The organism is Erythrobacter sp. CCH5-A1 (genome assembly GCF_001557115.1).
Classification (GTDB): Bacteria; Pseudomonadota; Alphaproteobacteria; order Sphingomonadales; family Sphingomonadaceae; genus Erythrobacter.
In genome coordinates, this window is sequence record NZ_LSKQ01000232.1 from 1 (window position 1) to 57,671 (window position 57,671).

The 57,671-nt window shown below is 67.6% G+C and carries 38 protein-coding genes and 1 tRNA gene (1 of these 39 running past the window's edge); 21 read left to right on the forward strand and 18 right to left on the reverse strand.

Features of this window, described 5'->3' with window-relative positions; translation table 11 throughout:
- The first annotated feature begins 193 nt into the window (after positions 1-193).
- On the forward strand, positions 194-670 hold the full coding sequence (queF, locus tag AX708_RS14500; protein WP_066533162.1) for a preQ(1) synthase: 477 nt from the start codon (positions 194-196) through the stop codon (positions 668-670).
- 9 nt (positions 671-679) lie between these two features.
- Here the strand turns inward: queF and AX708_RS14505 are convergent, their stop codons facing one another.
- Positions 680-2,872: a bifunctional diguanylate cyclase/phosphodiesterase gene (locus AX708_RS14505; protein ID WP_082745736.1), complete on the reverse strand. Its 2,193-nt coding sequence runs from the start codon at positions 2,870-2,872 to the stop codon at positions 680-682.
- 330 nt (positions 2,873-3,202) lie between these two features.
- On the opposite strand from AX708_RS14505, the gene AX708_RS14510 reads away from it, so the two are divergent.
- The 3 genes from AX708_RS14510 (at position 3,203) to AX708_RS14520 (ending at position 13,432) form a co-directional block, all read left to right on the forward strand.
- The gene (locus AX708_RS14510) at positions 3,203-8,695 is read left to right on the forward strand and encodes an AMP-binding protein (protein WP_304438864.1); all 5,493 of its coding nucleotides are present in this window, start codon (positions 3,203-3,205) and stop codon (positions 8,693-8,695) included.
- 104 nt (positions 8,696-8,799) lie between these two features.
- Complete coding sequence (locus AX708_RS14515) at positions 8,800-12,492, forward strand: SDR family NAD(P)-dependent oxidoreductase (protein WP_066533166.1); 3,693 nt, start codon at positions 8,800-8,802, stop codon at positions 12,490-12,492.
- A 13-nt stretch (positions 12,493-12,505) separates the two neighbouring features.
- Positions 12,506-13,432 carry an acetyl-CoA carboxylase carboxyltransferase subunit alpha gene (locus AX708_RS14520; RefSeq protein WP_066533167.1) on the forward strand — a complete coding sequence of 309 codons (927 nt, stop codon included), beginning with the start codon at positions 12,506-12,508 and terminating at the stop codon, positions 13,430-13,432.
- On the opposite strand, the gene AX708_RS14525 is transcribed toward AX708_RS14520, so the two are convergent.
- Genes AX708_RS14525 through AX708_RS14545 form a run of 5 tightly spaced genes read right to left on the reverse strand, consistent with a single transcriptional unit; the run spans position 13,429 to position 21,116 of the window.
- Complete coding sequence (locus tag AX708_RS14525; protein WP_066533169.1) at positions 13,429-14,514, reverse strand: MBL fold metallo-hydrolase; 1,086 nt, start codon at positions 14,512-14,514, stop codon at positions 13,429-13,431. The two genes, AX708_RS14520 and AX708_RS14525, sit on opposite strands and share 4 nt — an antisense overlap.
- A complete protein-coding gene (locus AX708_RS14530; RefSeq protein WP_066533170.1) occupies positions 14,511-15,701 on the reverse strand; it encodes a M14 family metallopeptidase in 1,191 nt (396 codons plus the stop codon). Before AX708_RS14530 ends, AX708_RS14525 begins: the two co-directional genes overlap by 4 nt.
- A gap of 14 nt (positions 15,702-15,715) precedes the next feature.
- Entirely contained in the window at positions 15,716-18,766 is a 3,051-nt protein-coding gene (locus AX708_RS14535) for a TonB-dependent receptor domain-containing protein (protein WP_066533173.1), read from the reverse strand.
- Positions 18,767-18,768: 2 nt separating this feature from the next.
- Positions 18,769-19,725 (reverse strand): alpha/beta hydrolase, encoded by a 957-nt coding sequence (locus tag AX708_RS14540; RefSeq protein WP_066533174.1) that lies wholly within the window; start codon positions 19,723-19,725, stop codon positions 18,769-18,771.
- Positions 19,722-21,116 (reverse strand): dicarboxylate/amino acid:cation symporter, encoded by a 1,395-nt coding sequence (locus AX708_RS14545; protein WP_304438865.1) that lies wholly within the window; start codon positions 21,114-21,116, stop codon positions 19,722-19,724. The genes AX708_RS14540 and AX708_RS14545 overlap by 4 nt, the downstream gene beginning before the upstream one ends.
- Positions 21,117-21,336: 220 nt before the next feature.
- Here AX708_RS14545 and AX708_RS14550 point away from each other — a divergent pair, with 220 nt between their 5' ends.
- The 6 genes from AX708_RS14550 to AX708_RS14575 all read left to right on the forward strand — a co-directional run bounded on the left by AX708_RS14550 (position 21,337) and on the right by AX708_RS14575 (position 30,243).
- The gene (locus AX708_RS14550) at positions 21,337-22,992 is read left to right on the forward strand and encodes an ATP-binding protein (protein WP_067490298.1); all 1,656 of its coding nucleotides are present in this window, start codon (positions 21,337-21,339) and stop codon (positions 22,990-22,992) included.
- Positions 22,989-24,338: a sigma-54 dependent transcriptional regulator gene (locus tag AX708_RS14555; RefSeq protein ID WP_067490301.1), complete on the forward strand. Its 1,350-nt coding sequence runs from the start codon at positions 22,989-22,991 to the stop codon at positions 24,336-24,338. The genes AX708_RS14550 and AX708_RS14555 overlap by 4 nt, the downstream gene beginning before the upstream one ends.
- Before the next feature lie 189 nt (positions 24,339-24,527).
- Positions 24,528-25,361, forward strand: coding sequence for a TonB-dependent receptor (locus tag AX708_RS14560; RefSeq protein ID WP_156454579.1), 834 nt, complete (start codon positions 24,528-24,530; stop codon positions 25,359-25,361).
- Between the two features lie 91 nt (positions 25,362-25,452).
- On the forward strand, positions 25,453-27,768 hold the full coding sequence (locus tag AX708_RS14565; protein WP_067490306.1) for a TonB-dependent receptor domain-containing protein: 2,316 nt from the start codon (positions 25,453-25,455) through the stop codon (positions 27,766-27,768).
- A gap of 86 nt (positions 27,769-27,854) precedes the next feature.
- The gene (locus tag AX708_RS14570; RefSeq protein ID WP_067490309.1) at positions 27,855-28,640 is read left to right on the forward strand and encodes a hypothetical protein; all 786 of its coding nucleotides are present in this window, start codon (positions 27,855-27,857) and stop codon (positions 28,638-28,640) included.
- Positions 28,641-28,752: 112 nt separating this feature from the next.
- Complete coding sequence (locus AX708_RS14575; protein ID WP_067490312.1) at positions 28,753-30,243, forward strand: sulfotransferase; 1,491 nt, start codon at positions 28,753-28,755, stop codon at positions 30,241-30,243.
- Positions 30,244-30,300: 57 nt separating this feature from the next.
- Here the strand turns inward: AX708_RS14575 and AX708_RS14580 are convergent, their stop codons facing one another.
- The 4 genes from AX708_RS14580 to AX708_RS14595 all read right to left on the reverse strand — a co-directional run bounded on the left by AX708_RS14580 (position 30,301) and on the right by AX708_RS14595 (position 36,604).
- On the reverse strand, positions 30,301-31,719 hold the full coding sequence (locus AX708_RS14580) for a TolC family protein (RefSeq protein WP_197426400.1): 1,419 nt from the start codon (positions 31,717-31,719) through the stop codon (positions 30,301-30,303).
- Between the two features lie 26 nt (positions 31,720-31,745).
- Complete coding sequence (locus AX708_RS14585) at positions 31,746-34,796, reverse strand: efflux RND transporter permease subunit (RefSeq protein ID WP_067490318.1); 3,051 nt, start codon at positions 34,794-34,796, stop codon at positions 31,746-31,748.
- 31 nt (positions 34,797-34,827) lie between these two features.
- The gene (locus tag AX708_RS14590) at positions 34,828-35,868 is read right to left on the reverse strand and encodes an efflux RND transporter periplasmic adaptor subunit (RefSeq protein ID WP_067490320.1); all 1,041 of its coding nucleotides are present in this window, start codon (positions 35,866-35,868) and stop codon (positions 34,828-34,830) included.
- A 94-nt stretch (positions 35,869-35,962) separates the two neighbouring features.
- Positions 35,963-36,604 (reverse strand): TetR/AcrR family transcriptional regulator, encoded by a 642-nt coding sequence (locus AX708_RS14595; protein ID WP_197426401.1) that lies wholly within the window; start codon positions 36,602-36,604, stop codon positions 35,963-35,965.
- 173 nt (positions 36,605-36,777) lie between these two features.
- Here AX708_RS14595 and AX708_RS14600 point away from each other — a divergent pair, with 173 nt between their 5' ends.
- Positions 36,778-37,170, forward strand: coding sequence for a reverse transcriptase-like protein (locus AX708_RS14600; protein ID WP_067490326.1), 393 nt, complete (start codon positions 36,778-36,780; stop codon positions 37,168-37,170).
- Between the two features lie 545 nt (positions 37,171-37,715).
- Here AX708_RS14600 and AX708_RS14605 read toward each other — a convergent pair.
- A complete protein-coding gene (locus tag AX708_RS14605) occupies positions 37,716-40,505 on the reverse strand; it encodes a phospholipase D-like domain-containing protein (RefSeq protein ID WP_067490329.1) in 2,790 nt (929 codons plus the stop codon).
- A gap of 80 nt (positions 40,506-40,585) precedes the next feature.
- Positions 40,586-41,983, reverse strand: coding sequence for a hypothetical protein (locus AX708_RS14610; RefSeq protein ID WP_067490332.1), 1,398 nt, complete (start codon positions 41,981-41,983; stop codon positions 40,586-40,588).
- Positions 41,984-42,847: 864 nt separating this feature from the next.
- Between AX708_RS14610 and AX708_RS14615 the strand changes: the two genes are divergently transcribed.
- A complete protein-coding gene (locus AX708_RS14615; protein ID WP_066525907.1) occupies positions 42,848-43,330 on the forward strand; it encodes a recombinase family protein in 483 nt (160 codons plus the stop codon).
- A gap of 308 nt (positions 43,331-43,638) precedes the next feature.
- Here AX708_RS14615 and AX708_RS14620 read toward each other — a convergent pair.
- From AX708_RS14620 to AX708_RS14635, 4 genes are all read right to left on the reverse strand, one after another.
- A tRNA-Thr gene (locus tag AX708_RS14620) sits at positions 43,639-43,714 on the reverse strand.
- A 22-nt stretch (positions 43,715-43,736) separates the two neighbouring features.
- On the reverse strand, positions 43,737-44,624 hold the full coding sequence (locus AX708_RS14625; protein ID WP_082747235.1) for a hypothetical protein: 888 nt from the start codon (positions 44,622-44,624) through the stop codon (positions 43,737-43,739).
- Positions 44,621-44,977: a hypothetical protein gene (locus AX708_RS14630; RefSeq protein ID WP_066525268.1), complete on the reverse strand. Its 357-nt coding sequence runs from the start codon at positions 44,975-44,977 to the stop codon at positions 44,621-44,623. Before AX708_RS14630 ends, AX708_RS14625 begins: the two co-directional genes overlap by 4 nt.
- Positions 44,974-46,290: a replication-associated recombination protein A gene (locus AX708_RS14635; protein ID WP_066525266.1), complete on the reverse strand. Its 1,317-nt coding sequence runs from the start codon at positions 46,288-46,290 to the stop codon at positions 44,974-44,976. The genes AX708_RS14630 and AX708_RS14635 overlap by 4 nt, the downstream gene beginning before the upstream one ends.
- Before the next feature lie 119 nt (positions 46,291-46,409).
- Here AX708_RS14635 and AX708_RS14640 point away from each other — a divergent pair, with 119 nt between their 5' ends.
- Positions 46,410-47,081: a PadR family transcriptional regulator gene (locus AX708_RS14640; protein WP_066525264.1), complete on the forward strand. Its 672-nt coding sequence runs from the start codon at positions 46,410-46,412 to the stop codon at positions 47,079-47,081.
- Between the two features lie 87 nt (positions 47,082-47,168).
- Positions 47,169-47,603, forward strand: coding sequence for a hypothetical protein (locus tag AX708_RS14645; protein ID WP_197425843.1), 435 nt, complete (start codon positions 47,169-47,171; stop codon positions 47,601-47,603).
- A 1-nt stretch (position 47,604) separates the two neighbouring features.
- On the opposite strand, the gene AX708_RS14650 is transcribed toward AX708_RS14645, so the two are convergent.
- Positions 47,605-48,780, reverse strand: coding sequence for a glycosyltransferase family 1 protein (locus AX708_RS14650; RefSeq protein WP_066525261.1), 1,176 nt, complete (start codon positions 48,778-48,780; stop codon positions 47,605-47,607).
- A 153-nt stretch (positions 48,781-48,933) separates the two neighbouring features.
- Between AX708_RS14650 and AX708_RS14655 the strand changes: the two genes are divergently transcribed.
- The 4 genes from AX708_RS14655 to AX708_RS14670 all read left to right on the forward strand — a co-directional run bounded on the left by AX708_RS14655 (position 48,934) and on the right by AX708_RS14670 (position 53,670).
- Positions 48,934-50,112, forward strand: a complete 1,179-nt coding sequence (locus tag AX708_RS14655) for a phosphoserine transaminase (RefSeq protein ID WP_066525258.1) — start codon at positions 48,934-48,936, stop codon at positions 50,110-50,112.
- Positions 50,113-50,228: 116 nt separating this feature from the next.
- Positions 50,229-51,815: a phosphoglycerate dehydrogenase gene (serA, locus tag AX708_RS14660; protein WP_066525255.1), complete on the forward strand. Its 1,587-nt coding sequence runs from the start codon at positions 50,229-50,231 to the stop codon at positions 51,813-51,815.
- 120 nt (positions 51,816-51,935) lie between these two features.
- Positions 51,936-53,051 carry an ATP phosphoribosyltransferase regulatory subunit gene (locus AX708_RS14665; RefSeq protein WP_066525253.1) on the forward strand — a complete coding sequence of 372 codons (1,116 nt, stop codon included), beginning with the start codon at positions 51,936-51,938 and terminating at the stop codon, positions 53,049-53,051.
- 22 nt (positions 53,052-53,073) lie between these two features.
- A complete protein-coding gene (locus AX708_RS14670) occupies positions 53,074-53,670 on the forward strand; it encodes a hypothetical protein (protein WP_066525251.1) in 597 nt (198 codons plus the stop codon).
- Between the two features lie 161 nt (positions 53,671-53,831).
- Here AX708_RS14670 and AX708_RS14675 read toward each other — a convergent pair whose 3' ends face one another.
- Complete coding sequence (locus AX708_RS14675) at positions 53,832-54,890, reverse strand: alpha/beta hydrolase (RefSeq protein ID WP_066525248.1); 1,059 nt, start codon at positions 54,888-54,890, stop codon at positions 53,832-53,834.
- A gap of 338 nt (positions 54,891-55,228) precedes the next feature.
- On the opposite strand from AX708_RS14675, the gene AX708_RS14680 reads away from it, so the two are divergent.
- The 3 genes from AX708_RS14680 to AX708_RS14690 all read left to right on the forward strand — a co-directional run.
- Complete coding sequence (locus tag AX708_RS14680) at positions 55,229-56,518, forward strand: adenylosuccinate synthase (RefSeq protein WP_066525246.1); 1,290 nt, start codon at positions 55,229-55,231, stop codon at positions 56,516-56,518.
- A 10-nt stretch (positions 56,519-56,528) separates the two neighbouring features.
- On the forward strand, positions 56,529-57,212 hold the full coding sequence (locus AX708_RS14685; RefSeq protein ID WP_233999665.1) for a DJ-1/PfpI family protein: 684 nt from the start codon (positions 56,529-56,531) through the stop codon (positions 57,210-57,212).
- Positions 57,213-57,289: 77 nt separating this feature from the next.
- Positions 57,290-57,671 carry the 5' portion of a murein L,D-transpeptidase family protein gene (locus AX708_RS14690; RefSeq protein ID WP_066525237.1) on the forward strand. The gene runs 173 nt beyond the window's last position, so the window shows 382 of its 555 coding nt (coding positions 1-382); its start codon is at positions 57,290-57,292; its stop codon lies beyond the right edge, outside the window.

Genomic DNA, 57,671 nt, shown 5'->3' on the forward strand with positions numbered 1-57,671 from the left:
GTTCATGGCGCGTCGGACTTCGGCGGAACGGTTCGTCGGGTGCGGCACGGCGCCGCGTTCGGAGAGGTTGACGGTGAGGTTGGCATCATGCGGGAGCCTGCGTGAACCCGCGCTGTCACTCCTTAGTCACGCGCCCGGCCCCGCGTCCAGTTCCAGCCTTGCGCCGCGGGACGGATCGGGGCAACAGCGCGGCATGGAAAGCACACCCCCCTCTGCCCCGAAGCCGACCCCGCAGTTCCTCGGCCGCGACACGCCGCTGCCCGCCTCGCCTGAGGAGGCGGTGCTCGACTACGTGCCCAACCCGCGCGCCGGGCTCACCTATCTGGTGCGCTTCGTCTCGCCGGAGTTCACTTCGCTGTGCCCGGTGACGAACCAGCCCGACTTCGCGCATCTGGTGATCGACTACGTGCCGGGCGAGACGATCGTCGAGAGCAAGAGTCTGAAGCTGTTCCTCGGGTCGTTCCGCAACCACAACGGCTTCCACGAGGATGTCACCGTCGGCATCGGGGTGCGCCTGTTCGAGGAGATGCGCCCGCAATGGCTCCGCATCGGCGGCTACTGGTATCCGCGCGGGGGGATCCCGATCGACGTGTTCTGGCAGTCCGGTGCGCCGCCCGCGGACCTCTGGCTGCCCGACCAGGGCGTGCCGTCCTACCGCGGCCGCGGGTAGGGCAGGGCCTCAGGCGCCCGGCGCGCTCAGTTCGAGCTGGACGAACTTGGGCACGGACTTGTTCGCATCGCGCCACTTGGCGAGCGGGAAGGCCCCCGCGCCGAGCGCAGCCAGCGGGATGCCGGCTTCCGCGAGCGAGTAGGGCGAGATGCGGTGGCGGGTCATGAAGCCGCCGCTGCCGTCGCTGATCAGCGGGGTCTCGAACTTGAGACCCTGACTGTTCTCGGTGGCGTTGACGACCTTGCTGACCACCAGCTGGCCGTGGCCGAGATCGAGCACGACGTCGGTCCCCACCGGCACCCCGGCAAGGCCGGTGATGCGCGCGCCGGTCTTGGAGAGGTTCCTGAGGATCACGTCGTAGTAGTGGTCCTCGTGGATCAGGCCGACCTTGCGGAAGATGGTGATCCGCTCGGCCCGGTGGCGCGGCGGGCCGCTGGGGCGGAACATGCCCGCGCCCTCGGCGAACTGGGCGAGCACCTGCTCCTGGGTGATAGGCTTGGAGAAGATGTAGCCCTGCACGAGGTCGGCGCCGCGCTCCTTGACCAGCGCGAGCTCGTCCATCGCCTCGACGCCCTCGGCGACGGTCTCCATCCCCAGCGCCTTGGCCAGCGCGACGATCGCGGCGATGATCGCGGGGTTGATGTCTCCGTTCTCGGTGCAGCCGCGCACGAAGCTCTGGTCGATCTTGATCTTGTTGAAGTGGCCGTGCTTGAGGTAACCCAGCGAGGAATAGCCGGTGCCGAAATCGTCGAGCGCCAGGCGCACCCCGAGCTTCTTCAGATCGCGGAAGATCGCGTCGACGGTCTCGAGATCGCCCACGAACACGCTCTCGGTGATCTCGAGCTCGAGCCGCTGCGGCGGCAGGCCCGAAGCCTGAAGCGCGGCCGCCACCGCCTTGCGGTAGCCGGGGCGGACGAACTGCTTGGCCGAGACATTGACCGCGACGCGGATCGTTTCGGGCCAGGCCAGCGCGTCGATGCAGGCCTGCTTCAGGGCGGCCTCGCCGATGCGGATGATGAGATCGTCGTTCTCGGCCACCGGGATGAACTGCGCGGGGCTGATGTCGCCCTCTTCCTCGTCGTGCCAGCGCAGCAGCGCCTCGAAGCACTTGACCTCGTTGGTGACCGGATCGACCAGCGGCTGGTAGGCGAGCTTGAGCTCGCCCTTGTCGACGGCATCGCGCAGCCGGTCGCCGAGCATCGCGGTCTTGGACGCCGCGTCGCGCAGCTCGCTGGTGAAGAAGCAGAAGGTGCCGCCGCGGGTCTCCTTGGCGGAATAGAGCGCCATGTCGGCGGCGCGGGTCAGCTCGTCGGCCTCGAGCCCGTCATAGGGCGCGATGGCGATGCCCACCGAGGTGCCGATGATCGCGCGCCGCCCGTTGATCTGATAGGGCTGGGAGACGGATTGGACGATGCGGTTGGCCAGCTCGCCGAGCGCGCCGCGATCATCGAGGTCGGGCAGCAGCACCTGGAATTCGTCGCCGCCGAGCCGGCCGACCTCGCCCGCATCCTTGACGATCGATAGCAGGCGCTGGGCGACCTGCTTGAGCAGCTCGTCGCCTGCCGGGTGGCCCATCGTGTCGTTGACCTGCTTGAAGCGGTCGAGATCGAGCATCATCAGCGCGCAGCTGCGGCGGCTGACGCGGAAGGCGGCGAGCATTGCCGAAAGGCGCTCGCCCAGCTTGCGGCGGTTGGCGAGCCCGGTCAGCTCGTCGACCTGCGATTGCCGCGCCACCTGCGTCTCGTAGGCATATTGCGCCGAGATATCGACCGCGCTGCCGCGATAGCCCTTGAAACCGCCTTCGGCGTCGAGCAGTGGCCGGCCATTCAGGCGCCACCACCGGGTGCTGCCACGCGCATCGCAGACCGCCACGATCTGTTCGTCGAGCTTGGAGCGGGCCTTGAGTTTGAACGACAGGCTGCGCTGGGTGGCGCCACCGGCCTCCTCGTCGATATCGTTGAAGACGCGGACAAGGGGCTTGCCGATCAGGTCCTCGGCGCCGGCACCCAGGTCGGCCAACGCGCGGCTCGAGAGGAAGCTGAGGTTGCCTTCGGCGTCGGTCGCCCAGAACATGCCGATGCCGAGTTCCTCGACTTCGCCAAGCACCACGGCGCGATCGGGCGTGCGGCTGCCCTGCGCCGGTCTCTTGTCGGGCACGGCGTTCCTGGATTCGCGCAGGGTCTTGCGAAAGCCTAGCGGCATAACCTCGTCCTTGCTGGGTCGTCTGTCATGGTTAGGCGACCGTTACGCCGCATAGACCAGACGTGATTGAAAAAGCGTTACGCGGGCTTCCCGCACCCGGGCGCGCGGCAGGCGGAGACGCTGGGGCGTCGAAGGGAGCGGAACCCTTTGCCGGCAAGGGCGTTATCGGCTCGTGGCTCACACCCGGCATTTTGTTTCCCGGGGAAGCTGCAATGTGTAATTTTGCTGCATTACCGCCGGCGTTCGGGATCACGCCCCAGCGAGTTTTGCGGCCGGCCAAAATCGCCGGCTTTTGCGATAACGGGGGATGGCGTCATTTCTGTCGACACTTTGCTGGCAAGCCCGCCCGAGGCGCTGACCAATCCCGTTCGCACCCGCGCCGACTGGGAGGCGATGCGCGCCGCCGCGCTCGCCGATCCGGGCGCGTTCCACGGCGAGATCGCCGGGCGCAACATGCACTGGTTCGTGGCCGAGGCCGGCCAGTCGGGCGCGTGGCTCGCGCGCGGCGAGGATGGCGGCTGGCACGGCTGGGATGCAGCAAGCGGCGCGCCTGTTTCGCCTGACCTGCCTTCCGGCTTCACCCCTTGGCACACCGGCTTCGACGGCTCCAACCCGCCGCACTGGCGCTGGTTCGTGGGCGGGCGCACCAATGCCGCCTTCTCCGAGCTCGACCGCCACGTCCTCGCCGGCCACGGCGATGAGGTCGCGCTGATCTTCGAGGGCGACCGCTGGGACATGTCGGCGCTCGGCGGCAAGGGCGCGCCGATCGACTGCTTCACGGTCACCCGCAAGAAGTTGCTGCTCGAGGTGGCCAAGTGTGCGGTGGCGCTGGAAGCGCTCGGGCTGAAACCGGGCGACCGCATGGCCTTGAACATGCCGAGCATCGTGCCGCAGATCTACTGGACCGAGGCCGCCAAGCGGATGGGCGTGGTCTATACGGCGGTGTTCGGCGGCTTCTCCGACAAGACCCTCTCCGACCGCATCGCCGATACCGGCGCGCGGGTGATCGTCACCTCCGACGGCAGTTACCGCAACGCGCAGGTCGCGGCCTTCAAGAACGCTTATACCGACCCGGCGCTCGACAATTTCGTGCCGGTGACGACCGCGCTCGCTATCCTCGGCGGGCTCGATCTGGGATTGCCCGAGGGCGGGCACGAGACGATCCTCGAGACCGTGCGCGAGGCGCTGGCGGGCGAGATCACGGTCGACCGTTCGGACGTGATGCGCGGCGTGGGCAAGGCGCTGATCGCGCTCGGGGCCGAGGGCCGGATTACCTCCGCCGATGCCGCGCGAGTGCGGATCGCGATCGCCTCGAGCCTCGTCACCCTGCCGCCGCGCGTGGAGGCGGTGATCGTGTGCCGCCACACCCACCAGCCCGATATCATCTGGCGCGAGGAGCGCGACCGCTGGAGCCACGAGCTGACCGACGCGGCGCTGGTGACGGTGCTGGAAAAGGCACGCTCGGCGGGCTTTGCGGTGCAGGCCGAAGCCGACCTGCTGGCGCTGACCGATGCCGATTTCGTCCGCGCGATCTGGGCCTCGTCCAAGCCGCTGCCGGTTGATGCCGACTATCCGATGTTCTTCATTTACACGTCGGGTTCGACCGGCAAGCCCAAGGGGATCGTGCACAGCCACGGCTATGCCGCAGGCGTGGCCGAGACCATGGCGGCGAGCTTCGATGCGCGCCCCGGGGACACGCTGTTCGTGGTCGCCGATCCGGGCTGGATCACCGGGCAGAGCTACCTGATCTGCGCGCCGCTGATGACGCGGGTGACCAGCCTCGTGAGCGAAGGCTCGCCGGTGTTCCCCCACGCGGGCCGCTTCGCCTCGATGATCGAGCGGCACAAGGTGCGCATCTTCAAGGCGGGGGTGACGTTCCTCAAGTCGATCATGTCGGACCCGACGAACCTCGCTGAGGTGGAACGCTACGACATGAGCGGCTTGCGCGTTGCGACCTTCTGCGCCGAGCCTGTCTCGCCTTCCGTGCAGGCTTTCGGGATGGAGCACGTCACACCCCGCTATATCAATAGCTACTGGGCCACCGAGCACGGCGGGATTGCGTGGACGCACATGTTCGCGAATGACGATTTCCCGCTGCGCCCCGATGCTCACGCCTATCCGCTGCCGTGGATCGTGGGCGATGTCTGGGTCGAGGATGACGAGGGCACAGGCGCGCCCGCCCCCTTCGCCCGCGCCGACGAAGGCGGCGTGCCGTGGCGCAAGGCCGATGTGGGCGAGAAGGGCGAGATCGTCATCGCCGCGCCCTATCCCTACCTCGCACGCACGATCTGGGGCGACATCGCGGGCTTCAAGGTCGAAGACGGCAGCGTCAATCCCGCCTGGCGCGGTGATGCCACGCGCTGGGAGGAGGGCTACTGGAAGCGCTGGAAGGGCGCATGGGCCTATACCCAGGGCGACTTCGCGATCCAGCACGCCGACGGTTCCTTCTCGCTGCATGGGCGCTCCGACGACGTCATCAACGTCTCGGGCCACCGCATGGGGACCGAGGAAATCGAGGGCGCGGTGCTGCGCGACAAGGCGCTCGCGCCGGATTCGCCGGTCGGCAATGTGCTGGTGGTCGGCGCCCCGCACCGAGAGAAGGGCCTGACCCCGCTCGCCTTCGTGGTGCCGGTCGCTGGTCGCAAGCTCACCCATGAGGACAAGCGCCGGCTGTTCGATCTTGTGCGCACCGAAAAGGGCGCGGTCGCGGTGCCGGCCGACTTTATCGAGGTCTCGCAGTTCCCCGAGACCCGAAGCGGCAAATACATGCGCCGCATGGTCCGCGCGCTGGTGGTGGGCGAGGATGTCGGCGACGTCACGACCCTGCGCAACCCCGAGGCGCTCGACGAGCTGCGGCGGGTGATCGCGGATTGGCAGCGCAAGCAGCGCATGAGCGACGAACAGGCGCTGTTCGACCGGCACCGCTATTTCCTCGTGCAATACAACACGGTCGCGCCGGGCAAGCAGGTCGCGACCGTCACCGTCACAAATCCGCCGGTGAACGCGCTCAACGAACGCGCGATCGACGAGCTGGTGCTGGTCACCTCCACCCTCGCGCGCGACGATTCCGTGGTGGCGGTCGTGTTCACCGGCGAGGGGACCAGCTCCTTCGTCGCGGGGGCCGACATCCGCCAGATGCTGGAGGAGATCCACACGGTCGAGGAGGCCATGGTCCTCCCCAACAACGCGCACCTCGCCTTCCGCACCATCGAGAGCATGAACAAGCCCTGCGTCGCGGCGGTGCAGGGCGTGGCGCTGGGCGGCGGCATGGAGTTCGCGCTCGCCTGCCACTACCGCATCGCCGAGCCCGTCGCGCGCTTCGGCCAGCCCGAGATCCGGCTGAGGCTGCTCCCCGGCTATGGCGGCACGCAAAGATTGCCGCGCCTGCTCGCCGACCGGCGCGGGAGCGAGGGCCTGCGCGATGCGCTCGACCTGATCCTCGGCGGGCGGAGCATCACGGCGGAGCAGGCCGCCGATATCGGCGTGGTCGACCAGCTGGTGGACGGCGCCGAGGATGCGCTTTCGGCGGCCCACGCGGCGGTGCGCGACTTCGTGAAGAATGGCCCCGGCAGCGCGCTCGGCTTCGCCTTCGCGGAGCGGCAGGCGGCGACGGTGCGCTGGGAAGCGGCGTCCGACATATCGCTGGACGCGGTGCTGGAGGACGATTTCCTCCAGCGCATCCTCCGGCAGCTCGAATGGGCGGGCCGCGACGTCGCGGGCGCGCGGGCGCTGGACGCGGTGCGCACCGGCCTCGAACACGGTATCACGCAAGGCACGCAGCGCGAGGCGCGGCTGTTCTCGGAAGCCATCGTCGACCCCGAGGGCGGCAAGACCGGCATCCGCCAGTTCATGGACAAGGTCGCGCCCCCGCTCCCGGTGCGGCGCGACGGGGTGTGGATCGATTCCGAGCACGAGATGCGCGCAAAGGCGCTCGAGGCGGCAGGCGATCTGCTCCCGGTAGGCGCACCGTTCTATCCCGGCGTGACCCCGATCCCGCGTCACCAATACGCCTTCGGCATCGCCCGCGATCCCGACACCGGCCAGCCCCGCTTCGGCCCGCCCGCGAGCCACGAAAAGGAGCTGATCGTCAAGACGCCCGAGCCCGCGCCCAACGAGGCGCTGCTCTACATGCTGACGAGCGAGGTCAACTTCAACGATATCTGGGCGCTGACCGGCATTCCGGTTTCGCCCTTCGATGCGCACGAGGAGGACGTGCAGATCACGGGCTCCGGCGGCATCGCGCTGGTCGCGGCCTTGGGGTCCGAGACGCGCGCGCAGGGGCGGATCAAGGTCGGCGATCTGGTGACGGTCTATTCGGGGACGAACGACCTGCTCTCGCCGCTGGTCGGCAATGATCCGATGTATGCGGATTTCTCGATCCAAGGCTACGAGACCGAGACGGGCAGCCACGCGCAGTTCCTGACCGTCCAGGCCCCGCAGATGCACAAGGTGCCGCCCGACCTGACGCTGGAGCAGGCGGGGAGCTATGTGCTCAACCTCGGCACCATTGCGCGCTGCCTGTTCACCACCTTGCAGATCGCGCCGGGGCGGACCTTGTTCGTCGAGGGCGCGGCAACGGGGACGGGGCTCGATGCGCTCCGGTCTTCGGTGCGCACGGGGTTGCAGGTGACGGGGCTGGTGTCTTCCGAGGAACGCGCGGCGTTCATCACGCAGGTGCAGGGCGCGGTCGGGGCGATCAACCGCAAGGACCCCGCGCTCGCCAGCCTTTTCACCGTGGTGCCCGAGGACAAGGCCGAGGCGATCCAGTGGGAGGCAGCTGGCGCACCGCTGGTCGAGGAATACAAGGCATTGAACGGCGGCAAGCTCGCCGACTATGTCGTCAGCCACGCGGGCGAGACGGCCTTCCCGCGCTCCTTCCAGCTGCTCGCCGAAGGGGGCACGCTCGCCTTCTACGGCGCCTCGTCCGGCTACCACTTCAGCTTCATGGGCAAGCCCGGAACGGCCAGCCCCGAAGAGATGCTCCGCCGCGCGGCGCTGCGCGGGGGCGAGGCGGTGCTGATCTTCTACGGGCCGGGCTCCTCTGAATTGCTCGACGAAACCGGCCTTGAAATGATCGAAGCCGCGCGGCGCTTCAACGCCCGCTCGGTGATCGCCACCACCACCGACGGGCAGCGCGAATTCCTGCAATCGCTGGGGCTGGAGGATGCGATCGAGGGCATCGTCTCCCTCGAGAGCATCCGCCGCCGCGAGGGCGCCAATTTCCACTGGCCCGACACCATGCCGCGCCTGCCCGATGCCAAGGTCGATATCGAGGTCTTCAAGGCGGCGGTGCGCGATTATCAGGACCGGGTGATGAAGCCCTTCGGCTCGGCCGTGGGCAAGATCCTGCGCTCGCCCGACAACCCGCGCGGCAGCCCCGATCTGGTGTTCGAGCGGGCGGGGCAGGACACGCTCGGCATCTCGACCTCGCTGGTGAAGCCCTTCACCGGGCGGGTGATCTTCGCCGAAGACCTGACCGGCTGCCGCTTCACCTTCTACGCGCCGCAGGTCTGGACCCGCCAGCGGCGCATCTACATGCCCACCGCGCAGATCTTCGGCACGCACCTGTGCAACGCCTACGAGGTCGCGCGGATGAACGACATGATCGCGGCGGGGCTGCTCGAAGTGACCGAGCCCGAGGTGGTGCCGTGGGACGGGCTGCCGGAAGCGCATCAGGCGATGTGGGACAACCGGCACACAGGCTCCACCTATGTGGTCAACCATGCGCTCCCCGAATTAGGCCTCAGGAGCCGCGACGCGCTGCTCGAGGCGTGGGCTGCGCAGAGTGCCACATCTGCAACTTCCGGGGAACCGGAAGCCTAGCCCGCGCATTGCGGGTTTTGAAACGTTCGAAGCTCTCCTCCCCAGGGTTTGAACGAATTGAAAAGCGAAGCGCGGCTTCGCTGTAATTCTGTGAGGAGAGAGTCATGGCCAAGTTGAAAGCCGTTGCCGCTGCGCCTGCTCTGCAAGGCGATATCCCGGGCCGCCTCGCGGGCAAGATCGCGGTCGTCACTGGTGCCGCCGGCAATCTCGGCGGGCATATCGTCACGCACTACCTTGCCGAAGGCGCAACCGTGGTGATGACGGGCCGCACCCCCGACCGCACCAAGGCTGCGGCCGAAGCGCTCCTGAAGGCGACTGGGGCGGACCCGGCGCGGCTCGCCACGGTAGCGCTTGATGGTGGTGATATCGCCTCGGTCCGCGCCGCCATCGCCGAGGTGGTGAAGCAGTTCGGACGCATCGACATTCTGGTGAACAACGCTGGCAGCGCCGGACCCAAGCAGCCGATCGAAAACCTGCCCTTGTCGGGGGAAGAACTCGCCGCGCTCCAGAAGACCGGCTCGACCGACAGTGAAACCGTGGCCGACGCGCTGCGCAACATTTTCGGTGTCGCGTGGAATGTCGCTCGCGTAGCGGCCGAGCACATCCCCGAGGGCGGCTCGATCATCAACGTCTCGACGATCTTCAGCCGCACGCCCTATTACGCGCGCGCGGCTTACGTCGTCCCCAAGGCGGCGATGAATGCGTGGAGCCGTGAACTCAGCCTTGAGCTCGGCCCCAAGGGCATCCGCGTCAACCTCGTCTACCCCGGCCCGATCGAGAGCGAGCGCATCCGCAATGTCTTCGCCGCGATGGACAAGGCGCGCGGGGACGAGGGCGGCACCACTGCGACGCAGTTCTTCGACATGATGAGCCTGGAGCGCGCAACAGGCGGGAACGCAAAGGCCAAGACCTTCCCCACCCCGACCGATATCGCCACCACCTGTGTGTTCCTCGGTTCGGACGAGAGCGCGGCCTATAACGGCCACGATTTCGAGGTCACCCACGGGATGAGCGTCCGAAAGGAGCAGCGCTCGACATACCTCTCTCGCCCGACCATGCGCTCGATGGACGGCACCGGCCTTGCCGTGCTGATCGCGGCGGGGGACGACTGGGAAGAGGCGCTCGAAATCGCGCAGGTGCAGCTCGCCTGCGGGGCCGAGGTCGTGCTCGGCCTGCCGCGCGCAGCCGACGTTGCCATCGCCGAAAAGCGCTGTGCGGCGCTGGGGCTGGGGGACAAGCTCAGCATCATCCGCTTCAGCCGCAAGGATCCCGCGGGGATGGAAACCGCGCTGGAGGACTACACCGCCAAGGGCACACCCATCAGCGGCGCGCTGTTCCTCCCTGCTCTGGGCGCTGGCGAGCTTTCGGGCGCGATCACTGCCGCCGAAGATGGCGTGGTCGAGGCGCTGATGGATGGCGAACTCGCGGGCAACATGGCGCTCGCGCGCACGATGAGCCGCTACTGGAAACGCCACGACAACCTGCTGCAGCCGCCGCGCTTCGTCTTCGTCAGCCACAAGAGCGACGGCAAGGGCGACATCTACGGCCACATCCTGCGCGCCGCGACCGAACAGCTGATCCGCATCTGGCGCGACGAATCCGAGATCGACACCGCCCATGGCCGCCGCCGCCAGGCCGAGTGGGGCAACCAGATCGTCCGCTTCACTAACACCGAAGCCGAGAACATCCGCTTCACCGCGGGCCACGCCGCGCGCATCCTTCTGAAGGAAAGCAAGCTCGGCGAGATCACGCTCTACGTCCCCGCGAACATCGGCGAGGCTACGGGCGCGCGCAAGGCCATGCCGGGCTTCTCCGAGAACATCACCGGGCTGCATCTCGGCAAGGTCGCGCTGATTACCGGCGGCTCGGCCGGGATCGGCGGGCAGGTCGCGCGCCTGCTGGCGCTCGCGGGCGGCAAGGTGATGATGGTCGCCCGGCGCGAGAGCGAACTGGCGGTTGCGCGGGCCAAGATCGTCTCAGAGCTGGAGGACATCGGCTTTGCCGGGGTCGAGCGGCGGGTGCAGACGCTTGCCAATGTCGATGTCAGCAATTTCGAGAGCCTCAAGGGCGCGGTCGATGCGACGCTGAAGGCCTTCGGGCGGATCGACTACCTCATCAACAACGCCGGGGTCGCGGGCGCGGAGGACATGGTCGTCGACATGACGGTCGATGCCTGGAACTACACGCTCGATGCGAACCTCGTGTCGAACTACTTTCTGATGCACCACGTCGCGCCGCTGATGAAGGCGCAAGGATCGGGCTACATCCTCAATGTCTCGTCCTATTTCGGCGGCGAGAAATATCTCGCGGTCGCTTACCCCAACCGCGCCGACTACGCCGTGTCCAAGGCCGGGCAGCGCGCGATGGTGGAATCGATGGCGCGCTATCTCGGGCCCGAGGTGCAGTTCAACGCCATCGCCCCGGGCCCGGTCGACGGCGACCGCCTCTCGGGCACCGGCGGCAAGCCCGGCCTGTTCGAGCGGCGGGGCAAGCTGATCCTCGCAAACAAGCGCCTCAACGCCGTCCACGCCGCCGCGATCAAGGCGATCCGGCGCGGGGTGCGGGTCGAGGCGGTGCTGGCGCGGCTCGCGCGCAACGACACCGTCAAGATGAGCCACGACACCAACAACCCGCGCGAGCTGCGCGAGCTGGCGCTGGCCTGCGCGCGCGAGGGGGACGGGACCTGCACCTGGGACCAGTATCTCCTCACGCCGCAGATCGCGGCCGCGCTGATCGGGCGGCTGCGGCAGGCGGGGCTGTTCCTCGACGCGCCCGAATGGTCGGAGCGCCCGCCTGCCGAGGATGGCGACTGGCTGCTGCGCGTTCCTCCCGAGGATGCGCCCTTCCTCCCCGCCGACAAGATCGCGGTGGAAGCGAACAAGGTCGGCACCGGGGTCCTTTCGAAACTCTATCTCGGCAAGATGCCGACCGAGCATGACGTGGCGCAGGCGACGGTGTTCTTCCTCGCCGACCGCGCAGTCAGCGGCGAGACCTTCATGCCCTCGGGCGGCCTCAGCGTCGAACGCTCGACCACCGAGCGCGAGCTGTTCGGTTCGCCCAAGCAGGAACGCCTCGACCAGATGCGTGGGCGCACGGTGTGGATCATCGGCGAGCACCTCGCCGATTACCTCGCCGAGACCGCGCGCGCCTTCATCGAGGATTGCCACGTCGCCAACGTCGTGGTCATCACCCGCACGGCGGAGGCCTTCGAAGCGATCAAGGCGCAGCTGGAGCCGGAGACGGCCGAGGCGCTGACTTCGCTGGTCAAGACCGCCGACATCGAAGCCGCGATGGACGAGGCGCTGCTCGCGTGGGGGCGGCCGACCACGATCCTCTCGACCCCGATGTCGGCGCTGCCGGGCAAGCTGTTCGCGACCGACGATCCGCTCAGCCCCGAGGAGTTCCGCACCGTGGTGGCCGACAACCTCACCCACCACTTCCGCGTCAGCCGCCGCGCCTCGCTCTATGACGATTGCCAGCTGGTCCTGACGAGCCCGGACGTGGCGATGGGCGACAAGTCCCCGGCCTTTGCGCTCGCCAACTTCATCAAGACCACGCTCCATGCCTTCACCGCGACGCTCGCCGTGGAGAACGAGCGGCTGGTCCACGATGTGCCGGTCAACCAGATCAACCTCACCCGCCGGGTGCAATCGGAAGAGCCGCGCGATCTCGACGAGCACTTGGAAGAGGTGCGCCGTTTCGCCCGCGCGGTGCTGCTGGTCGGCGCGCCGCTGCCCGATGCCGAGGACTCGCGCTATCGCGCGCGGATCTATCGCGGCATGTCGATGACGGTGTGAGGCGGAGCGGGGGGTGATTCAGTACCTGCCCTTCGAAAAGCCGATCGAGGCGCTCGACAGGCATGTGGCGGAACTCTCCGCCCATGCCGAGGGAACCGAGGAGGCGCGGATGCTGCGCGAGCGGGCGGACAAGCTGCTCGCCGACACCTATGCGCGCCTCTCCCCGTGGGAGCGCACGCTGGTCGCCCGCCATCCGCAGCGGCCCCGGTTCGAGAAGCTGGTGGCGGGGCTGTTCAGCGAGTTCCTCCCCATCGCGGGCGACCGCACCTTCGGCGACGATCAGGCGATCGTCGGCGGCTTTGCGCGCTTTGAAGGGCGCAAGGTGATGGTGATCGGCCATGTGAAGGGCGAGGACACACCGGGGCGCCTCCGCCACAATTTCGGCATGGCCCGGCCCGAGGGTTATCGCAAGGCGATCCGGCTGATGGAGCTGGCTGACCGCTTCGGCCTCCCTGTGGTGACGCTGGTCGACACCCCCGGCGCCTTCCCCGGGGTCGATGCCGAGGCGCGGGGGCAGGCCGAGGCCATCGCCCGCTCGACCGAGGCGTGCCTCGCGATGGGCGTGCCGCTGGTCGCGGTGATCATCGGCGAGGGCGGATCGGGCGGGGCGGTGGCGCTCGCCGCGGCCAACCGCGTGCTGATGTTCGAGCACGCGGTCTATTCGGTGATCTCGCCCGAGGGCTGCGCCTCGATCCTGTGGCGCAGCGCCGCGCAAGGCCCGGCCGCGGCCGAGGCGATGCGGGTGACGGCGGGCGACCTGCTCAAGCTCGGCGTGATCCACCGCATCGTCTACGAACCGCGCGGCGGCGCGCACCGCGACCATGCCGAAACGGTGAAGCGCCTTTCCCTCGCCCTGCGCGCCGAGCTCGATGCGCTCGCCGCCCTGACCCCTGCCGAGCTGCGCCGCGAGCGCGAGGAATTTTTCCTGCGGCTCGGCTAGAACAGCACGTTCTCGTATTCGGTCGCCGTCCCGCCCGTCGGCAGGCTGATGCGGTCGCCATCGCGGCTGATGCGGATGGGGCCGTCATAGGCCTCACCGGTTCCTTCGAGGAACAACCGCTCGACCATCGCGAAGGGCATCGGCGGGATGGTATGGTAGAAAACCAGCATCCGCGCGCCCGCAATTTGGGCGATCTTCGCCGCCTCGACGGGGCTGGCGTGATAGCCCGGAATGTCGGCCATCACCTTGGCGATCGCGGCCGAGCCGTTGCGCTGCGCGGCGGCCCCCATCCTGCCGACGAGATTGCGGTCGAGCGCCTCGTGGAACAGGACGTCGACGCCCTTGGCCGCGCGGGCGAAGCGCGGGTCGTAGGCGGTGTCGCCGCTGATCGCGATCGACCTGCCCTTGTAGTCCACCCGGTAGCCATAGGCGTCCTTGACCGGATCGTGGCTGACGCGGATCGCGGTGACGGTGAGGTCGCCCTGCTTCAGCACCACCATGCTGTCGGCGCCGGGGGGTATGACGATCTCCTCCGCCGCCAGCCCCGCGCCTGCCGGATCGGCGATCTGCGGGCCGTGATGCGCGGTGCGGTAGGCGGCGTCGATGGCGTAGGCGCGGTTGAAGCCCTCCGCGACCGCGATCGTGCCCGGCGGGCCCGAGACCGGCAGCGGCGCGTGCCGCGCGCCCTGCACCCAGCTCTGCACCATCAGCTCGCCGAGGCCGTCGAAGTGGTCGGAATGGAGGTGGGTGAGGAACAAGCGCTCGGTCTTGCCGACCGGAAAGCCCATCCGCCCCAGCACCCGCATGCTGCCCGAACCGACGTCGAAGATCAGCTTCGTCTCGCCTGCGATCACTGCGATGCAGGCGCCCGCGCTGGTCGGATCGGCAATCGGCGAGCCCGTGCCGCAGACATAGGCATGGAGGCCGTCGGGCAGATCCTCGCTGGGATCGGTGCCGACATTCCTGTCGATCACCCGCTGGACAAGATAGAGCGCGATGGGCCGCTCGAAGATCTTGAAGGCGGCCAATCCGATAGCGGCAAAGCCGAGGAGGATGAGCGCGATGCGGGCGGTGCGGTTCATGGTTCCGTCATCCCTCCTTGTGCCGCCAGCGCTTCCAGCATGCGCGCCGCCAGCGCGCGCGCGGCGGCGCGGGTCGCCGCGCGGTCTGCGGTGTCGGCGACTTCGTAGGTATAGGCGGGGATCGCATAGGTCTGGTGGAACCAGTTCTTCGCGGTCCCGCTCCCCGGATTGGCGTTGCGCGGCTCGAGCGTGAAGGGGTGGCCGGGGTAGGCCTGCTCCTGCCCGCCGAGCCATGCCGCAAGGAATGCCGCCTGGCCTGCGCTCGCCTCGTTCCCCTGCACGTAGAACAGGTTGCGCGCGGTCGAGTGGAAATCGACCATCAGCACCGGGCGCACCCCGGCGGGCAGGGCATCGAGCCAGGCCCTCACGCCGCGCGTCTCGGGCTGGGTGAATTCGCCCCAGTCGCGGTTGAGATCGACCGCACCGCGATTGGCGCGCCAGTGGCCGCGCGCGACGCCATCGGGGTTGAGCATTGGCACGACGAGCACCTGCACTTCGCCAAGCGACGCCGCGCGCCCGGCCAGCGCATCGACAAAGGCCTCCATCGCGATGGCGCCGGTCACCTCGGGCGGGTGCTGGCGGCCGAGCAGGATGACGAGTTTGGGCGCATCGGCGCGGCCCAGGCGGATGGCTTCGATAAGGCGCCCGTCATGCGAGGCGCCGATCGTGAACACCGGCGCGCCGCTCGCCTTGCTCCAGCGGGCAAGCGCGGCCGACGTGTCGGCGGGGACGACGAGTTCCTGCGCGGCCACGATGCCACCCCCCGTGGGCAGGTCGAGCCGGGCGCTCGAGCCGTCGGCGCTGACCTCGGCCGGGATGTCGCGCCACGCGCCGCCGCCTGCCGAGAGCTTGGGGGCATAGCGGTGCCCGCTTTCGAGATAGCGCAGCGTGACGCTGACCGGCGCATCGCCCTTCGCCTCATAGCGGAAGGCGTACCACGGGCTGGGATTGATCGGCGGCGCATGTTCGGGCGTCACCAGCAGTTCGAAGGACCGCTCGCCCTTCACGGCGCAGGCATAGGGCGCCGCCCCGTCGAAATCGAAGGCAAGGCTGGCCGAGGCGCTATGGCAGGCAGGCCCCGCCGCGCGCCCCGAAGACGCAATCCCCGCTGGCGGCGGCGGCGCCCCCGCACATGCCGCCGCCAGCAGGGAGAGGCCGGCCCATACGTATCGCGCTGCGATGCCCATGGGCGCAGGGCCTATCAGAAGGTCTTGCGCAATTCGACCCGGAACACCCGCCCGCGGGGCGAATGCAGCGCGCTGAAGTAGCCCAGCTCCTCGTCCGCCAGCGGGGGATCCTTGTCGAACAGGTTGTTCACCCCGAGCCGGATCCGCGTGCCATCCAGCGCGCCATCCTCGAAGGAGTAGGACACGTTGAGGTTGAAGGTCAGGAAATCGTCCACGCGGAAGAAGTTAATGTTGGGATCGTTCGAGGTGAACGGCAGGTCGCGGCTGACGCTGGTGTCCCACACCTGCCCGACATATTGCGCGAACAGGCCGACATCGACCGGGCCCATGCCCCAGTTGACCGAGCCGGAGAAGCGCCACTTGGGCCGCCCTTCGATCTCCAGCAACTCGCCAAGCCCGCCGACGGTCACTTCCGGCGGCAGCGCCCCGGCAGCGACGCCGTCGAGCAATTGCTGGCCTTGCGCGCCTGCCGACTGGACGAAGCCGACCAACCGCGCCGCGTTGAAGCGCAGACGGATATCGCCCGCACCGAAATCGGGGACGTTGTAGAACAGCCCGAAGTCCCAGCCCTTCGAAACGCGGCTGTCGAGGTTGAGGTAGGGATCGTTGACCAGCAGGATCTCGCCCGCCGGGGCCAGACCGGTGCCCGCGAAGAGCGCGATCTGTTCGGGCGAGGGGGTGTCGCGCACCACCGCCGGGTTGAAGCTGCCCGCCTGACGCAGCAGCAGATCGAGCGCGATCGCGTTGTCATCGCCGAAGGTGCCGACAAGCCCGGTCTGCTTCACCCGCCAGTAGTCGACGGTCAGCGTCAGGCCGGAGATGAACTCGGGCTCGAGCACGACGCCGAGATTGATGCTCTCGCTGTCCTCGGGTTCGAGCTGGTCGGTGCCCGAACGGAAGCTGATCACCCCTTCGCCCGGGCACACGCCGAGGCTCGAAAGCTGGCCCTTGAGCACCTGCGCCTGGCAGATCACGAAGTCGTCGCGGGTGTTCGATCGGGTGGTGCCCTCGTCGTTGACCTGCACGAGGTTGGGGGCGCGGAAGCCCTGCGACCAAGCGCCGCGCAAGGTCACGCCGGGCAGCACGGTCCACGATGCAGCCGCGCGCGGGACGATCGCGGTCTGGTCGATATCGTCGAAATGCTCGATCCGCCCGGCAAGCTGGAGGTTCAATGCCTCGACCAGCGGGATATCCATGTCCTCGCTGACCAGCGGCACGAAGGTTTCGGCAAAGCCCGACCACACGTTGCGCACGCCGCTGGTGTCGGGCGAGGGGCTGGTGCCCACGACATCGCTGCCGAAGGTCACGCCGGGGATCACGCTGTCGGTCCAGGTGATGGTGCCGTCAAGCCGCGGGTCGCGATCGTCGAAGAAGGTCTCGCGCCGCCACTCGATCCCCGCCGCGATCCCGACATCGCCGCCGGGCAGGGTGAAAAGGGTCGAATTGCTGACCTTGAAATCGGCGAGCGCAAGGCTGGTGCCGCCCTTGCGGAACACGCTGATGCGGAACGGATCGATCGCGCTCGAGGGGTTGGGGGTGCAATCGCCCTGTCCGGGATCGCCCGTCACGCAGCCGCCGTTGAAGGGATTGTAGGCGTCGGGCGTAGACTTGTTGATCGCCTGCTGGAGCAGCGTGAGCGAGACGCGGTTGGCTTCGAGATCGGTGGTTCTGGCTTCGGAATAGACGAAGCCGGTGTCGAAATCCCACGACCCGAAATTGCCCTTGAGGCCGGCGACGAGGCGGTAGGAATCCTTGTCGACATTGACCTGACGGTTGCCCGCATCGACGAAGCGGTAGCGCTCCATGATCACGTCCGCGCCGGTGGTGGGGATGGTGGTGCCGGGGATGCGGTTGGGGTTGGCCGCGCCGCCGGGGAAGGTGACCGGGCCGAACGGGTTCCAGTAGGCATTGCGGCTGATCCCCACCGGCACCGCGCTGAGGATCGCGGCGGGGGTGATGAAGCGCTCGCTCTCCGAACGGTAATAGCTGCCTTCGAAATAGGCCTCGAGGTCATTGGTGAACTCGTAGCTGAGCAGGCCCATCACGTTGTAACGGGTCTTTTCGGAGACCAGCGTGCCGCCGAAATTGGTGTTGTAACGCACCGCCACGTCGGGGGTGATGCCGGGCCGCATGCACAGCCCGTTCGGCAGGTTGATGCGGCAGCCGGGCAGGGTGGAAGGCTGGAGGTAGAAATCGTCATCGGCGAGCGGCGTGCGGTTGGTCGGCGCCTGGATGTCGAACTGGCCGAACGGGCCGAAGGTGTTGCGGTTGTTGAACTGGCTGTCGCCTTCGAACGGCGTGCCGACCACCAGCGCGCTGCGATCGTCGTCGGCGGAGTAAGCCCGTTCGGATGTGGGCAGGCCGGTCTCGTGGAAATAGCCGGCATAGACGGTGAGGTTGGCCTTGCCCCCGGCAAAGTCGAAGCCGTAGCCCCCGGCGACCGAATAGGTATCGAGGCTGGTGCCCTCAGAGGTGCGGAACTCGCCTTCGATGAAGCCGCCCTTGCGGTTGCCGCGCAGCACGGTGTTGACAACGCCCGCCACCGCATCCGCGCCGTAGATCGCCGAAGCGCCGTCGCGCAGCACTTCGATGCGGCGCACCGAGCCGGGCGCGATCTCGTTGGTGTCGGGGCTGACCACGGGCACCAGCAGCTCGGTCTGGAAACCGGGGTTGAGCACCATGCGGCGGCCATTGATCAGCAGCAGCGTGTTGCCGGTGCCAAGATCGCGCAGGTTGATCGAGGCGGCATCGCCGCGCGCGTTGTTGACCGTGGTGTCGTTCTGCTCGTTGAACGCGACCGAGCCCGCCTGCGGGATCGAGCGGAACAGCTCGTCGCCCGAAGTCGCCGCGACGTTGGCGATGTCGACCTCGTCGACCACGGTGACGGGCAAGACATCATTGATCTTGGCGCCCTGGATCTGGGTGCCGGTGACGATGATCTCGCGGCTGACATCCTCCTCGGGCGCGGGCTGCGGCGCGGCGGTGTCCTGCGCATGTGCGGCGGTGGCCGCGATCAGGCTGCCCGTGCACAGCAGGGCAAGCCTGCCCCAGAGTTTGCTCGACATGATTACTCTCCCCGTTTTTCGATTATCTTCAGTGATTGCGCCCAGTGGGCAAAAAGTTCGGGCCATTGGCTGATGACTTGTTCGGGCTCGCCCAGCCCCCAGCCGTGGCCGCCTTCGCGGAACAGGTGCAGCTCTGCACTCGCCCCGGCGGCGACGAGGGTCTGGAACAGGAGGATGCCGTGGCCCGGCGGCGTGGTCGGATCGTTGGCGGCGGCAAAGATGATGGTCGGCGGCGCGTCCTTGCCGGCATAGGTGTCGAGCGACCAGGCCGCCTCGGCTGCGGGCGTGGCCTTCTCGCCCACGATCTCGCGGCGGGTGCGGGTGGTGTCGTAGGGGGCGCGCAGGGTCACGACCGGGAACAGCAGCACGGCGAAATCGGGCCGGGCCGAGACGTGCTCGAAGCGGTCCTTGCCCTCGTAAAGCGCGCGCGCCGGCTGATAGGCGGTGAAGCCCGCCAGATGCCCGCCTGCCGAAAAGCCCATGATCCCGATCCTGTCCGGCGCGACCCCGAACTCGCCCGCGCGGGTGCGGATGATCTTCATCGCCCGCTGCGCGTCCATGAAGGGGGCGCTCGCATCCCAGCCGTCGTTGGGCAGGCGGTAGATCAGCTCGAAGACCGTGAAGCCCTGCGCGGCGAGCCACTGGGCGGCAGGCGTGCTTTCCTTCTTGAGCTGGATGCGGAAATAGCCGCCCCCGCCCGCCACCAGCACCGCCGCGCCGTTGGACGTGGCGGGGCGATAGACCACCATGCGCGGCACGGCGATATTGGATACCGCGCCGAGCCCGGTGCCCTCGGTGCCGATCTTCTCCGGGCCTTCCACCTTGCCATTGCCGGGCGGGGTTCCGGGCCACAGGCGGATTTCTTCGCGCGCGGGGCCGCTCTCCGGCGCGGCCGCGCCGTTTGCCTGGAGCGCGGCGGGCATGAGCGCCGCCAGAACGGCGATCAGAAGGCGGATCATGGCGCCTTCTCCATTGCCCGGACGATGCCCTCGCTCACCGGCCCGCTGCGCTCGTGGCGCTCGCTGTCCTCGGGCGCGAGCGGCATCGGCGCGCCCGCCAGCGCGGCATCGAGCCGCTCGCGGTCGAGCGCGTTCTCCCAGGCCGCGACGATGATGGTCGCAACTGCATTGCCGATGAAATTGGTGAGCGCGCGGCATTCGCTCATGAAGCGGTCGATCCCGAGGATCAGCGCCATCCCGGCGACGGGCACGCTCGGCACCACCGAAAGCGTCGCGGCGAGGATCACGAAACCCGCCCCCGTCACGCCCGCCGCGCCCTTGGAGCTGATCATCGCCACCAGCACCAGCGCGAGCTGCTCCGACAGGCTGAGCTCGATCCCCAGCGCCTGCGCGATGAATAGCGCGGCCAGCGTCATGTAGATATTGGTGCCGTCGAGATTGAAGGAATAGCCGGTGGGCACCACCATCCCCACCACCGCCTTGCGGCATCCGGCGATCTCCATCTTCTCCATCAGGCTCGGCAGCGCGGCCTCGGAGGAGGAGGTGCCCAGCACCAGCAGCAATTCCTCGCGCAGGTAACGGATCAGCGCGATGATCGAGAAGCCGCCCATCCAGCCGACCAGCCCCAGCACCACCAGCACGAAGAAGAGCGATGTGAGGTAGAAGGTCGCCACCAGCGCGGCGAGATTGGCGAGGCTCTCCAGCCCGAACTCGCCGATGGTGAAGGCAATCGCGCCGAAGGCCCCGATGGGCGCGAACTTCATCAGCATGTGGACGAGCTTGAACACCACCGCGCTGAAAGAGGTCAGCACGTCCATCACCAGATCGCTCGCCGGGCGGGTTGCGGCGATCGCTACTCCGGCAAGGATCGCGACCAGCAAGACTTGCAGGATATTGCCCTGCGTCACCGCGCTGAACAGGGTTTCGGGGATGATCCCCAGCAGGAAACCGCTGATCGTCTGGGCGTGGGCGGTCTTGGCGTAATCGGCCACCGCACCGGCATCGAGCGTGGCGGGGTCGATGCCCAGCCCCTCGCCCGGGCGCACCAGATTGCCGACCGCAAGGCCGATCACGAGCGCGAGGGTGGAGAAGAACAGGAAATAGGCAAAGGCCTTGCCCGCAACGCTGCCGACCGCCTTCAGGTCGCGCATTCCGGCGATGCCGGTGGCCACGGTGAGGAAGATCACCGGCGCGATGATCATCTTGACCAGCTTGATGAACCCGTCGCCCAGCGGCTTGAGCGCGACGCCGACCTCGGGCGCGAAATGGCCCAGCGCGGCGCCCAGCGCGATCGCGGTCAGCACTTGAACATAGAGCTGGCGGTAGAACGGCTTGCGCGCGGCAGGGGCGGCAGGCGCGGGCGCAGGCATGGTGGCACTGTGCAAACCCATGTGTCGCCGGCTCCCCTTCAGATAATCTGCTCTCCGCGTCCAGAATCGGCGCGGCGGACGCGATCCGCAAGGCCTTGGCCTCGCATCGTGAGATGTCATGATTTCAGGAGTTTAGGGAATTCGGATGCCGCAAGTGTGCGGAAATCCGCACAGAATGCTTGCGTGCTGTGCGGAAAAGCGCACAAGGGTTGCGCGACGGGCAAGCAGGCAGGGGCGGGCGATGCAAGGCAAACTGGGGCGCTGGTATCTGGCCGGGATCGCCGGCATCGCGGCGCTGCTGATCGCCGCGCTGGCGATGCTCGCCCTCGACCGCGCGATCCGGGTCAGCGCGCTTGCCGAAACCCGCGAGGCGGCGACCAACCAGTCCGCGATCCTTGCCGCCGGGCTCGAAAGCGAGCTCAACAAGTTCAGCCTCGTGCCGCGCGTGCTCGCTGCCGATCCGGAAGTCGCCGCGCTGCTTGCCGGGGATCGCGCTCAGCGCGATGTGATCAACCGCCGGCTTGCCGCGCTGGCGCAGCAGACCAGCGCTGCGGCGATCTATCTGATGGACGCGCGGGGGCTGACGCTGGTGTCGAGCAACTGGGACAGGCCCGACAGCTTCATCGGATCGAATTACGGCTTCCGCGACTATTTCGCCAAGGCGCTCGCCGAAGGCACCCATGCCGAATTCGCGCTCGGCACGGTCAGCCGCCGCCCCGGGCTCTATCTTGCCCAGCGCGTCGGTCCGCCAGACCGCCCGCTCGGCGTGGTTGCGGTCAAGGTCGAGTTCGACAGCCTCGAGGCCAAGTGGCGCAATGCCGAGGCTGGGGTGTTCGTCACTGATCCCGGCGGGATCGTGCTGCTCGCCAGCAACCCGGACTGGCGCTTTCGCGCAGCCGCGAGCAGCGCCACCCGCGATCCGGCGCGCGACGCGGTGCGCTTCGGGGTTGCAGAGCCCGAGCCGCTCAAGCTGCCGGCCGGGGCCGCCCAGGTGCGGCTGATCGAGAAGATCCAGCCGATCGCGCCGGTGGGCTGGGAGCTGCACCTGCTCACCGACCCCTCTGCGCGCGTTTCGGTGGCGCTGGCGAATGGACGGCTGGCTGGCGTGATCGCGCTGGCGCTTATCCTTCTGGCAGCCCTTTGCGCCTGGCAGTGGCAGCGCCAGCGCGAGGCGCGCGCCGCAGCCACGGTCGCCGCCCAGACTGCAGCCTTGCGCGAACAGCTGCAGCAGGCCAACCGCTTGGCAACGCTCGGCCAGATCACCGCCGGGCTCGGCCACGAAATCCGCCAGCCGCTCGCCGCGATGCGGGTGTTTGCCGAGAACGGCGAACGCCTGCTTGCCGCCGACCGCACCGGGGAGGCGGCGGCCAACTTCGCGCGCATCGCGGGGCTCGCCGGTCGGATCGGCGAGATCACCGAGGAACAGCTCCACTTCAGCCGCCGCTCGGCCGAGGAGCCGCGCCTCGTTACCCTCGGCGAGGTGATCGACGGATCGCTGCTGTTGCTGCGCGACCAGATCCGCCACAAGGGTCTGGCGCTCGAGCCGCCAGCAGCCGAGCTTGCCGAGGTCAGCGTGCGGGCCCGCCCGGTTCAGCTTCAGCAGGTGCTGGTCAACCTGCTCCAGAACGCGGTGCAGGCCTGCGGGGAGGGCGGGCAGATCGTGCTCGCCATCGCTGCCGAGGGCACACGGGTGCGGCTCAGCGTCACCGACAGCGGCCCCGGCGTCGCGCCCGAGGTGCGCGACGCGCTGTTCCAGCCCTTCGTCACCAGCAAGCCCGAAGGCATCGGCCTGGGGCTCGCCATCGCACGCGACATCATGCGCCAGCTGGGCGGCGACCTGCTCCACGAGGACACGCCCGGCGGCGCGCGTTTCACCATGGTCATGCCCGCCGCATGAGTGCCGCAGCTCCCCTCCTTCAGGTTGCGCTGGTCGAGGACGATCCGCCGCTGCGCGAGGCGACGATGCAGGCGCTCGTGCTCGAAGGGGCCGAGGTCACGCCCTTTCCCGATGCGCGCGCGGCGCTGGCGTGGCTCGATGCCGATTACCCTGGCGTGGTGGTCAGCGATGTGCGCATGCCGGGGATCGACGGGATCGCCTTCTTTGCGGCTCTGCGCGAGATCGACCCCGATCTGCCGGTGATCCTGACCACCGGGCACGGCGACATCGCGATGGCGGTGGCGGCGATGAAGAATGGTGCGGCAGATTTCCTGACCAAGCCCTATTCCTCGGCCGATCTGATCCGTGCCGTGCGCGCCGCGACCGAGCGCCGCGTTCTGGCGCTGGAGAACCGCGCCTTGCGCGAGGCGGCGGGGCGCAGCGCCGAGGGGGCGATCCCCGGCAGCTCGGCCGCGGCGCAGCGACTGCGCTCGGTGATCGAGGGCGTCGCGCGCTCCGAGATCGACGTGGTGCTGACCGGCCCGGCGGGCACCGGCAAGAGCCACGCCGCGCGCCTGATCCACGATCTGAGCCCGCGCCGCGGCCGCCCTTTCGTGACCGTCGATGCCGGCGTCCTGGCGCACGAGGATGCCGAGCTCCTGCTGTTCGGCCGCGATCCGGGGTCGGGGCCGGGCGGCGGTCTGTCGCGCACCGGCCTCATCGAGCGTGCCAATGGCGGCACTCTGTTCCTCGACGAGGTCGCCGCGGCCGATGCGGTGCTTACCGCGCGGCTGCTGTCGCTGGTCGAGACCCGCCAGGTCATGCCAATCGGCGCCGCGCGCGCGCGCGCGCTCAACATCCGCATCGTCATCGCGCGGCTGACCGACGATACCGGCGCGGGCTCCGGGGAGGGCGGGTCGGGTGCGCGCGATCCGCTGTGGCACCGCCTGGGTGCGGTGCAGATCGCTCTCCCGCCATTGCGCGAGCGGCGCGAGGATGTGCCCGAGATCTTCCGCCTGTTCGTCGCCCGGCATGCGCGCGAGACGGGGCTGGCCGCGCCTCCCATCGGCGCGGCGGAGTGGCGCCATGTCCAGACCCACGACTGGCCAGGCAACCTTCACGAGCTTTCTGGCTTTGCCCGCGCCTTCGTGCTCGGCCTGTCCGATCTCGGCGCGCCGCCCGCGCCCCTCGGCACGCAGCGCCCGCTCCACCAGATCGTCGCCGATTTCGAGCGCGCCGTGCTCGAGGACGCGCTGCGCCAGTGCCGTGGCGACATCGCTGCCTTGCAGGCGATGCTCCAGACGCCGAGAAAGACGCTCTACGACAAGCTGGCGCGATACGACCTCAAGCCGGCGCGCTTCCGGTAACGGGACGATTTTCGACAATTTTCAGGACGGACTCGCACATCCGCGCATGCTTGGCTGAACGGGAGCCGAACGCCTGATGACAGACGGCGACGGCTGTCGGTCGGTTGCCGAACGGCGTAAATCCTGTGACAATAATGACACATTTTGGCGGCCGCAGGGTTTTTCCCACGCCCGGCGTATCTACAAGGCTTGGCAGACAAGCCCGCATTTTACATCAGTGTCAGCATGAGCCCGAACTGGGACGGGCAAAACAAGGTGGGCAAAATGAAGACATCGTTTGTTTCGCGCGCGAATCGCGTCTCTTTGATGCTGGGCGTGGCGCTTGGTGCTGTGGCCATGTCGCAGCCGGCATTCGCGCAGGATGCGGCCGAAGAGGAGCCGGCAGTCGAAGAGGAAGCCGCGCCGGCTTCCGACGCCATCGTCGTCACGGGCTCGCGCATCCGCTCGGTCACTCCGTTCAACAGCCCCGATCCGATCGCGGTTCTGGACCCCGAAGTCGCCAAGAAGGAAGGCCGCACCGATCTTGCGAGCACGCTGCAAGGCTCCTCGATCGCGGCTGGCTCGACCCAGGTGACCGCGGCGCTTTCGTCCAACTTCGTGACCAATGGCGGCCCGGGCGCGCAGACGATCGACCTTCGCGGCCTCGGCGCCAACCGCACGCTGGTGCTGCTCAACGGCCGCCGCGCAGGGCCTGCCGGTACGCGCGGTGGGGTGTCCTCGTTCGACCTCAACGTGCTGCCGCTGTCGATCGTCAGCGACATCCAGATCCTCAAGACCGGCGCCTCGTCGGTCTACGGTTCGGATGCGGTCGCCGGCGTGGTGAACATCTTCACCAAGACCAAGATGGACGGCCTGCGGCTCGATCTCAACGCTTCGGTGCCGTTCGACAGCGGGGGGGGAGAACTTCCGCATCAGCGGCGCGTGGGGCAAGACCTTCGACCGCGGCCATATCCTGTTTGCCGGCGACTACACCAAGACCAAGGAACTCGCCCGCGGCGATCGCGACTACCTGGCCTGTCCTGAGGCCTACATCTTCGACCAGAGTGGCAATCGGGCCGACCTGATCGATCCGCGCACCGGACAGCCGCACTGCGAGGATCTGCGCTGGGGCCACGTGTGGACCTACCGGCTGATCGACAACCTGCGGCTCGATGGTCCGGGCGGTCCCAACACCGGGATCCAGACCACGCCCGGCGCGGTGCAGCTGCTGCAGTTCCAGTATCCTGACGGTCCTGGTTCAGGCGTGCTCGGCATTCCTGCCTACGGCGCACCGGCATTCCCGGGCGATTTCGGCGCTCCGGCGGGCTGGTTCCCGACCGGATACAACGCCGCTTCGATGGCCGTGCAGAACGCCTACCACCCGTTTGTCGAGCAATCGACCATCATCCCCGAAACCGATCTCTACACGGCCTATGCCGAAGGCGCCTTCGAGGTTTCGAGCGCGGTCGAGCTGTTCGGCGAGTTCCTCTTCAACCGCCGCGAAACTTACCAGAACGGCTGGCGCCAGTTCTGGAACTTCGGCTACACCGGCGACCTCTACGGCACGGGCACGCCGGCAACGCTGTGGGCACCGGGCTTCACCGGCGTCAACCTGCTGAGCCCGACCGGCATCACCGATCTGTCGGACAACAGCCAGCAGGTCGATTACTACCGCGGCGTCGCCGGGGTTCGCGGCGAGATCAGCAGCAAGGGTAACTGGACCTACGACATCCACGCCCAGTACAGCCGCAGCATCGGCCGCTATCGCAGCCAGCAGATCCTGCAGGATGTCTACGACACGGGCTACTTCCAGACTTCGTCCTGCGTCGGCACCGTGACCCCGATCTCGGGCAAGCAGTGCATCGATCTGCCCTGGACCAATCCTTACTTCCTGCGCGGGGAACTCACGCCCGCTCAGGCTGACTTCCTGACCGATTGGGAAGAAGGCCGCACGCTCTATACCCAGAAGACCGCCGAAGCGATCCTGTCGGGCGAACTCTTGACCCTGCCCGGCGGCCCGCTGGCGCTCGCGGTCGGCGCCTCGATCCGCGAAGACCTGATCAACGACAAGCCTGGCGAAATCACGCTGGCGGCAAACGCCTGGGGCGCCTCGGCGAGCGGCATCACGGCGGGCAAGAGCCTGACCACCGAAGCCTTCGCCGAAGTCAACCTGCCGGTCCTGTCCGACATGAAGTTCATCGAAGAGCTCACCTTGTCGGGGGCCGGCCGTGTCACAAACGTCAAGGCCACCCGCGCCTCCGACGGGGTCGAGTCAGAGGACAACGGCAACTGGACCTACAAGATCGGCCTCAATTGGACGGTCACCGACTGGCTGCGCTTCCGCGGCAGCTACGGCACCTCGTATCGTGCGCCAGCGCTGTTCGAACAGTTCCTTGCCGACGAGACGAGCTTCGTTCCGCAGAACCGCATCGATCCCTGCGTGGCATGGGGCGCGAACCTGGCATCGGGCGCGATTTCGCAGCGCCGTGCGGATAACTGTGCGGCCGATGGCATCCCCGCAACCTATGGCGGCGGCGGCATCAGCGCGACGATCATCTCTTCGGGCGGTCTCGGCATTCTCGAGTCCGAAACGTCGCAGGCGCTCGTCGTGGGCACGATCCTCACGCCCAGCATCGGTTTCCTGCCCGATACCGACATCAGCATCGCGGTCGACTACTTCGACATCAAGGTCGAAGGCGAGATCTCGCAGCTGGGGGCGGGAACGATCCTTGCGGGTTGCTATGACTCGCTGGAATTCGCGACCGAGCCGCTGTGCAACCTGTTCACCCGCGGCCAGAACGTCTCGGCCCCGTTCCAGATCGCCACGGTGCGCGACTCGTTCATCAACGTGTCGAGCCAGAAGAACTCGGGCCTCGATCTTTCGGTCCGCGTCGGTCAGGACCTGGGCTCGCTCGGCAAAGTCTCGCTCACCGCGGACATGACCTGGCAGATCACGGACGATTCCCAGCTGCTGCCGACCTCGCCCGTGCTGAACGAGAACGGCTTTGTCGGTTCGCCCCGGTGGGTCGGCGACTTCCGCGCCAACTGGGAGCATCCCTCGGGCTTCAGCCTGTTCTACGGCATGAACGTGGTCGGCTCGGGTAGCTCGCGCGAGCTGTTCGACCGCGGCCGGCCCACGGCCAACGGCTGCCTGCGCTCGTTCAACAACCAGGGCACCGCCAGCACCGCGGACGATCTGCCGATCTACGGTGTCTACTGCCCGGACCTCGATGTGCCTGCGACCTTCTACCACAACATCTCGATCACGCAGGAGATCGCCGACGGTCGCTTCACGATCACCATGGGCGTTTCGAACCTGTTCGACACCCGTCCGCCGCGGGTTTCGGTGCTGAACGGCGGCACGATCACCACGCTCGGGCCGGTGGCTGCGACCTCGCAGTATGACTTCGTGGGACGCCGCGGTTTCGTCAACGTTTCGACGAAGTTCTGATCGCTCCACCCAACGGGACAACGAAGAGGCGGCATGGCAACATGCCGCCTCTTCTGTCATAGGCCTGCAAGGAGACGGTTTTCGCAATGCCCGAAGTGTTCGTCAGATCCGATACGCTCGATGCCGAGAACGCGCGGTTCGTGCAGGCCCGCCTGCGCCAGCCGGTGTTCCTCAATTCCGTGCCCAAGAGCGGCAGCCACCTGCTGCGCAACATCCTGCGCATGTTCGTGCCGGTGGACCAGCAATATGCCGCCGACTTCATTCAGTGGCCCACGCTCCAGCAGCACCGCCACGCCTTCGATCCCGCCCGCCCGGCCTTGAGCTGGGGGCACCTGTTCTTCGCCGACGCCTCGGTGGTCGAAACCGCAGCCTGCCGCCGCATCGTGCTCTACCGCGATCCCTACGACTGGGTGATTGCGCGCGCGCGGTTCCTGCTGTCGGACCAGTTCTCGGGCAACACCGACCATCTCAAGAACGGCGTGATGAGCACCGACGAGCTGCTGACGATGATGATCTTCGGCCTGCCGGGCAAGCTTCCCTCGCTCAATGCCATCTACGAGCTGAATGCGGTCGCATGGCTGGGCGCGCGGGCGCATCTGCTCAAGCTGGAAGACCTCAGCGAGGCGGTGCGCACGCTCGGCTCGCCCGAGGCGGAACGGTTCTTCGCCGGCCTGCTCGAGGCCTGCGGCATCGATATGCCCGGCGACTGGCAAGACCGGGTCAGGATCGGCGCCGACCCTGCGCAAAGCGGCACGGCGCGCGACAACCTCACCGGCGTTGCGATCACCTTGCCGGACCGGCTGGGGGAGCGCCACAAGGCACTGGTCGATTACCACGCGCCCGGCCTGCGGGCCGTGCTCGGATATTCCTGAACCCGGTCTGCGCATGACGGCGAACACGGTATCCACGGCCATCTACCCGCGCCTTTCCGAGGCCATCCGGTTGCGTGAGCAGGGGGAGACCCACCGGGCCGCGCAATTGGTCATGGCTCACCTGCAAGAACGGCCCGACGAGCCGCGCGGGCTCGCGCAACTGGGTCTCATCGCGGCCCAGACTGGCGCCCTCGGCCAGGCCGAACACTTCCTGCGCCGGGCGTTGTCAATGGGGGAGAAAAGCTCCGAACTGCTGCGCACTCTCGCCTCGGTCTACAGCCAGCAGGAACGCCTCCACGTCGCCGAGAGCTTCACCAAGCGGTTGATCGAGGAGGAAGGCGAACTCGAGCTCCGCCCGCTCAGGGCAAGCCTGCTCGATCGCATGGGGCGGCACGCGGAAGCGCTCGCAATCCAGAGGCAGCTGGTCGACGAGAACCCGGGCAAGATCCCGCACCTGCTCGCCTATGGATACGGCTTGCGTGCCGCCGGCGATGTCGAGGGCGCGATTGCCGCCTATCGCAAGGCGATCGCCATCGACGATGAATATGGCGAGGCATGGTGGGGCCTCGCCGGCATCAAGCGCAAGGTGCTGACGGACGAGGATATCGCCGCGATGCAGCAGTCGCTCTCCATCGCCATCGACGAGCGCAACATCGCCCCGCTCCACTTCGCGCTGGCACGGGCCTTTCATGACCGCAGCGATTTTGCCACCGCTTTCCATCACTACAGCGAAGGCAACCGGATCCGCGCCGAAGCTATCGGCTATGACGCAAGGGCGCTGACCGACGAAGTCGCCGAGGTCGAGCGCCTGGCCGATGCCGCCTATCTGGCGCGCATGCCCTCGGCACCGCTGGGGACCGAGCAGCCGGTCTTCATCATCTGCCTGCCCCGCTCGGGCTCGACCTTGCTGGAGCAGATGCTCGGCAGCCATCCGTCGATAGAGCCGCTGGGCGAACTGCCCTACATCCCGGCGATCCTGCGCTCGTTCATGGAGATCAGCACCCGCCGCCAGAAGGTCTCGGTGCCGCAGGCGATTGCCGCCATGACCGATCAGCAGGCATCGCTGCTGGGGCAGGACTACCTTGCCCGCGCGCGGCTGCACCGCAAGACCGACCGCCCCTACTTCATCGACAAGCTGCCGCAGAACTGGAGCAACATCCTGTTCATCCGGCGGATCCTGCCGCAGGCGCGGTTCATCGATATCCGCCGCCCGGCGATGGACTGCTGCTTCTCGAACTTCTCGCAGTCCTTCACGGCGGCCCATGCCTCGTCCTTCGCGCTCGAGGATATCGGGCAGTGCTACGTCGATTACGTGCGGCTGATGCGGCATTTCGACGCCGTCACCCCCGGCATGATCCACCATGTCAGCTACAGCAAGCTCGTCGAGGAGCCCGAAGCGACCCTGCGTCCGGCGCTCGATTACCTCGGCCTTGGCTGGGATGAAGCGATCCAGTCGTTCCACACGCTCGACCGCGTGGTCCGCACGCCCAGCAGCGAACAGGTGCGCCGCCCGCTCAATCGCGACGGCATGGAGGTCTGGCGACCTTACGCCCAGTGGCTGGGACCGCTGGAACGGGTGCTCGGCGAACTCGCGGCTGGCTGACGCAGTCCTCGGCCGGTGTGGCGCCGACGAGGAGGCGCTGGATGATCCTCCGTCCGGTCAAGCCTGGCGCCAACCCGCTCCAATAGCGAGGTGGACATTGGCCCAGGCCTCGCGTTGATTTGCCATGGCGACGATGACGCCTGCATCGGCAGCGAGGAGATCGGCCTCGGCCTCGGCCAGTTCGAAGGCGCTGGCAGCGCCGGCCCGGGCGCGGGCGCGGACCGTTGCCGCGGCGCGGGCCGCGGCGTTGCGGGCGGCCTCGGCGGAGGCGGCGGCGCTGCGGGCGCTGCGCCATGCGTCGATCGCGCCGTCGGCTTCCTCGAGCGCGGCGAGGAGGCTGCCCTGCCACTGAGCGGCAGCGGCTTCGCTCGCCGCATCGGAGGCACGGATGCGCGCGCGCACCTGGCCCAGGTTGAAGATCCCCCAGTTGATCGACGGGCCGATGGAAAAGCGGAACGCCCCGGCTTCGTCGAGCGCACCGGGGGCGGCGAGCAGACCAGCGCCCGCGCCGAGGGACAGGCTCGGATAGAGCGCCGCGCGCGAGGCGCCGGCGCGCTCGTAGACGGCGATCAGGCGGGCCTCGGCGATCTGCACGTCGGGGCGCAGGCGCAGGAGCTGGCGCGGATCCTGAACGGTCAGCGCCTGCGGGGTTGCGGGCGCGCGGGGGTCGCCCGCGGCAAAGGTCCGCGCGCCGGCGACCGGGTCCTCGCCGGTCAGCACCGCGATCCGCCGCAAGGCATTGCGGGCAGCGAGATCGAGCAGCGGCAGCTCGCCCGCGGTTTCGGCGCGCAGGCGTTCGAGCGGGGCAATGTCGCTCGCCAGCGCGGCACCTCGGGCTGCCCGGGCGGCACCGATCGCGAGCATCCGGTCCATCGCATTTAGCCGCTGGCGCAGGAGCGAAGCGAGCTGCTCCGCCCGCGCACAATCGAGCCAGGCACGCACCACCTGCGCAGCGACCGCGGCTTCGGTGCGGCGGCGTTCCCACAGGGCCGCGTCCGCTTCCGCTCCGGCCGCGCGAGCAGTGGCGGCATTGCCTCCGGCGAGGTCAATCTCCCAGGCGAAATCGACGCCGAGATTGGCGATGGTCTGATCGGGGAAGGGTTCGGGGGTGACGAAGACCGGCGGCTGGGCCTGCGCGGCTTCGCGCAGCCGCTGCACCCCGGCGCCCGCCCCGCCGCTCACCCCGCGCGCGCGGCGGACCTCGCCTGCGAGAGCGCGCGCTGCCCTGAGGTTGGCCTCGGCGGCGGCGAGGTCATGATTGGCGGCAAGCGCGCGCGCCACGAGTGCGTCGAGTTCGGGCGAACCGAAGGCGTGCCACCAGTCGAGGCGCACCTCGCCGACCGCGATGGCCGGGTCATCGACCGACCACGCCGCAGGCGGCGGCGGCGGAGCGGGGAGCGGCGGGGGCGCGCCCGCGCATCCGGCGAGCAAAGCGGTGCCGAGCGAGAGGGCGAGAAGGCGGGGAAACGATGTCATGACGGGATACTCCGGCAAAAAGGGCATCAGGCAGCGCTCGCGGCCTGCCGCTCGCGGAACAGCAGGATGTAGAGCGCGGGGATCAGGACGAGGGTGATGAGCGTGCCCAGGGCGAGCCCGCCGATCATCGCTGCCGCCATCGGCCGCCACAGCGCGCCGCCGAACAGGAACAGCGGGACGAGGCCGGTGATGCAGGTGAGCTTGGTCATCACGATCGGGCGCAGGCGCACCGCAGCTGCAGCCGCGACCGCGTCGGCAAGGCCAAGTCCGGCCTCGCGTTCCTCCTGCACTCGCTCGAGCAGCAGGACCGCGTTGTTGACGATGATCCCGGCGAGGGCGAGCAGGCCCAGCGTCGCGGTGAAGCTCATCGCCTCGCCGCTCAGCTTCAGGCCCACCGAGGCGCCGATCAGCACGAAGGGGATCGAGGCCATGATGATCGCGGTCTTCCGGAGCGATCCGAACTGCCACAGGAACAGCCCCGCCATGCCGAGGAGGGCGAGCGGAAAGTATCGCTCGATCCCCGCATTGGCATCGGCCGCCTCCTCTATGTCGCCGCCGAGCTCGAGCCGGTGGCCGGGGGCGAGCTTGAGGTCGTCGATCGCGGGCTGCACCGCATCGACGATCCCCTGCGAAGTCATGCCCGGCGCGCGCGCGGTGACGGTGATGACCGGGCTCTGGTCGCGGCGCAGCAGCACGCTCGGCTGGTCGGCAAGACGGATGTCGGCGATCTCGTGCAGGGCCACCGCGCCCTTGGTGCCGAACACCGGCAGCGCGCCGAGCCGTTCGGGCAGGGTGCGGTCGGCGGCGGGAGCGCGCAGCACCACCGGCACCTGCGCCTCGCCCTGGCGAAGCACGGTGACGGGCAGGCCGCTGGTCGCCGTATCAAGCGAGCGGGCGACCGCGGCCGAGCTCACCCCGGCGGCAAGCGCGCGGGCCTGATCGATTGTGACCGCGAGGCGCACGATCCGCCCCTCGCCATCGTCGCGCACGTCCTCGGCGCCCGGCACCTTGGCGAGCGCCTGCTTGAGCGCCGCCGCGCCGCGTTCGAGTTCGGCGCGGTCGGGGCCGGTCAGACGGAACACGGCGGTGTTCGCCTCTGACACGCCGAGCGAGAAGCGCTTGGGCTCGATCCGCGCGTCGGGGAAGCGCTCGCCCAGCACCTTGCGCAGCCGCGCCACCACCGCGGGCGCATCGGCCCCTTCGGCGAGGTTGACGATGCCATAGGCGCGGTGCGGCGCTGCGAGCGGCGGGTTGAGGCCGAGGATGAAGCGCGGGCCGCCGTCGTTCACATAGACCACGTTGCTTTCGATCTCGGGGAAGGCTTTGCGGTCGGCCAGCAGGGTGGAGGCCCTCTGTGCCACGTCCAGCGTCGCGCGGGTCGAGGCGCCGGGGGCGAGCTCGATCGGCACCTGCACCTGCGGCCGGGCGCTTTCGGACAGGAGTTCGGACGGGATCGTCGCAAACAGGCCGAGCGAGAGCGCCAGCAGCCCCGCCATCGCGCCCGCCACCAGCGAGGGATGGGCGATCACCTGCCGGACCTTGCCTGCATACCAGCCGCGCACCCGGGCGAGCCAGCCGCTGTCCTCGTGGGTATCGTCATGCGCGCCCGCGAACATCTCGGCCATCAGCGGGGTCACGGTCAGCGCCAGCAGCAGCGACAGCAGCAGCGTCACCGCGAGCACGATCGCCAGGCTGCGCATGTATTCGGCAGTGTCGCTGACCCCGGCGGCGAGCGGCGCGAAGGCGAAGATGATCGCAAGGCTCGAGGTGAGCAGCGGTGCGGCCATGGTGTGGCCGGCTGCAATCGCCGCCGCGCGCCTGTCTTCGCCGAGCGCGAGGCGGCGCTGGTAGTCCTCGACCACCACGATCCCGTTGTCGACGAACAGGCCGAGCGCGATGATCACCGCCGCAATCGAGACCATGTGCAGCTCGATGCCGAGGAGCCGCATCACCAGCAGCGTGCACATCACCGTCAGCGGCACGATCACGCCGGTCACCAGCCCTGCGCGCCAGCCTAGGAACAGCACGACCACCAGCATCACCACGGCCACGGTCTCGAGGAAGGTCTGGCCGACCTTGGTGAGATCGTGCGCCACCACTTCGGACTGGTCGGTGACGCTGGCGAGCGTCATCCCGGCGGGCAGATCGGCGGCGACCTCGGCGATGCGCGCGTCGAGCCGGTCGGCAAAGCTGAGGACGTTGGAGCCGGGGCGCATCGAGATGCCCAGCACCACGGCAGGCTCGCCGTTGAAGAGCGCGGCGAGTTCGGGCGGGTCGGCGGGGCCGCGGACGATGCTGCCGAGCGCGCTCAGCGGCAGGCTGGTACCGTCCGCCAGGGCGACGGGAATGGCGGCGAGCGCGGTCTCGTCCGGCAGATCGCCGCTCGGCTCGATCGCGAGCAGGCGGCGCCCGGTGTCGATCGCCCCGGCCGAGGCGACGATGTTGTGCTCGGCGAGCTGCGCGGCGAGGCTGTCATAGGTGAGGCCCGTCGCAGCAAGGCGCTGGGGCGCGAGTTCGACGAACACCCGTTCGGGCCGTACCCCGTGGAGCGAGATGCGCTCCACCCCCTCGACCGATTGTAGCCGGTCGCGCGCGGCCTTGGCCCAGTCCTCGAGCTGGCCGGCGCTGTAGCCCTTGCCCGTGAGCGCGAGGCTGCGCACCGCGACGCGGGCGAACTCGTCGTTGATCACGTAGTCGCTGGTGCCTTCGGGCAGGCCCGCGCGGGCCTCGGCGAGCTTGGCGCGCAGCTTCTGCCAGATCGCGGGCATGCGCGCGGCAGGCGTGCCGTCGTGGAGCGTCACGGTCGTGATCAGCGAGCCGGGGCGCACCGTCGTCTCGATGGTCTTGATGTCGGCGATTTCGCGCAGCTTGTCCTCGACGGGACGGGCGACGAGCTGTTCCACCCGCGTGCTGCTGGCACCGGGCAGATAGGCCTCGACGGTTGCGACGCGCACCTCGACGAAGGGTTCTTCGGTGGCGGGAAAATCGAGCATGGCGACGAGCCCTGCAAGGAACAGGGCGATGGCGGCGGCAAGGGTGAAGCGGCTGCGCTTGAGCGCCACGGCGGTGATCGACATGGGGCGGTCCTTGGGAGAGGGAGAGGCAGGATCAACGCTGGGCGCGCTGCGGCCGGACGGTGAGGCCGGGCTCGAGGAACTCGCCGCCCGCCGCGACCACCAGCTCGCCCGGGGCGAGCTTGCCGGTGACCAGCGCCTGCGATCCGGCAAGGCGCTTGAGCGTGACGGGCGCCTGGCGCAGGCGCCTGTCGGCACCGACCACGAGCACGGCCTCGTTCCCGCCGCGCCCCTTGAGCACGGCCGCGAGCGGAACGCTGACGGCGGCGCCCGGATCGCTGCGCAGCGCAAGGTCGACGACGAGGCCTGGCGCTGGATCGCCCGCAACCACCGCGAGCACCGCCATCCGCCCGCCTCCGCCACCATGGGCGCGGGCGCTGATGCCGGTGACCCGCGCCTCGCCCGCGCCGCCGGGGTGGCGGAAGGCCAGCACGTCGCCGGGTTTGAGGGTGCGGGCGAGCGTCTCGGGCAGGACGGCATCGATCAGGCGTTCGCCGGTGCCCTCGATCGCGAAGGCGACCTCGCCGGGCGCGAGCACCGCGCCGAGGCTGGTGCGGCGCTCGGCAATGACCCCGCTGACGGGCGCGCGCAGCACGCCTTCGGCGGCGTCGCGCCGGGCGGCGACGACGGCAGCGCGGGCGGCATCGCTGGCGGCAGCAGCCGCGCGGGCCTCACCGCGGGCCTCTTCGAGTTCGGCATCCGAGGCGGCGGCATCGGCGTGGAGCTTGGCGGCGCGCTCGGCGATGCGGGCGCGTTCCTTGGCGACAATGCCGGCCTGACGCGCCTCGGCCTCGGCCTGGCGGCTGCGCAGCTGTGCTGCCGCGGCATCGAGCCGGGCGAGCACCTGGCCTTGCGTGACGCGCGCGCCGACATCGACGTAGAGCGCCAGCACGCGGCCGCCCTGCGCGGCCGCGACCATCCCCTGGTTTGCGTCGCGCACGGTCCCGATCGCGAGTGCCTCACCGACCCGGGGCGTAGTCACCGGCGCTACCAGCACGGTGCGCGGCAGGTTGGCAGCGGGTTCCTCGCCGCCTCTGCAGGCGGCAAGTGCAAGGGCGAGAGCGGAGGCGGTCACCCCGCTTAATATAAGTGATGACTTGCTCACATTTGGCTCCAAAAAAAGCCCGCCAGCGAGGCGGGGTGAGGAAGAGGCTCGGGGGGACGGGTCGTCAGGCGCTGGACTGCGACCCCTGGGTGAAGGCGGCGATGATCATCTGGTTTGCCGCAAGGGTCATCGCGGCGGCACTTTCCGAAGAGAAGGCAAGCCTTCCGTAAAGCCCGTCATACAGCGCGAGAATGAGGTGGGCGATCACGGTGGCATCGGCGTCCTTGCGGACCTCGCCGGCGTGCTGGCGACGTTCGAGCAGCGCGGCCATCGCCTTGACCATCTTGGCGTCGGCGTCTTCGACGACTGCGGCGATCACGGGATTGCGCGCCGCTTCGGCGACGATCTCGAGCTTGAGGCGGGTCTGCTCGACATAGGCCGGCTCTGCCGCCAGCAGCACGCCGATCGTATCGAGCCCTTCGCGCAGGCTGCCCGCCTCCTCGACAACCCGCACGAGCGCGAGGTCCTCGGCAAGGTCGTCCTCGATCAGGGCTTGGACGAGATCGTCCTTGGCCGGGAAATACTGGTAGAGGTTGGCGACGCTGACGCCCGCCTCGGCGCTGATCTCTGCCGTCGTAGCGGCATGAAAGCCCTTGCGCAGGAAGCACGCGCGCGCACCATCAAGGATCTGCGCCCGCCGCATTGCGCGCGCTTCGGAGTTGACGGGGCGGCCTAGCGCTCGGTGTTGGTTCGATTCGCGTGTCATGGCCATTAAAATAAGCAATCGCTCACTTATGTCAATGCTCGCGTGGAGAAGGTGATTGCTGGCCTGTGAGGGGATCGCGCTGATTGAACGGTTGGCAGGTTTCAGGCAGCTCAAGGATATACACGGGGACGCGCGCTTCAGGTTGTGCCCAGCGCCGCGAAAGGTGCCAATCGATGGTTCGGCAGAGACGGTTCAAGGTCTATTTTGATGGCGGCTGTCGCCCCAATCCGGGCGCTATCGAGGTTGCCGTGGTTGCAGGCGGTGCCACTTATTTCTTCGACGACCTCGGCTGCGGCAGCAGCAGCGATGCCGAATGGATGGCCCTGCGGCTTGCGCTGCAGGTCGCGCAATCGTCTGGCGAGCCTGAATTTGATCTGATCGGCGACTCTCTCGAAGTCGTCCAGCAGGCAAATTGCATGGTTCGTCCCGGATCAGCTTCCGCTGCGGGCCACCTTGCGACATACTTGGAGCGCGCGGCGCAGGGGCGGCCCCGACGCGTCAAATGGGTGCCGCGTGGGCAGAATCTCGCCGGTATTGCCCTTGCCAGACGCCGGTCCGCACCATGAAACCTTGGTCGGCCGGTGCCTCAGGCCTCCGCGGTGTCCCGCAGAAGGTGTGGGACGCAGCTGAAGCTTGGACAGGCTCGAGCAAGATCAAATGGTTTGTGGGTGGGCTGTGTCCAAGATGCTTGGACAAAAGTCAAAACAAGCTGAATTATCCGTCGGATAGGTCAGAACAGCACGGATAGTCCATCAAGCAACTCCGAGAGTCATGCCGATCGGCGGCCGACCGGGGTCACAGTCGTAACTGTCGCTCTTCAATTTTGCACCCTCAATGCGGTCTTGGTGGATCGCCTATCGATTATCCTTAGCGGACCTGCTTGCCAGTGGATCGCAATGATGGGTTTTGGGACTTTGCAGTCGCTTTAGGCTCGCCACACGAACGACGGCTTCCGTCAAAAGCCGACGGTCCAGCCTTCCGTGGGGGCCATCGTCGATTTGTGGGCGTTGACCGTAGGGACTTCACCGGCAGGCCTGGCGATTCGAAACGCCGACGCCCAATGATATGGGCACAAAGTGTGGCTATCGCTCAATTGGTTTAGTTCGACTTATCAAAGCGCTTCGGCCAGCTCTGCGCCGGAAATCCGACGATAGCCGGGCGGGGTTGGCTCGCCGGGCTGCGCGATGCGGATACCGCCGACGACTTCCTCGGCGCGCTGCTGTGCGAGATTGGTCCAGTCATGTTCGAATATCTCGGCAAAATAGCGGGCGACCTCGGGATCATAGACGATGAGGCTGGCGTCGCGATTATAGAGCGCGCCTTCGTTGGTTAGATTATGGCTACCGAACAGAACGGTCTTGCCATCTACGATGATGCCCTTGGTATGGCAACGAAGCTGCAGTTTTACCCGGTCCATGTCGAACCCGAATGCCTTTAGGCGTTCAAGCAACGGCTGCTGCTTGCGGCCGCTCTCCGCGCCGAACTCGCGACCGTCCCGGAAGATGATGCGTACGTCCAGGCCGGCTTTCTGCCGGTCCCGCAGCGCCGCAAAGAAGGTGTCGAATTCGTCGACATTCTCAGTGAGCATGTTAAACGACTGGTTCTGGAGCAGGACGCTGTCCTCGGCGTCCCGCACCAATTTTGTGGCATGCACCATGAACAGACGGTTGCCGCGCGTGTCCCGGTCCGGCGTGAGCAAAGGTTGAATGTCGAGCGACCTGTTCAGCACGAGCGGCGCGAAATATTTGGCAGGCCGGCGCCGTGTTTCCTCGAAGAATGCCACCTCGGGCACGAATAGATCCGGGAGTTCGACTTCCAAAGCCTCAACGACGGACACTCGTTTCGCCTCGTCGAAATCCCACTCGATAAACTTCTGGAATGTCCGAGCCAGTTCGGGATGGGCGATGATAGCGTGCCATTCGCGATTATGATGCATCAGTGCCGCGGAATCGGTCGAATGTTCACCCGCCGGATCGATATCGGCCTGGTTCGAATTCTTCCAATTGCCGCTCGACAGCCAGAATTCCTCGCCGTCCCGCGACGCGACCTTGATATGGTAAGCGCTCGGCACGATCCCGCCAGAACCGGTTGACGCCCAGACATGCTTGAACTTGGTGCCAAGGCGCGTCTTCATAACTTGGATCGCGCGCTTCGTACCTTTCTTCTGCGTGACCATCTTCAGCGACTTGCCATTGCCGCTCATCGCGGTCGCAATGGCGTCGCTAATGTGATTGGGCTCCCATTCGTACATTGTCGCGGTCAGCTTCGACTTCACGCGAGAAATGAACGCCTTCAGATTGGGAAAGCCTGAATCCGGACTGACGTGGAAAATCGCCTTCATCGGTGCATTGACGCGATCGAGCGAGAGGTTGGGCGGCTCGCGATACTGGCCGGGCCGGGCGCGCGATTCGGCGAACGGCTCCTCGATGCCGAGCGCAGCCAGCTGATCGGTGAGGGGTGCCGTTCGGACATCGACACCAATGCCAAGATAGCTCGACGGGATCGGGCGTGTCCCGTCGGCAGCCAACGAATCTAGCGATCTCTTCTCGCGCAACTCGACGACCACTACCTCTTCGTCGGTGATCCAGCCACCCCGAAAGCGGTATCCGCGCCGAACGTCGAGCACATCGCGTTCCCCTGCCAGTTCGGCCACAGCGAGCGCTACGGCAGCATCGATTCCGTCAGCGATTGGCGGGGTGGCCCCGGTCTGACCGGCCGCAACTGCGAAGCCGCTGGTCATGTCACCGGCGATCCGCACCGAGATCTCAAGCGGCACCGAGACCGTCAGGCGCATCGTCGTCGCATTTCCAGCGGCGACGAACTGCGCCGCTGGGGCCACCCTAGGCAAGGGCGCAGGGCTGGTATCGATCCGTGGCGGTTTGTCGAGCAGCCCGCGACGAGCATCGGCGAGCAATGCCTTGAGCCTTGGTGCTGGGACGGCGTAATTGGCCTCCTTGAACAGTCCGGCGAAATGCAACGCGATCGCTTCGCCCGTCTGCAAGCTCATGATCAGCGATCCTGAATTGCCGCCAAGCGTCGAACAGTCGTGTTCGAGCTCCATCTCACCATTGGCGAGGATGATGCCGGGGGCCAGCCGCTTTTTGTCATAGACATCGCCGAACAGCTTCTTGACCAGCTCCTGATCGGGAACCCTAGAGTCGCGGGCGGGGTAGCCAATGGTCGCGACATAATCATCGCCGTTGATCGTGCTAGCGAGTACGACGGGCCGGGCGAGGGCCGGCTGACCAGCCTGACGCATGACGCGCAGGAATGCGACGTCGGGACCATCGGTGGGCGCGATCCAAAGAATTTCGAACAGCGAGAATTCGGCAGCGGCCGACCGCTGAAATTCCTCGAGGAAATCGATGCGTGAAACCATCGGCGCATTGTTGAGCCCGGTGCGGAACACGAAACGGGCATTGTCGCGGCGTCCGAATTCGACCGCGACATGGCGGTTGGTGACAATGATATCGCTGTCGATCAGCCAGCCGGTGCCGACCCAGCTGAAATCAGGATGGTTGGTGACCTCGATCCGGCCCACAGCCGGGATCAGCCGGTCGATGCGCTCGCGAGCTTCGGCGATGCGCGCGACCCAGGTCTGGGTATCCGAACTGTCGGGGCCAGAGAACTGTTCGGTGACCTTATTGTCGGCGATGATGAAGACCGGCCTGCCGATTGCCTTAATAATCGATTCTGCTGCGGCGGCGACATCGGGATGGACGTCGTCATTGTCGTCAACCAGCGGGAGCGAGCTGTCGGAAATGATCGAATAGACTTGGCGTCGAAACGCAGGGAGATGCGAACCCGACAGTTTCTCGGTCAGCTCGTGGGTGAGTTCGTCATCGCCTTTGCCGACTTTCTCGATGATCGACTTGAGATGCTTTTCCTCGAGTTCTGCCATGACGCCCCAAATGCTGTTTGCGTGAATCTATCGATGAATTCATTCCCTGTGATGACGTAGTCGTCCTGGCACGCGCCTGCTCAGCTCGCTTCCTTTTCGAGCTCGTCGAGCAGGTCTTGGAGGTCGCGCGCATTTTTGAGTTCGTCGAGCTTGCGCTTAGTTGCGGCACCCGGCGCATCGCGGATCGTTGTCGCGCCAGCGACACTCGCGTCGATCACGCTGGCCACGTCCTTCGACGCGCTGCCGATATTGTACTGGAGCATCGTCGGCTCGCCGAACGACCCGAACTCGGCGCCCACAGTCCGGCCTCCGAAGATGCTGCCGCCGGTCCGCATCGTGAAGAGCCGTGACAATTGCGGTAATTTGACCTCACCGCTGCCGGTCGCGTCCTTGGCCTCAATCCAGCTTTCGTCGGCGGCGCAGACAGTGCCGACAGCACAGTACTGGGGATTGGGCCAGAGCTTGACCGACGCCGGGATCGGGCGAAGGTAGTTGAGGTCGCGCGTGTTCAGGGGTTCGGCATCGAGCACGGCCGCCGCACAGGTCTTGGCGTCAGCCGCCTTGGGATCGCAGCCGAACCATTTCGCCAAGGTCTCGTCGGGCGCGATTTTAACTTGATAGCCAAACACGCCGGGAATACGCGGATTGCGGCCCTTGAGCATATCATCGATCGTTGGCTCCGCTTGCGTGACTGCATCGGCCTCGGTCTTTACCTCTTTCCTGACCGACCGCAGTCGGAACCACCGCGAAATGTCGGGTGCCGGGATCTGTCCAGTGAGGTTGACCGGAGCGCCATTGGCATCGATGGTGGCAAGCAGCCCGCCCTTGAGCGTCGCATTGACGGTGAGCGCCGCTTCGAGATCGCCGACCTGACCGCGGCGCACCGTCAATAGCTCTTGGGTGGTCGTCGTCGCATCGCCGGCAATGATTCGCGCTTCAAGCGTCGCCACATCTTTGCGCCGCCCATCAAGCTCGGCGAGTTTCGCGACGACTTCGGGCTGGCACTCAAGATACCAGTTGGTGGCATAGTAGTGCGGCTGTTTGACCGGGCGATCCGGCCCTTCGGTGAGCGGCTTGGCGCCAGCGGCCGCGACTCCGGCACCAATAATGGGGTTGGCACTCATCGCGACGATGGCCGCTCCCGCCTTGATCAGCGAAACCAGCAGAGGACCACCTTGGCCGGTGCTCTTGCCGTTAAAGCCCTTCAGAAACCAATCGTCATTGAACTGGACCTTAGTCTCACGGTCGACGAGAAAGCCGCTCTCAGTGTCGAGGCGCACAAGGCGGCGCGGCCTTTGCTTGCCTGCGATCGCTACCTTGTAGGCGAAGCCGATGCGCAGACCGTCATCGCCCTCCAGCAGGCCGGCCTGTACCTCGGCACTCGCTGGACAACTGGTGATCCGCTGCGCGACCCCAGCGGTGACATTGACCGCGGGCAGGGCATAATCGATCCGGACATTGTCATCAGACTGCGCCACAGTCGGTATCGCAGTACCTAGCAACACTCCACCCAGTATCAAGGCTCCGCGCATAGCTCCCCCGTTTGCTCAGCTGCCCCCAGTCCGCTCCATACCACCGACACGGGCTTCGCCCTTACAGCACTTCAAAATAATTCGGAATCAGCTATATTTTGCATCCCGATAATCTCGCGAAATCATGTTTTTGGCAATCATTACTTTGCCGAAGATTGCACCTCCCGCTAGTGGTGATCAACACCTTCACGATGGCACATTGATGCCATCGGGGGTGTCCACCCCATCACCGACGAATGGTCATTCGTGGCGGTGATTCGAATCCAAAAAGCCGAGTGGTAGCATCTGACGCAATCAGACATTGAGTTCGGCGGCAGGGAGTGACCGGATCTGGGTCGGCAACTGCCGCTGCAATTCGGCGTACTTAGGCGAGCAGTCATGCTCAGCTCGAACTACGGAGCGCGCGGATTCTGACCAAGCTGGTTTCGAGCAATTGCTCCACGGCTGCCAGATCGTGAGCAATCTGTAGCCCGCTGTGCCCGGTCGCCCTAAGGATCGCCGCCATCACGTTCTCCGGCTAGGTAGCAAGTTCGAGCAGATGCAGGCTGCTCGGGCTCGTTTGTCCGTTGAGCCAAGATCGCGCGGTGTGGTCGCTGACATGCGTCCAGCGCATCACGGTCTTGGTTACTTGGCGCGTTCCTCCGAGTTCTGCCTTTAGGGCTGCACCGATCATATGGGCCAGGATCGCATCGGACAGGTCCGTGGGCGGTCCGCGAAGTTTGCTTCCGCTAATAGGAACCATTTTTCCCTGCTTTCTCGTGTAGCGCAGAGGACCGAAGCGCATTTCGCATTCCGCGCTCGAGGTATCGCATGGTCATTCGATGGACGGACGACAATGATGAAGAGCCCAAGCCGCCCTCGATGATCCGGGCGGCGCAGTACGTCCGCATGTCGACCGAGCATCAGCAGTACTCAAACGGTAATCAGGCCGCGACGATTGCCATCGATGCGCAAAAGCGTGGGCTTGAGATCGTCAAGACCTATGCGGACGAGGGCAAGAGCGGGCTGAACATCAAAGGACGGCCAGCACTTCAGGCCCTCTTCGACGACATCGAAAGCGGACGCGCCGATTTCAAGGTTCTGCTCGTTTACTATGTCAGCCGCCGGGGCGTTTCCAGGATCCCGACGAGGCCGCCAGCTATGAACTGCGCTGCCGGACGAAGGGGGTACTTGCCCGCGTCTTCGAAGGCCAGCTCCCGCCGGTCAACGGACCTGAATACATGGAATCATGGGGTGATCGCGGCACCCCGAAGCGCCTCCAGAAGATGGCAGAAAGCATCGCTGCCGCCGTGAAATCAGCCAAGCGCCGAAGCGCGGACTACAGCGTGGCGATTGAACACTGGGAGGAAGACCTCGCTCACCTCCACGCCACCTTCGACGTTGGCCGCTTCGGCTTTGGGTGGCCGGCGCCTTAAGTGACTTCGGCCTCGAAAATTCAGGCCCTTTAAGAAAGTAGGATCACGTTTGGCAGATGCAGGCCGTAGCGGTATTAATTTGCTTATTTTACAAAGATTTGATATTTCTGAAGGGGGTTCGAGCAGCGCCACGACTGTCCAAGCATCTTGGATTTTGTCCAAGCTTCTGTGACGTCCCGCAGAAGGTGGTGCCGGCTGCAGGGATCGAACCCGCGGCCCCCTGATTACAAATCAGGTGCTCTACCATCTGAGCTAAGCCGGCTTCCCGTGCCTCGCCCATAATCCTAGACCGCGCCGAAAGTCCACCCTTCGGTGCGGGCCACCTCCGGGGTCAGGCCGCCGGGGTGCCACAGGCCGCGCGTCGTGTGCACCCGGCGCAGCCAGGCGGCGGTCAGGAGGGCGTCGGCGGAATGGTCGTCGATGCTCCCCGCGCCGCTCACCGGGGGCGAGCCGAGCGCGCCGAGGGCATCGTTCAAGCCTTCGAAGCTGCGCAGCTTGGTCGCCGTGCCCCTCATCCCGCCGAGGCGGGCGGCCATAGAGGTGTAGATCTCGGTGATGACCGAGCCCTCGTCCGGCAGGGGATCGACCGGCCACACCGGCACGCGCCCCCGCAAGCGGTGGAGCATTCGCATCCCCGTCAGGCTCGACTTGCCGACTTGCGCTGCGCCCACGAGGTTGAAATTGCTCACCGGCCTGACCCCTTGCGCGCGCTGGGCGTGCTCGGCGATGCGGAATCGGCCCTCGCGGGTGGCCGCGCCGGGGAGGAGGAAGCGGTCCCCCGTCGCCCCCGCGCCATGCCGGAAATAGCGCGCGGCCTCGGGATGGGCAAGGAAGCCGCCCGCCTCGAGGTGCGGGTCGGCGGCGCAGAGGGCATCGATCAGCGCCCACAATCCCTTCGCATCGGGCGGCGAGGCGTCCCACCCGGGGAAGAAGGCGCCCGCATCGGCATGGGGCAGCGAGATCCCGAGATCGAGCCCGACGAGCGTCGGCACCTTCAGCCCCGCGAGCAGCGCCAGCACCTCGGCTCTCGCCCAGCCGCGCGGATCGGGCGGGGCGAGCAGGGCCGGGGGGCCTCCTTCCGCGCTGGCGAGCGCGACGGCGATCCCCTTCTGGCGCGGACCTTTCGCGCCCGACCAGTCAACCGCGAGGAATTGCGCGAAGCGGCCGATCACCGCTTGCGCCCCGCCACCGGCTTCATTGCCGCCGCCTGTTCGTGCGCGGCCCGGATCGTGTCGCGCACCCGCTGGGGTTCAGGGCTGTCGAAGCGCACCAGCACCGCGCCGTGGCCTTCGTAGTGCGCTGTCTGCCAGAAGGTCTCGGGGCCCGTCGCCATCAGCATCTCGGCGGTGGCGATATCGATGTGGAGCACGAAGGAGGTGCCCGTCTCGCGCCCCGTGCCGAGGATCGCGCGGCCGTTTGCCGCCACCTTCACCGCCGGCTTCCCGTAGCTCCTGGCAAGTTCGGTCCCCGGCAGGCTCAGCGCAAAATCGCGCGCGGCTTCCCAGCTGTCCAGCGCTCCGCTCATCCCCGTTCCCTCCGCAGCTTGTCCCAATAGTCGAGCCGCTTCCTCACCTCGCGCTCGAACCCGCGTTCCACCGGGGTGTAGAACTCCTGCCGCTCCATTTCCTCGGGCCAGTAATTGTCGCCCGAAAAGCCCTCGGGCGTATCGTGATCATAGGTGTAGCCCTTGCCGTAGCCGAGGCTTTCCATCAGCCCGGTCGCCGGGTTGACGATGTTCATCGGCGGCATCAGGCTGCCGGTGTCCTTCGCCGCCTTCCATGCCGCTTTCTGCGCGAGATAGGCCGCGTTCGATTTGGGCGCGGTGGCGAGGTAGAGGCAGGCCTGCACCAGCGCGAGCTCGCCCTCGGGGCTGCCGAGGAAGCGGTAGGCCTCCATTGCCGCCATGCATTGGGGGAGCGCTTGCGGGTCGGCCATGCCGATATCCTCCACCGCCATGCGCACCAGCCGCCGGGCGAGGAACAGCGGCTCCTCGCCTGCCACCAGCATCCGCGCCAGCCAGTAGAGCGCCGCCTGCGGATCGCTCCCGCGCACCGATTTGTGCAGCGCGGAGATGAGGTTGTAATGCCCGTCGCGGTCCTTGTCGTAGACCGCGACCCGGCGCTGGAGGAATTGCCCGAGACCCGCAGGGTCGAGGGCCCCCTCAAGCCCTGCTGCATATAGCGTCTCCGCCTGACCCAGCAGAAAGCGCCCGTCGCCATCGGCCTGCGCGATCAGCGCGGAGCGCGCCTCGGGGGTGAGTGGGAGGGGACCTTCCAAAGCCTCGGCCTTCTCCAGCAACGCCGCCAGCGCGGCCTCATCCAGCCGGTTCAGCACCAGCACCTGCGCGCGGCTCAGAAGCGCCGCGTTCAAGGCAAAGCTCGGGTTTTCGGTGGTTGCGCCCACCAGCGTCACCACCCCGCGCTCGACAAAGGGCAGGAAGCCGTCCTGCTGGGCGCGGTTGAAGCGGTGGATCTCGTCCACGAAGAGCAGGGTCTTGCGGCCGGCCTTGGCCATCTTCTCGGCCTCGGCGAAGGCTTGCTTCAAGTCGGAGACGCCCGAGAACACCGCGCTGATCGCGGCATAGCGCATCCCCACGGCATCGGCGAGCAAGCGGGCGATGCTCGTCTTGCCCGTGCCCGGCGGCCCCCACAGAATCATGCTCGACAGGCGGCCTGCCGCCACCATCCGCCCGATCGCGCCCTCGGGGCCGGTGAGGTGTTCCTGCCCTACCACCTCGGCGAGGGTCTGCGGCCGCAGCCGGTCGGCGAGCGGCGCGTCGGCAGCGGGCGCATCGCTGCGCGGGTCCTCGGGAGCGTCTTGTCCGAACAGGTCAGCCATTGGTCGGACGTGATAGGCCGGTCGGCGGAAAAGGAAACCGCTGCCGGTGCGACATCTTGCAAAGATAGGTCTGCGATATATCTTAGGCGTATCGCAGATATATCCGAGGAGGAATGCACATGACCTGGAACCGGTATGGCCGCGGCGGCGGCTGGGAGAAATTCGCCGAGACAATGGCGATGATGGCGATGCAGAACGCCGGAAACATGAACTTCGCCGGCCCCGGCTTCAGGGCCCGCGCGCGCTGGCGCGAGGATGGCCCGTTCGGCGGCGAGGACGCGGCCGAACGCGGCGAGGGCGAGGGTGAAGAGCGCGGCCGGCGCGGCCGCCGCGGGCGGATGTTCGGCCAGGGCGAACTGCGCCTCGCGCTGCTGGCGCTGATCGCCGAGAACCCCTCGCACGGCTACGAACTGATCAAGGCGATCGAGGAGATGACCGGCGGCGGCTACGCCCCTAGCCCCGGCGCGGTCTATCCGACGCTCCAGCTGCTCGAGGATGAAGGCGCCATCGCGGAGGCCGAGGCCGAAGGCGCGAAGAAGCCCTTCACCGCCACCGCGCAGGGCCTTGCCGAACTCGAAGACCGCCAGGACGAGGTCAAGGCGCTGCTTCACCGCCTCGGCCGGCACGGGGAGCGCACCACCACGGTCCGCTCGCACGATCTGTTCCGCGCGATGGGCAACCTCGGGAGCGTGCTCAAGAACCGCGCGCGGGCGGGCAAGCTCGACGAGCGCACCATCAACGAAATCGTCGACATGATCGACGAGATGGCCAAGCGCATCGAGCGCCTCTGACGTTACGGCATGCGCTGTTGCAGCGCGTGCAATAAGGGCATATCCTCTCCCCTGTCCGGGTCGCGTCGGATGGGGGAGGGAAAGCCCATGACGGATTTGACCGCAAGCCGCGCAGCCACGCCGTGGCACCTGTGGGTGATCGGCGTGGTGACGCTGCTGTTCAACGCAGTAGGGATCATCAGCTATCTGACCACCAAGCTCGGAATGCTTGAGCAGATGGGGCTCAATGGCGAACAGATCGCCTTCATGAACGCCTATCCGGCGTGGATCAGCGCCTTCTGGGCGCTGGGCGTGTGGGGAGCCTTTGCCGGATCGGTACTGCTGCTGGCGCGTTCGAAGTGGGCGGCCTCGGCGATGGCCGTTGCGCTGGTCGGCCTGATCGGCACGACGCTGGGGAATTACGTGATCCTCGACGTTCCTGCCGCGATGCAGGCTCCCGTGCTCGACGTCGCGATCTGGGTGGTGACGCTGTTCCTGCTGGTCTACGCCCGGACGATGGCCGCGAAGGGCGTGCTGCGGTAATTCAGCGACCCTTGCGCCGTTCCTCGACCAGCTGGACGTAGGTCTCGGCAACCACGGCGTTGATCGCGTCCCACGAATAGTCGCAGGCGCGCGTTTCGCCGGCCGAGCCGTGCGCGGCCCGCAGCGCCGGGTCGCTGCAATAGGGCGCGAGGGCGGCGGCGAAGGCGGCCGCGTCGGTGTGCTTGTCGCCCGAGGGCGCGACCAGCCGCCCGGTCACCCCATCCGCGACGAGGCTCGCGCTGCCGGTCGCCCCGGCGGCGACCACCGGAAGGCCACTCGCCATCGCTTCCAAGGTGACGTTGCCGAAGGTTTCGGTGACGCTGGGGTTGAAGAACACATCGCCGCTCGCGAGCGCCTGACCGAGCGCCTCACCCGTCTTGAAGCCGGCGAAGATCCCGCCGGGCAGGTTCGCCTCGAACCACCCGCGCGCCGGGCCGTCGCCGATCACCAGCACCTTGTGCGGTGCGTCGGCGGAGCGCAGATGCTGGACGGTTTCGGCAAAGACATCGAGGCCTTTCTCCATCACCAGCCGCCCGAGGAAGACGATCGCGACGTCGTTATCCGCAAGGCCCAGCGAGCGGCGCCATTCGGGATCGCGCCGGGCGCTGGAGAAGATCGTGCGGTCGACGCCCCGGCTCCACAGCCCGATGCGGGTGTGCATCCCCATCGCCAGCAGCTCGTCGATCATCGATTGCGAGGGCGCCACCAGCGCGTCGCAGCGGTTGTAGAAGCGCTTCAGGCCCTTGATGATCGCCGGCTCGAGGAAGGCCATGTTGTAATAGCGCGGATAGGTCTCGAAGCGGGTGTGAACGCTGGCGAGCACCGGCAGGCCGCGCGCGCGCGCCCAGCGCAGCGCACCGTGGGCGGCAGGATCGGGCGAGGAGAGGTGGACGATATCGGGATTGAACGCCTCCAGATCGCGCTTCACCGCCGCGCCGAGATGCGTGGGCACGCGATACTCGCCGCGGCCTTTCACCGGCATCGGCACATTGGGCACGCCGACCAGATCGCCGGTCGGCGCGAAATCGGGATTGGCGACCTTGGGCGAATAGACCCGCACCTTCGCACCCTTTTCGAGCAGCGAGCCGACGAGCCGGTTGAGGGCCTGGTTGGCCCCGTCGCGGGTGTAGTTGTAGTTGCCGCTGAACAGGGCAATGCGCAGGTTCGAGATATCCATGGCGCGGCCCCATTAGGCGAGGCTGGCGGATATTGCGAGGGCTAGGTTCAGCCCCCGGGCCTTTCTTCATTGACTTGTCACGCGCCGCCACTAAAGCCGCCCCCGGGCCACGCGGTCCCAACGCCGCGCGTGCTCTCTGCAAGGAGAGAATACATGACTGACTACGTTCGCGGGCTCGCGCATGAGCCTTCGCTGAAGCCTGAGCGCCCCTTCTTTTCCTCGGGCCCCACGGCGAAATTCCCCGGCTGGTCGCTGGACAAACTCAAGACCGAATCGCTTGGCCGCTCGCACCGCTCGAGCCTCGGCAAGGCGCGGCTGAAGTATGCGCTCGACCTGTCGCGCGAACTGCTCGGCATCCCCGACGATTACCTGATCGGAATCATGCCCGCCTCGGACACCGGCGCTATCGAGGCCGCCATGTGGTCGATGCTCGATCCCGCGCGCCCGGTGACGGTCGCGGCGTGGGAGAGTTTCGGCAATGTCTGGATCCAGGACGCGGTCAAGCAGCTCAAGCTGCCCAATCTCCAGGTGCTGACCGCCGACTATGGCGAGATCCCCGATCTCACCACCATCCCGCAGAGGAACGACGTGGTGTTCACCTGGAACGGCACGACCTCGGGCGCCAAGATCCCCAATACCGACTGGCTCGAAGCTGGGCGCGAGGGCGTGACCATCAATGACGCCACCAGCGCGATCTTCGCGATGGAGATGGACTGGGCCAAGCTCGATGCCACCACCTATTCGTGGCAGAAGGTTTTGGGCTCGGAAGCGCAGCACGGGATGCTGATCCTCAGCCCCAAGGCGGTCGAGCGGATCGAAAGCTACAACCCCGCCTGGCCGCTGCCCAAGCTGTTCCGCATGAAGAAGGGCGACAAGCTCAACCGCGGCATCTTCGAGGGCGAGACGATCAACACCCCGTCGATGCTGGCGACCGAGGATTACATCGCCTCGCTCGAATGGGCGAAGTCCATCGGCGGCCGCAAGGCGCTGATCGCGCGCGCCGATGCGAATGCGCAGATCGTCAAGGACTGGATCGAGGTCACCCCGTGGCTGCGCAACATGGCCACTGACCCCGCGCTCCAGACCAACACCGGCGTGTGCATGGTCTTCCAGGGCGACTGGTACGAAAGCCTCTCGGCAGAAGACCGCGCCGCCGTGCCCAAGAAGATCGTCAAGCTGCTCGAAGAACGGGCCGTCGGCTATGACTTCAACGGCTACCGCGACGCGCCGCCTTCCTTGCGCATCTGGTGCGGCTCGACCGTCGAGCAGGAGGACATCAAGCGCCTGCTGCCGTGGATCGAGTGGGCCTACGAGAAGGTCAAGAACGGCTGAGGCCTTGCAATTCGCGTCGCCCCGGACCTGATCCGGGGCCGCTCTCCCCTATTACCCAGCGCGTTTTGCGCGCGATCCCGGGTCAAGCCCGGGATGACGAGTGGAAGGTATTTCCCATGACCAAGCCCAAAGTTCTCATTTCCGACAAGATGGACCCCAACGCCGCGCGCATTTTCGAAGAGCGCGGCTGCGATGTCGACGTGATCACCGGCGAGACGCCCGAACAGCTCGCCGCCCGCATCGGCGAATATGACGGCCTCGCGATCCGTTCCTCGACCAAGGTGACCAAGGCGATCCTCGATGCCGCGACCAATCTGAAGGTCATCGGCCGCGCCGGGATCGGGGTCGACAACGTCGATATCCCCTACGCCAGCGGCAAGGGCGTGGTGGTGATGAACACCCCCTTCGGCAACTCGATCACCACCGCCGAACACGCCATCGCGCTGATGTTCGCGCTTGCCCGCCAGCTTCCCGAAGCCAATGCCCAGACCCAGGCCGGCAAGTGGCCCAAGAGCGGGTTCATGGGCGTCGAGGTCACCGGCAAGACCCTCGGCCTGATCGGCGCAGGGAACATCGGCTCGATCGTCGCCAGCCGCGCGCTCGGCTTGCGCATGAAGGTGATCGCCTATGATCCCTTCCTGACCGAGGACCGCGCGATCGAACTCGGCATCGAAAAGGTCGATCTCGACACGCTGCTGTCGCGCGCAGACTTCGTCACGCTGCACACGCCGCTCACGGACGAGACCCGCAACATCCTCAGCCGCGAGCGGCTCGAGAATGCCAAGAAGGGCATCCGCATCATCAACTGCGCGCGCGGCGGGTTGATCGACGAGGCGGCGCTGAAGGAGTGCCTCGAGAGCGGTCAGGTCGCAGGCGCCGCGCTCGACGTGTTCGAGACAGAGCCGCCCGCCGCCGACCACCCGCTGTTCGGCGTACCCAACTTCATCTGCACCCCGCACTTGGGCGCAAGCACGACCGAAGCGCAGGTCAATGTCGCGCTGCAGGTCGCCGAGCAAATGGCCGACTACCTCGTCAACGGCGGCGTCACCAATGCGCTCAACGTGCCCTCGCTCTCCGCCGAGGAAGCCCCGAAGCTGAAGCCCTACATGGCATTGGCCGAGAAGCTCGGCAGCCTCGTGGGCCAGCTCGCTCACGGCAACCTCACCCAGATCGGGATCGAGCGCGAGGGCGCGGCGGCCGAACTCAACGGCAAGCCGATCACCGCTGCGGTGCTCGCGGGCTTCATGCGCCGCTATTCGGACACGGTGAACATGGTCAACGCGCCGTTCCTCGCCAAGGAGCGGGGCCTTGATGTGAGCGAGATCCGGCATGACCGCGACGGGGCGTTCAACACGCTGGTGCGCGTGACGGTCGAGACCGCGCAGGGCCCGCGTTCGGTCGCCGGCACGCTGTTCGGCACCGAGGCGCCGCGTCTCGTCGAGATCTTCGGCATCGGGATCGAGGCCGAGCTGTCGGGCCACATGCTCTACATCGTCAACGACGACAAGCCGGGCTTCATCGGCCGCATCGGGACGCTGCTGGGGGCGCGGGGCATCAACATCGGCACCTTCAACCTCGGCCGCCGCGAGGCAGGCGGGGAAGCGGTGCTGCTCCTCAGCCTTGACGAGGCGCTGCCCGCCGACGTCGTGGCCGAGGCCGAGAAGCTCGAAGGCGTGAAGCTGGTCAAGGCCTTGTCGTTCTGATCTTCTGCCCAACTCCGTCATCCCGGACTTGATCCGGGACCGCTCGACGCTCGGCTCCAAGCCCATCGCCAGCGATCCCGGCTTTCGCCGGGATGACGATTTGGGTAGGGGCATTGCAACATGACCAAGCCCAACGACCTCCTCCCCGAAGGCCTCGAGGACCGCCTGCCCGCAGAGGCCGCGCGGATCACTGCCGCGATGCGCGCCTGTCTCGATGTGCTGGGCGCGCACGGCTATGACCGCGTGCGCCCGCCGCTGCTCGAGTTCGAGGCATCGCTGGCCGGGCGCATGGCGGGGGTCACGGTGGGCGAGACGAGCGCCATGTTCCGCTTCGTCGATCCCGCCAGCTTGCGCACCCTGGCGCTGCGCTCCGACATCACCCCGCAGGTCGGCCGCATCGCCGCGACCAGCCTTGCCTCGGTCCCACGCCCACTGCGGCTCGCCTATTGCGGCGACACGGTTCTCATCAAGGCAAGCCAGCTCGATCCCGCGCGCGAGCGCCTGCAGCTCGGGGCCGAGCTGATCGGCGCCGACAGCGTGGCGGCCGCGGGCGAGGTGGTGATGCTCGCGGTCGAAGCGCTGAAGGCGGCGGGGCTTACCGGCATCGCGGTCGACTTCACGCTCCCCGACCTTGTCGACACCCTCGCCGCCAAGGCGTTCCCGTTGGCGGGCGACCAGATCGAGGCTGTCCGCCGCGAGCTCGACACCAAGGACGCAGGCGGGCTCAAGGCCGCGGGGGGTGCTGCCTACCTGCCGCTGCTCTACGCCACCGGGCCCCTCGAGAGCGCGCTCGCTGCGCTTCGCACGGTCGACGCGGGCGGGGCGCTCAAGTCCCGGCTCGACGGGCTCGAGGCGATCGCCGCCGCGGTGGGCGACGCCGCCACCATCACCCTCGACCCGACCGAGCGCCACGGCTTCGAGTACCAGTCGTGGTTCGGCTTCACCGTCTATGCCGAGGGCCTGCGCCGCGCGGCCGGGCGGGGCGGGACCTACCGCATCGCCGGCAGCGAGGAGCCCGCGACCGGCTTCACGCTCTACCTCGATCGCCTCGCCGACATCGTCCCGCAGCCCGAGGCGGTGCGCTGCTGCTACCTCCCCCTCGGCCACGACCGCGCCGCGGCGGCGGCGCTGCGGTTCGAAGGCTGGCGCACCATCGCCCAGCTTGCCGAGGGCGAGGACCCTGCGGCGCTGGGCTGCGGCTATGTGCTTGCGGGGGATGACCCGGTAGCGCTCTGATTTTGCTGTGGTAGGATGAGCCATGCGGTTCGGCGCCATCCTCCTTGCCCTGCTTCTGGCGGCCTGCTCCGGCGCCGACGAACGCGCCCCCGATGCGCCGCCCACCGAGACGGTCGCTGTGGCACCGGCTCCGACGCCCGTGCCCGCGCCCTCCTCTGCCGCCGTGCGGGTCGACTGCGGGGGAGACGACTACGGCGGCTACGACAACGCCAAGGTCTGCTACTATGACCAATGTGACAAGGGCGATGCCGAGGCCTGCCGCATGGCCGAGAGCTACAATGGCAACCTCTTCCCCGATGGCGACTCCAAGGGGCTGCGGCTCGAGGACATGACCTACTCCGATGCGCGCGCGGTGATCCTCAGCCTCGGCTGGTCGCCGCTCGAAGGGCCGTGCATAGGCGGAGGGGCGGGCGAGGCCGCCTGTTCCGACTTCCCCGAGATCGGCAACTGCTCGGGCACGGGCGTCGGCTATTGCGACATGACCTTCCGGCGCGAGGACCGCTGCCTCACCGTCGTGACCACCGGAGGGGCACCGGACCGCACCGATCCCGAGGGCGTTGCCGTGGAGTGGGTGCGCTTCTCCAAGGCATCGTGCAACAAGGACCCGAACGGGGACTGAGAGAGCGCGGCCCGTCGGGCCACGCCCCACCGCGTCTTTTGTCCAAGCGCGACCCTCCGGGCCGCGCCCCACCGCGCCTCTTGTCCGAGCGCGGCCCTGCGGGCCGCGCCCCACCCCTAGCCCCTCCCGCAGGCGGGAGGGGGACAAGGGCGCGCCAGGCCTCACCCCAGCACCTTCCGCAGCCACGCGTCCATCACCGGGGTCGCCGGGTAGTCGGGCTGGCCGAGCTTGCGGTTGATCTCCATGTGGCCGCGCAGGCCCTCGCCGGGGAAGCCCGCAACCTCGACCGCGGTGCCGCCCGCCTTCAGCGCCTCGGCGAGGCGCTTCGACTGGTCGACTGCGTCGCGGCGCTGGACGTGGAGCAGCAGGAAGGCGGGCGCATTGGGCGCGGCGGCCTGCCGCATCGGGGAGAGCGCCGCCTGCCGCGCCGGATCGGTGCCGAAGGCCTGTTCGTAGGTTGCCTTCATCTTCGGCCCGGCCATGGTGAACTGGCTCGCCACGTCATAGGCCGCGCCGTCATTGGGCATCACCCCGTCGATGTCGGCGAAGCTGAGGCCGACCTTCTTGAGGTAACGCTCGTCGGTTCCCACCAGCGCCACCAGATGCGCGCCCGCCGAGTGCCCGGTCAGCACCACGCGGCTGCGGTCGATCCCGAGGCTGCCCGCGCGCTTCAGCACATAGGCGAGGGCGGCGGCGACGTCGCCCGCCTGCTCCTCGACCGTGTTCCTGGGCACAAGCCGGTAGTCGATCGAGGCGAAGGCATAGCCCTGTTCGAGCATGTGCGCAGGCATCGCGCGGCCCATCGCGTTGTTCTTGCTGCCGCGCTTCCAGCCGCCGCCGTGGACGAACAGCACCAGCGGGGCGTTCTTCGCGCCCTCGGGCACCCACAGGTCGATGCCCTGGAGGCTGTCCTTGCCGTAGTAAAGCGTCTGCGGCGGCGGTGCCTTGGCCGCCTCGCCGCCCGCACCACGGCCCCCGCGCTGCCCGGCGCGCTGCTCGATCCGCGCGCGCAACTCGCTGCGGCACCCCTCGGAGAGCTGGCTCGCCTTCTCCAGCAGGCAGGTGCGGATCTGCGCACGGTCGGTGCCGCACAGCCTGACGATCTCGGCGCGGCATTCGCGCGGCAAGCGGTCTCCGCCACCCCGCTGCTGGGCGAGGATCGGGGTGGCGAGCGCGGCGAGCGCTCCGGCGGCGAGGACGAGTTTGGCGGAGGTGTTCATCGGCAGGGTCCTTGAGGGTGGCGATTCTCACCTCCCAACGCAGCGCCTCGCCGAACCCTTCGCGCGGTTCGCGGTTCAGTCTGCGCTGCGCAAGGCTGAAGTTGGAGACACATGAGACACTGTATAAATGCAAATTCTTGGCCCCCGGCGGAGGCCGATCCCCAGACCATCGCTGGACGCGCGCAAGACAGGGGCAGGGGAGCAAAGAGCGGGCATGACAGGCAGCTTGCCGTGCAGGGCCCGTGTAGGAAAGCGGAATAGGAAAGCCCCGCCCCGCTTGCCTCTCCCGCTTCAACCGCCTAGGCCCCGCGCGGTTTTCCCCGCATCGAAGGATAGCAATGGCCAACGTCACCGTGATCGGCGCCCAGTGGGGCGATGAGGGCAAGGGCAAGATCGTCGACTGGCTCGCCAGCCGCGCCGATGCCGTGGTCCGCTTTCAGGGCGGGCACAATGCCGGCCACACGCTGGTGATCGACGGCAAGACCTACAAGCTCTCGCTGCTGCCTTCGGGCATCGTCTCGGGCACCCTGTCGGTGATCGGCAATGGCGTGGTGCTCGATCCCTGGGCGCTGCGCGACGAGGTGGCGAAGGTCGAGGGGCAGGGGGTGTCGATCACCGACGACAACCTCGCCATCGCCGACAACTGCCCGCTGATCCTGCCGCTCCACCGCGATCTTGACGCCCTGCGCGAGACGGCGGCGGGCAAGGGCAAGATCGGGACGACGGGGCGCGGGATCGGCCCGGCCTACGAGGACAAGGTCGGCAGGCGGGCGATCCGGGTGTGCGATCTGGCGCATCTCGACACATTGGAGCCGCAGCTCGATCGCCTCTGCGCGCACCACGATGCGCTGCGCGCGGGCTTCGGCCAGCCCCCGGTCGACCGCGCCGCGCTGCTGGAAGAACTGCGCGAAATCGCCCCCTTCGTGCTGAGGTTTGCCCAGCCGGTGTGGAAGCGCCTCAAGAAGGTCCGCCGTGCGGGCGCGAAGATCCTGTTCGAGGGCGCGCAGGGCGTGCTGCTCGATGTCGATCACGGCACCTATCCCTTTGTCACCAGCTCCAACACGGTCAGCGGAACGGCGGCGAGCGGCAGCGGCCTCGGCCCCAATTCGACCGGCTTCGTGCTCGGGATCGTCAAGGCCTACACCACCCGCGTCGGCTCGGGGCCCTTCCCGACCGAGCTCGAGGACGAGATCGGCCAGCGCCTCGGCGAGCGGGGGCATGAGTTCGGCACTGTCACCGGGCGCAAGCGCCGCGTCGGCTGGTTCGATGCCGTGCTGGTGCGCCAGTCCTGCGCGATCAGCGGCGTCACCGGCATCGCGCTCACCAAGATCGACGTGCTCGACGGGCTGGAGAAGGTCCGCATCTGCACCGGCTATCGCCTGCGCGGGAAGGTCTACGACTACCTCCCCAGCCATGCCGCCGACCAGGCCGGGTGCGAGCCGATCTATGAGGAAATGCCCGGCTGGCACGAGAGCACGGCGGGCGCGCGCTCCTATGCCGATCTCCCGGCCAATGCGATCAAGTACATCCAGCGCATCCAGGAACTGATCGAATGCCCCGTCGCGCTGGTCTCGACCTCGCCGGAGCGGGACGATACGATCCTGATGCGCGATCCCTTCGTCGACTAGGAGACGGCCGGTGCAGGTTGCCTTTCTTCCCTTCGCCGGAATGACCCAGCTCGACATGACCGGCCCCGCGCAGTTCCTCTCGCGCCTGCCGGGGGCGAGTGTGCACTATGTTGCGGGGAGCCGCGATCCGCTGCCGACCGATGCGGGCTTTGCGATTCTGCCGACCGCGACCTACGCCGAGGTGCCCGCGCCCGACATCGTCTGCGTGCCGGGCGGGATCGGGGTCGCGGACGTGATGAACGACGATGCGGCGATGGCGTGGCTGGCCCGCGCGGGGAGCACCGCCACCTGGGTCACCAGCGTGTGCACCGGCGCGCTGATCCTCGGCGCGGCGGGCTTGCTGAAGGGTTACAAGGCGACCACCCATTGGGCGTGGCACCACCACCTCGCGCTGTTCGGGGCCGAGCCGGTCCACGCGCGCACCGTGGTCGACCGCAACCGCGTGACCGGCGGCGGGGTGACCGCCGGGATCGATTTCGCGCTGGTGCTGATGGCCGCGGTTGCAGGCGAGGAATACGCCAAGGCGGTGCAGCTCGGGCTCGAATATGACCCCGCACCGCCCTTCGACGCAGGCTCGCCCGAAAAGGCCGGGCCCGAACTGGTTGCACGCTACGCCGCCGCTACCGCCAAGCGTGCGCCGGGGCGCGAGGCGGAGCTCTTGGCAGCGGCGGCGCGGCTGGGTTTCGGCGGGTAGGCCGGCTGTCCCGGTCCGGGTCGGACTGGAGAGATGCGGATTGATCCGGCGGGGTCGGGCAGGGTAATCCTGCGGGCGTGACCCGTCTCGCGCTTCTCCCGCTGCTGCTTGTCGCCGCCTGCGCCGCGCCGCCGGCGGACGAGGCGCGCGGGCCCTCCTCGCAATCGCCGCTTGCGCGCGAGGCGGCGCGGATCATCCCCGAGCGGCGCTTCACGCATGTCGATTATCTCATCGTCGACAAGTCCGAACGGCTGATGGTCGCCTATGCGGGCGGTGAGCCGGTCAGGGCGTGGCGGGCTTTGCAGTTCGGCGATGCGCCGCAGGGCCACAAGCGTTTTGAAGGTGACGAGCGCACACCCGAGGGCCGTTACGTGATCGAGGGGCGCAATCCGGCCAGCGCCTATCACCTGAGCCTCAAGGTCTCCTACCCCAACGCCGAAGACCGCGCCTATGCGGCCG

Excerpts from the sequence above, each read along its gene's own strand:
- queF (WP_066533162.1), top strand. The coding sequence starts at position 194 with ATGGAAAGCACACCCCCCTCTGCCCCGAAGCCGACCCCGCAGTTCCTC.
- AX708_RS14505 (WP_082745736.1), bottom strand. The coding sequence starts at position 2,872 with ATGCCGCTAGGCTTTCGCAAGACCCTGCGCGAATCCAGGAACGCCGTG.
- AX708_RS14515 (WP_066533166.1), top strand. The coding sequence starts at position 8,800 with ATGGCCAAGTTGAAAGCCGTTGCCGCTGCGCCTGCTCTGCAAGGCGAT.
- AX708_RS14525 (WP_066533169.1), bottom strand. The coding sequence starts at position 14,514 with ATGAACCGCACCGCCCGCATCGCGCTCATCCTCCTCGGCTTTGCCGCT.
- AX708_RS14530 (WP_066533170.1), bottom strand. The coding sequence starts at position 15,701 with ATGGGCATCGCAGCGCGATACGTATGGGCCGGCCTCTCCCTGCTGGCG.
- AX708_RS14535 (WP_066533173.1), bottom strand. The coding sequence starts at position 18,766 with ATGTCGAGCAAACTCTGGGGCAGGCTTGCCCTGCTGTGCACGGGCAGC.
- AX708_RS14540 (WP_066533174.1), bottom strand. The coding sequence starts at position 19,725 with ATGATCCGCCTTCTGATCGCCGTTCTGGCGGCGCTCATGCCCGCCGCG.
- AX708_RS14545 (WP_304438865.1), bottom strand. The coding sequence starts at position 21,116 with ATGGGTTTGCACAGTGCCACCATGCCTGCGCCCGCGCCTGCCGCCCCT.
- AX708_RS14550 (WP_067490298.1), top strand. The coding sequence starts at position 21,337 with ATGCAAGGCAAACTGGGGCGCTGGTATCTGGCCGGGATCGCCGGCATC.
- AX708_RS14555 (WP_067490301.1), top strand. The coding sequence starts at position 22,989 with ATGAGTGCCGCAGCTCCCCTCCTTCAGGTTGCGCTGGTCGAGGACGAT.
- AX708_RS14570 (WP_067490309.1), top strand. The coding sequence starts at position 27,855 with ATGCCCGAAGTGTTCGTCAGATCCGATACGCTCGATGCCGAGAACGCG.
- AX708_RS14575 (WP_067490312.1), top strand. The coding sequence starts at position 28,753 with ATGGCTCACCTGCAAGAACGGCCCGACGAGCCGCGCGGGCTCGCGCAA.
- AX708_RS14580 (WP_197426400.1), bottom strand. The coding sequence starts at position 31,719 with ATGACATCGTTTCCCCGCCTTCTCGCCCTCTCGCTCGGCACCGCTTTG.
- AX708_RS14585 (WP_067490318.1), bottom strand. The coding sequence starts at position 34,796 with ATGTCGATCACCGCCGTGGCGCTCAAGCGCAGCCGCTTCACCCTTGCC.
- AX708_RS14595 (WP_197426401.1), bottom strand. The coding sequence starts at position 36,604 with ATGACACGCGAATCGAACCAACACCGAGCGCTAGGCCGCCCCGTCAAC.
- AX708_RS14600 (WP_067490326.1), top strand. The coding sequence starts at position 36,778 with ATGGTTCGGCAGAGACGGTTCAAGGTCTATTTTGATGGCGGCTGTCGC.
- AX708_RS14605 (WP_067490329.1), bottom strand. The coding sequence starts at position 40,505 with ATGGCAGAACTCGAGGAAAAGCATCTCAAGTCGATCATCGAGAAAGTC.
- AX708_RS14615 (WP_066525907.1), top strand. The coding sequence starts at position 42,848 with ATGGTCATTCGATGGACGGACGACAATGATGAAGAGCCCAAGCCGCCC.
- AX708_RS14630 (WP_066525268.1), bottom strand. The coding sequence starts at position 44,977 with ATGAGCGGAGCGCTGGACAGCTGGGAAGCCGCGCGCGATTTTGCGCTG.
- AX708_RS14635 (WP_066525266.1), bottom strand. The coding sequence starts at position 46,290 with ATGGCTGACCTGTTCGGACAAGACGCTCCCGAGGACCCGCGCAGCGAT.
- AX708_RS14640 (WP_066525264.1), top strand. The coding sequence starts at position 46,410 with ATGACCTGGAACCGGTATGGCCGCGGCGGCGGCTGGGAGAAATTCGCC.
- AX708_RS14645 (WP_197425843.1), top strand. The coding sequence starts at position 47,169 with ATGACGGATTTGACCGCAAGCCGCGCAGCCACGCCGTGGCACCTGTGG.
- AX708_RS14650 (WP_066525261.1), bottom strand. The coding sequence starts at position 48,780 with ATGGATATCTCGAACCTGCGCATTGCCCTGTTCAGCGGCAACTACAAC.
- AX708_RS14655 (WP_066525258.1), top strand. The coding sequence starts at position 48,934 with ATGACTGACTACGTTCGCGGGCTCGCGCATGAGCCTTCGCTGAAGCCT.
- serA (WP_066525255.1), top strand. The coding sequence starts at position 50,229 with ATGACCAAGCCCAAAGTTCTCATTTCCGACAAGATGGACCCCAACGCC.
- AX708_RS14665 (WP_066525253.1), top strand. The coding sequence starts at position 51,936 with ATGACCAAGCCCAACGACCTCCTCCCCGAAGGCCTCGAGGACCGCCTG.
- AX708_RS14670 (WP_066525251.1), top strand. The coding sequence starts at position 53,074 with ATGCGGTTCGGCGCCATCCTCCTTGCCCTGCTTCTGGCGGCCTGCTCC.
- AX708_RS14675 (WP_066525248.1), bottom strand. The coding sequence starts at position 54,890 with ATGAACACCTCCGCCAAACTCGTCCTCGCCGCCGGAGCGCTCGCCGCG.
- AX708_RS14680 (WP_066525246.1), top strand. The coding sequence starts at position 55,229 with ATGGCCAACGTCACCGTGATCGGCGCCCAGTGGGGCGATGAGGGCAAG.